The 57671-nt window shown below is 65.2% G+C and carries 32 protein-coding genes, 1 tRNA gene and 3 pseudogenes (2 of these 36 cut by a window edge); 29 read left to right on the top strand and 7 right to left on the bottom strand.

Going from position 1 to position 57671, the window contains the following annotated elements; genetic code table 11:
• The 4 genes from AB0P23_RS11755 to AB0P23_RS11740 all read left to right on the top strand — a co-directional run.
• Positions 1 to 407: the 3' portion of a response regulator transcription factor gene (locus AB0P23_RS11755; RefSeq protein WP_032371078.1), read on the top strand. Its footprint begins 274 nt before the window's first position; 407 of the gene's 681 nt are visible here — the last part of the coding sequence; its start codon lies off the left edge, out of view; its stop codon occupies positions 405 to 407.
• Positions 408 to 526: 119 nt separating this feature from the next.
• Entirely contained in the window at positions 527 to 2707 is a 2181-nt protein-coding gene (locus AB0P23_RS11750; RefSeq protein WP_363797675.1) for a molybdopterin-dependent oxidoreductase, read from the top strand.
• 37 nt (positions 2708 to 2744) lie between these two features.
• The gene (gene fdxA / locus AB0P23_RS11745; protein ID WP_363797673.1) at positions 2745 to 3059 is read left to right on the top strand and encodes a ferredoxin; all 315 of its coding nucleotides are present in this window, start codon (positions 2745 to 2747) and stop codon (positions 3057 to 3059) included.
• The gene (locus AB0P23_RS11740) at positions 3056 to 4045 is read left to right on the top strand and encodes an NAD(P)/FAD-dependent oxidoreductase (RefSeq protein WP_363797671.1); all 990 of its coding nucleotides are present in this window, start codon (positions 3056 to 3058) and stop codon (positions 4043 to 4045) included. The genes fdxA and AB0P23_RS11740 overlap by 4 nt, the downstream gene beginning before the upstream one ends.
• 24 nt (positions 4046 to 4069) lie before the next feature.
• Here AB0P23_RS11740 and AB0P23_RS11735 read toward each other — a convergent pair whose 3' ends face one another.
• Positions 4070 to 5122: a helix-turn-helix domain-containing protein gene (locus AB0P23_RS11735; RefSeq protein WP_363797670.1), complete on the bottom strand. Its 1053-nt coding sequence runs from the start codon at positions 5120 to 5122 to the stop codon at positions 4070 to 4072.
• 217 nt (positions 5123 to 5339) lie between these two features.
• Here AB0P23_RS11735 and AB0P23_RS11730 point away from each other — a divergent pair, with 217 nt between their 5' ends.
• From AB0P23_RS11730 to AB0P23_RS11715, 4 genes are all read left to right on the top strand, one after another.
• On the top strand, positions 5340 to 6137 hold the full coding sequence (locus AB0P23_RS11730) for a radical SAM protein (RefSeq protein WP_363797668.1): 798 nt from the start codon (positions 5340 to 5342) through the stop codon (positions 6135 to 6137).
• Positions 6074 to 6397, top strand: a complete 324-nt coding sequence (locus AB0P23_RS11725; protein WP_363797666.1) for a hypothetical protein — start codon at positions 6074 to 6076, stop codon at positions 6395 to 6397. The genes AB0P23_RS11730 and AB0P23_RS11725 overlap by 64 nt, the downstream gene beginning before the upstream one ends.
• A 132-nt stretch (positions 6398 to 6529) precedes the next feature.
• Entirely contained in the window at positions 6530 to 7642 is a 1113-nt protein-coding gene (gene glp, locus AB0P23_RS11720; protein WP_363797664.1) for a gephyrin-like molybdotransferase Glp, read from the top strand.
• A 288-nt stretch (positions 7643 to 7930) separates the two neighbouring features.
• Complete coding sequence (locus AB0P23_RS11715; RefSeq protein ID WP_052061459.1) at positions 7931 to 10141, top strand: DUF222 domain-containing protein; 2211 nt, start codon at positions 7931 to 7933, stop codon at positions 10139 to 10141.
• A 38-nt stretch (positions 10142 to 10179) separates the two neighbouring features.
• On the opposite strand, the gene mftM is transcribed toward AB0P23_RS11715, so the two are convergent.
• Positions 10180 to 11007 carry a mycofactocin oligosaccharide methyltransferase MftM gene (gene mftM / locus AB0P23_RS11710; protein WP_032400161.1) on the bottom strand — a complete coding sequence of 276 codons (828 nt, stop codon included), beginning with the start codon at positions 11005 to 11007 and terminating at the stop codon, positions 10180 to 10182.
• Between the two features lie 277 nt (positions 11008 to 11284).
• On the opposite strand from mftM, the gene mftA reads away from it, so the two are divergent.
• From mftA to mftD (AB0P23_RS11685), 5 genes and pseudogenes are all read left to right on the top strand, one after another.
• Positions 11285 to 11398 carry a mycofactocin precursor MftA gene (gene mftA / locus AB0P23_RS11705; RefSeq protein ID WP_069973092.1) on the top strand — a complete coding sequence of 38 codons (114 nt, stop codon included), beginning with the start codon at positions 11285 to 11287 and terminating at the stop codon, positions 11396 to 11398.
• Between the two features lie 2 nt (positions 11399 to 11400).
• A complete protein-coding gene (gene mftB, locus AB0P23_RS11700; protein ID WP_032400159.1) occupies positions 11401 to 11685 on the top strand; it encodes a mycofactocin biosynthesis chaperone MftB in 285 nt (94 codons plus the stop codon).
• A 33-nt stretch (positions 11686 to 11718) separates the two neighbouring features.
• Entirely contained in the window at positions 11719 to 12942 is a 1224-nt protein-coding gene (gene mftC, locus AB0P23_RS11695) for a mycofactocin radical SAM maturase (RefSeq protein WP_363797663.1), read from the top strand.
• 12 nt (positions 12943 to 12954) lie between these two features.
• On the top strand, positions 12955 to 14133 hold the full coding sequence (mftD, locus tag AB0P23_RS11690) for a pre-mycofactocin synthase MftD (RefSeq protein WP_032400157.1): 1179 nt from the start codon (positions 12955 to 12957) through the stop codon (positions 14131 to 14133).
• Between the two features lie 9 nt (positions 14134 to 14142).
• Positions 14143 to 15282 (top strand): annotated as a pseudogene (mftD, locus tag AB0P23_RS11685) (pre-mycofactocin synthase MftD); the annotation flags it as partial.
• 116 nt (positions 15283 to 15398) lie between these two features.
• Here mftD (AB0P23_RS11685) and AB0P23_RS11680 read toward each other — a convergent pair.
• The 3 genes from AB0P23_RS11680 to AB0P23_RS11670 all read right to left on the bottom strand — a co-directional run bounded on the left by AB0P23_RS11680 (position 15399) and on the right by AB0P23_RS11670 (position 18514).
• Positions 15399 to 16130, bottom strand: a complete 732-nt coding sequence (locus AB0P23_RS11680) for an aspartate/glutamate racemase family protein (RefSeq protein ID WP_363797661.1) — start codon at positions 16128 to 16130, stop codon at positions 15399 to 15401.
• A gap of 10 nt (positions 16131 to 16140) precedes the next feature.
• The gene (locus AB0P23_RS11675; RefSeq protein WP_363797659.1) at positions 16141 to 17694 is read right to left on the bottom strand and encodes an NCS1 family nucleobase:cation symporter-1; all 1554 of its coding nucleotides are present in this window, start codon (positions 17692 to 17694) and stop codon (positions 16141 to 16143) included.
• A 94-nt stretch (positions 17695 to 17788) separates the two neighbouring features.
• Complete coding sequence (locus tag AB0P23_RS11670) at positions 17789 to 18514, bottom strand: GntR family transcriptional regulator (protein WP_032371147.1); 726 nt, start codon at positions 18512 to 18514, stop codon at positions 17789 to 17791.
• A gap of 70 nt (positions 18515 to 18584) precedes the next feature.
• On the opposite strand from AB0P23_RS11670, the gene mftE reads away from it, so the two are divergent.
• From mftE to AB0P23_RS11610, 12 genes and pseudogenes are all read left to right on the top strand, one after another.
• Positions 18585 to 19271 (top strand): mycofactocin biosynthesis peptidyl-dipeptidase MftE, encoded by a 687-nt coding sequence (gene mftE / locus AB0P23_RS11665; protein ID WP_363797657.1) that lies wholly within the window; start codon positions 18585 to 18587, stop codon positions 19269 to 19271.
• A 126-nt stretch (positions 19272 to 19397) separates the two neighbouring features.
• The gene (gene mftF, locus AB0P23_RS11660) at positions 19398 to 20795 is read left to right on the top strand and encodes a mycofactocin biosynthesis glycosyltransferase MftF (protein WP_027496281.1); all 1398 of its coding nucleotides are present in this window, start codon (positions 19398 to 19400) and stop codon (positions 20793 to 20795) included.
• Between the two features lie 3 nt (positions 20796 to 20798).
• Positions 20799 to 22346 (top strand): mycofactocin system GMC family oxidoreductase MftG, encoded by a 1548-nt coding sequence (mftG, locus tag AB0P23_RS11655; RefSeq protein WP_363797655.1) that lies wholly within the window; start codon positions 20799 to 20801, stop codon positions 22344 to 22346.
• A gap of 304 nt (positions 22347 to 22650) precedes the next feature.
• Positions 22651 to 23946: a transcriptional regulator gene (locus AB0P23_RS11650; RefSeq protein ID WP_287452099.1), complete on the top strand. Its 1296-nt coding sequence runs from the start codon at positions 22651 to 22653 to the stop codon at positions 23944 to 23946.
• Between the two features lie 121 nt (positions 23947 to 24067).
• Complete coding sequence (locus AB0P23_RS11645; protein WP_032400153.1) at positions 24068 to 25591, top strand: aldehyde dehydrogenase family protein; 1524 nt, start codon at positions 24068 to 24070, stop codon at positions 25589 to 25591.
• The gene (locus AB0P23_RS11640) at positions 25591 to 26130 is read left to right on the top strand and encodes a DUF779 domain-containing protein (protein ID WP_052057186.1); all 540 of its coding nucleotides are present in this window, start codon (positions 25591 to 25593) and stop codon (positions 26128 to 26130) included. Before AB0P23_RS11645 ends, AB0P23_RS11640 begins: the two co-directional genes overlap by 1 nt.
• A gap of 113 nt (positions 26131 to 26243) precedes the next feature.
• Positions 26244 to 27227 (top strand): cation transporter, encoded by a 984-nt coding sequence (locus AB0P23_RS11635; protein ID WP_363797653.1) that lies wholly within the window; start codon positions 26244 to 26246, stop codon positions 27225 to 27227.
• A gap of 121 nt (positions 27228 to 27348) precedes the next feature.
• A pseudogene (gene eat / locus AB0P23_RS11630) lies at positions 27349 to 28804 on the top strand (ethanolamine permease).
• Positions 28801 to 30213, top strand: coding sequence for an ethanolamine ammonia-lyase subunit EutB (locus tag AB0P23_RS11625; protein ID WP_032365647.1), 1413 nt, complete (start codon positions 28801 to 28803; stop codon positions 30211 to 30213). Before eat ends, AB0P23_RS11625 begins: the two are co-directional and overlap by 4 nt.
• Complete coding sequence (eutC, locus tag AB0P23_RS11620) at positions 30210 to 30986, top strand: ethanolamine ammonia-lyase subunit EutC (RefSeq protein WP_363797651.1); 777 nt, start codon at positions 30210 to 30212, stop codon at positions 30984 to 30986. The genes AB0P23_RS11625 and eutC overlap by 4 nt, the downstream gene beginning before the upstream one ends.
• A gap of 52 nt (positions 30987 to 31038) precedes the next feature.
• Entirely contained in the window at positions 31039 to 32655 is a 1617-nt protein-coding gene (locus tag AB0P23_RS11615) for an AMP-binding protein (protein ID WP_176458061.1), read from the top strand.
• A gap of 31 nt (positions 32656 to 32686) precedes the next feature.
• Complete coding sequence (locus AB0P23_RS11610; protein WP_363797650.1) at positions 32687 to 34669, top strand: acetoacetate--CoA ligase; 1983 nt, start codon at positions 32687 to 32689, stop codon at positions 34667 to 34669.
• Here AB0P23_RS11610 and AB0P23_RS11605 read toward each other — a convergent pair.
• Positions 34645 to 35100, bottom strand: a complete 456-nt coding sequence (locus AB0P23_RS11605; RefSeq protein WP_363797648.1) for a thioesterase family protein — start codon at positions 35098 to 35100, stop codon at positions 34645 to 34647. The two genes, AB0P23_RS11610 and AB0P23_RS11605, sit on opposite strands and share 25 nt — an antisense overlap.
• A 55-nt stretch (positions 35101 to 35155) precedes the next feature.
• Between AB0P23_RS11605 and AB0P23_RS11600 the strand changes: the two genes are divergently transcribed.
• The 3 genes and pseudogenes from AB0P23_RS11600 to AB0P23_RS11590 all read left to right on the top strand — a co-directional run.
• Positions 35156 to 36613: an amidohydrolase family protein gene (locus tag AB0P23_RS11600; RefSeq protein ID WP_363797647.1), complete on the top strand. Its 1458-nt coding sequence runs from the start codon at positions 35156 to 35158 to the stop codon at positions 36611 to 36613.
• Between the two features lie 80 nt (positions 36614 to 36693).
• Complete coding sequence (locus tag AB0P23_RS11595; RefSeq protein WP_027496298.1) at positions 36694 to 37119, top strand: PPOX class F420-dependent oxidoreductase; 426 nt, start codon at positions 36694 to 36696, stop codon at positions 37117 to 37119.
• A gap of 377 nt (positions 37120 to 37496) precedes the next feature.
• Positions 37497 to 46913: pseudogene (locus AB0P23_RS11590) on the top strand (amino acid adenylation domain-containing protein); the annotation flags it as partial.
• 406 nt (positions 46914 to 47319) lie between these two features.
• On the opposite strand, the gene AB0P23_RS11585 reads toward AB0P23_RS11590, so the two are convergent.
• Positions 47320 to 47426, bottom strand: a tRNA-OTHER gene (locus tag AB0P23_RS11585).
• Between AB0P23_RS11585 and AB0P23_RS11580 the strand changes: the two genes are divergently transcribed.
• Positions 47379 to 57671, top strand: partial view of an amino acid adenylation domain-containing protein gene (locus AB0P23_RS11580; RefSeq protein WP_363797645.1) — the 5' portion only. The gene runs 612 nt beyond the window's last position; only the first 10293 of its 10905 coding nucleotides appear in the window; the start codon lies at positions 47379 to 47381; the stop codon falls past the right edge of the window. The genes AB0P23_RS11585 and AB0P23_RS11580 overlap by 48 nt on opposite strands.

Raw genomic sequence — 57671 nt, 5'->3', positions numbered from 1 at the left:
ACAACGGAATCGGTCTACTCGTCTTGACGACGTTCCTCGACGATCGTCTGGTGGTGGAGGCCGTGCATGCCGGTGCCCGGGGATATGTGGTCAAGGACGTCGACACCACCGAGTTGGTTCGCGCGATCCGCGCGGTGTCGCGCGGTGAGAGTGCGTTCGATTCCCGGAGCGCGTCGGCCGTCGTTCGTTCTCTCAACGGCACACCGAGCAGCATCGAGCGGCTGACCGAGCGGGAGCTCGAAGTGCTCCGGCTACTGGCAACGGGTCTGTCCAACAACATGATCGGAACGCGGTTGTTCATCTCGGCGACGACGGTGAAGTTTCACGTCAGCAACATCATGCGCAAACTTGCGGTGTCCCGCCGTGCCGAGGCCGTCTATGCCGCGAGCAAACAGGGATTGATCTGAGCGATGAGCCTTCGGGCGCAGAGTGCAAAGTAGACGGCGCTCGGCGTCCTGTCGGGAGCGTCCTCGCGGTGCAGGCTACGGATAACACATACCAGTGATATCCACGCCGAGGAGCACCCATGACGACTGTTCAGGAAGATACGCGCTCACACGACGCCCCGGCCGACCGCCCTACGGAACTCACCGTTCTCGGAGCGTGTGCGCAGGACTGTCCGGATTCGTGCTCGATGGTGGTGACCGTCGAGGACGGGGTGGCGACGAGCGTCAGCGGGAGCAAGACCAACCCGTACACCAACGGTGGCCTCTGCGTGAAGGTGGACAACTATCTCGACAAGGTCTACAGCCCGGACCGAGTGCTGTACCCGCTCAAGCGGTCCGGGCCCAAGGGCTCAGGAGAGTTCGAGCGGATCTCGTGGGACGAGGCCGTGGCCACCATTGCCGAGAAATTCACCTCCATCGCCGAGGAATTCGGCCCCGAGGCGATCATGCCGTGCAATTACCTCGGCACCCAGGGCATTACGCAGGGTCTCAATGTCGGGGATGCATTCTTCAACCGACTCGGGGCGACGGTTGCCGAGCGCACCTACTGCGATGCGGGCTCGTGCACGGCCTACGCGATGACGGTGGGCGACACGGCAGGCGTCGACCCCGAGAGTTTCGTCCACTCCAAGTTCATTCTGATCTGGGCGGCGAACACCATGAGCACCAACCTGCACCTGTGGCCGTACGTGGCCGAGGCGAAGAAACGCGGGGCCAAGGTGGTGGTGATCGATCCGGTCAAGACCAGAACCGCCAAGGCCGCGAGCTGGTACATCCCCATTCGTCCGGGCACCGACGGCGCTCTCGCCCTGGCGATGATGCACGTGATCATCGACGAGGGATTGACCGACGCGGATTACATCGAACGCTTCACCATCGGTTTCGACGAATTGGCCGATCGGGTGCAGCAGTACACCCCGCAATGGGCGTCCGAGGAGACGGGTATTCCCGTCGAGGACATCTACACGCTGGCAAGGGAATACGCACAGAGTCAGCCCTCCGTCATTCGGATCGGCGTCGCCATCGAGCGCAGTGCCGGTGGCGGGCAGAGCGTCCGAGCCATCTCCTGTCTACCGTCGTTGGTGGGGGCCTGGCGTAAGCCCGGCGGCGGCATCCTGCAGCTGCCGCTGTGGGCGTTTCCGGTGAACTGGCCCGAGTTTCTGCAGACGGATCTGCAGACTCCGGGTACACGCGTGATCAATCTGTATCAGCTGGGTGAGGCGCTGACCGGCGGGTTGAATCTGGACACGCCCCTCAAAGGTCTGATGGTGTACAACTCGAACCCGGTGGTGGTGTGTCCCGATCAGAAGCGCATGATCGACGGGCTCAGCCGGGAGGATCTGTTCACGGTCGTCAGCGACCATTTCATCACCGACACTGCCGATTACGCCGATATCATTCTGCCCGCCACGACACAGCTGGAACAGGACGACATCAACTTTTCCTGGGGCCACCTGTTCGTCACGTACAACAACCGGTCGATCGAGCCCCTCGGTGAGGCCGTCCCCAATACCGAGATGTTTCGCCGATTGGCCGCCGCGATGGGCTTCACCGAACCGGTGTTCTCCCGAACCGATGAGGAACTCCTCGCCCTCTCCTACGACTGGAATGCCCCGGCAATGGAGGGCATCACGATCGACTCGCTCAAGAAGCTCGGGTGGCAGCGACTCAACCTTCCCGGTCCCGACGAGTACGCACCGCACGCAGAGGGCAATTTCCGGACGCCGTCCGGCAAAACGGAGTTTCTGTCCTCGGCGGCGGCGGGCGGCAACTTCGTGCTGCCGCTGTTCCGGCAGGGATCGAACGATCACCAGCCGGGACAACCGGTGGATCCGCTCCCGCACTACATCCCGCCGCGCGAGTCGTCGAGGACCAATCCCGGACTGGCAGAGAAGTATCCACTCAATCTGCTCACGCCCAAGTCACACGCGTACCTGAATTCGAGCTTCGGGAATCTCGACATGCACCGCAAAGTGCAGAAGGAGCCGACCCTGCTGATCAACCCTGTCGACGGCGAACGGCGGGGAATCGCTTCGGGTGACGTGGTGCGAGTCTTCAACGATCGCGGCGAATTCACCGTCGTTGCCAAACTCGACAAGTCGGTCATGCAGGGTGTCACCGTCTGTGCGATGGGTGCATGGCGCAAGAACATGCTGTCGCTGTCGACCCCGGCGTCGCTCAATCCGACGGTGTTCGCCGACCTCGGGAACGCTCCGACGTTCTCCGACACCCTCGTCGAGGTCGCGGCGCTCGATTCCTGACAACTCTTTCTCCTACTACGAACAAGAGGATCTCGATATGGCCTACGTCGTGACCGAAGCGTGCATCGACCTGCTCGACAAGGCATGCACCGAGGAGTGCCCCGTCGACTGCATCTACGAGGGCGCTCGGATGATGTACATCAATCCCGACGAGTGCGTCGACTGCGGCAAGTGCATGCCGGCCTGTCCCAACGACGCCATCTTCTGGGAGCACAAGATCCCGGAGGAACAGAAGCGGTTCGTCGACATCGCCGTCGAATTCTGTGAGGACGCAGATGCTTCCGGCGGTGCGGAAGATCTCGGCCCGGTTGGGCACGACCATCCCTCGATCGACGAAGTGGCGAAGAAGTGAGTGCCGCAACGGTTTCCGAGAGTGATCTGATCATCGTCGGTGCCGGACCTGCCGGGCTGTACGGTGCGTACTACGCGGGTTTCCGGGGCATGACGGTCACCGTGATCGACGCTCTGCCCCATCCGGGCGGGCAATTGGCGGCCCTGTACCCCGAGAAGAAGATATTCGACGTCGCCGGGTTTCCGGCGATCAAGGCGCAACATCTGGTCGACGCATTGGTCGAACAGGCGGATCAGGCGAAGCCGACGTACCTCATGGGGCACGTGGCGACCGAACTCGAAGAATCCGAGAACTTCGTGCGGGTCACGACGGACAAGGGAGAGACCGTCGTCGGCAAGGCCGTTCTCGTGGCCGCAGGTATCGGTAAGTTCACGCCGAGGCCATTGCCGGCCGGAGCCGAGTTCCACGACCGAGGCCTACGGTATTTCGTGCCGAAACTCGATGATCTCGCCGGCGAACGGGTGATGATCGTCGGCGGCGGAGACTCGGCAGTCGACTGGGCGTTGAGCCTGGAGCCGATCGCGAAATCGGTGGTACTGGTGCACCGGCGCAACGACTTTCGGGCCCACGCTCACAGCCTCGGTTTGCTGGAGCGGTCCGGTGTCGATGTCCTCACGCCGTTCGAGGTGGAGGAAATCATAGGCGTGGACTTCGTCGAATCGGTCACGATCGTCGACGGCACCGGAGTCGACCGTCGACAGCTGGAGGTATCGAGTGTTGTTGCCGCACTAGGGTTCAAGGCTGCACTCGGCCCCATCGCCACGTGGGGGCTGGACAAGTACCAGCGCGATATCGCCGTCGGACGGACGATGCGCACCAGCCGAAGGCGAGTCTTCGCGGCGGGCGACGTCGCCGGACACGAAGACAAGGTCAAGTTGATCGCAGTCGGGTTCGCCGAGGCCGCGACAGCGGTCAACCACATCGCCCCGCTCGTCGACGGCTCGGCAGCGATCGTGCCCGGCCACTCGAGCGACTCGCTCCACTGAGGAGAGACCCGTAGGAGCTCAGTTTCACCGACGAGGACCGTGAGCAGTGCCGACCTCGGGCTGCTCACGGTCGCTCGGCCACTTCGGGCGAGTGACCGCCCGCGGGTCGTCGGACTGCGCGCACGCGGCCGCGCGGTACTGACGCGGGCTCATCCCGTACTGCTCGCGAAAGGCGCGACTGAATACTGCGGAGTCCGCGAAACCCCATCGCCGACTGATCTGGCCGAGCGAGCGGTCCACCGCGACGCTGGCGATGATCTCGCGTCGACAGCGCTCGAGCCGTTTGACCCGAATGCTGCGCGCCACCGTGGTGCCACTGGCCGCGAACAGACGGTGCAGTTGGCGAGTGGAGACGAGCATGGCCGACGCGACGGTGCTGGGCGACAGATCTGGGTCTGCGAGGTGTTCCTCGATATAGCGTTGCGCCGTCCGAACCAGGGCGTTACCGGGGGAATCCAGCGCCGGGCTGGAAGTGGTGTTCCTCGCGATGACGCTGACCAGATCTCCGACCTCGTCTGCGATGGCCTGCGCGCCCGCGGTACCCAGCGTCGACCGGGTCGACCCCAGGTCGTGCAGAAATCGGCTGAGGAGGCCGCTGAAACCGGCCGAGCCGTCGAACGCCATGGCCGTCAGGTCGCTGGATTCACGCTCGTCGAGTCGCAGCATGTGACGGGGCCAGGTGAATACTTCGAGCTCCCATTGATCGTCGTCGGGGTGACCGTCGATGATCCAGTCGAAGGGACGAGACGTGTCGTAGATGGCGAAGTCGCCGCGGGAGAGCACGCATTCGCGTCCGTCCTGCACCACGATCGCGCGGCCTCGACGGATCATCCCGATCTGAACGTATTCGATTCGGTCCTTCTCGATGAGCGAGTCGGTTCGCGCGATGCGTTGTGTCGTCGATCGGACAGTCGACACCTGCAGGTGCGCCAGAGACATCGATCGGACGGCTCCCGTGAATCGACTGTCCGCCACGTCGGCCACGTCCAGGGCGACGAAGTGCTCGTTCAACATGTCGGACCAGTCGCCGCGGCTGGTCGTTCGAGTCGGAATGGAGAATCCGGATCGAGACAGCATGGGGACCCCTTGTCGTAGACGCTCACGGCGATGCAGGAGCTTTCTTCGAGATTAACCCGCAATGTTTCCGGTTGATTCACTGTTCGTAACTTTGTCGGAAAGTCGTGAGGCAGGGTCGTGCGCTGGTCGCTGCACGTCAACTACCGGGCGCGCGCGGTCAAGTGTGAGGCACTGCCGTCCGCGATTCTGGTGTTCGACCGAGTGAAAGGACTACTCCGTGGGTGATCCCGTTCGAGCAGTGCGCAGCCATCCGACCGACCTCGATTCGGGGACGGTGGACGCTCGGGGGCGGGCACTTCGGGATCTCCGTATCTCGGTCACCGACCGGTGCAACTTCCGCTGTGTCTACTGCATGCCTCGAGCCGAGTTCGGTCCCGATCACCGATTCCTCGACACCGGCAGGCTGCTGTCCTTCGACGAGATCGACAGAGTGGCGCGGGCCGCGGCGACGATCGGCATCCGAAAGATCCGTCTGACGGGCGGTGAACCGTTGCTGCGGGCCGGAATCGCCACGCTGATCGAACGATTGAGCGCCATCGACGGCGTCGATCTTGCGATGACCACGAACGGGTCGTTGCTCGCAGCCCAGGCCGCATCGTTGTACGCGGCCGGTCTGAAGCGGGTCACCGTCAGCCTGGATTCGATCGACTCGACGACGTTCGCGCGGATGAGCGACACGCGCGTACCCGTCCGGGCCGTGCTCGACGGTATCGACGCGGCAGTTCGCGCCGGGATGTCACCCGTCAAGGTGAATGTGGTGGTGCGACGGGGCGTGAACGGTGATTCGATTCTGGACCTGGCCGAACGGTTCCGAGGGACCGGCATCGTCGTGCGGTTCATCGAGTACATGGATGTCGGGGCGACGAACCGGTGGGAAATGGCGCAGGTGAGGACGTCGACTCCATTGTCGACATCATCGGGGCAGCCCATCCGCTCGAGCGGATCGAGTCGATGTACGAAGGCGAGGTCGCGACGCGCTATCGGTATCGCGACGGGAGCGGAGAAATCGGGGTGATCGGCTCGGTGTCGAAACCGTTCTGCGGCAGCTGTACTCGGGCCAGGCTGTCGGCGGACGGGCAGGTGTACACGTGCCTCTTCGCTTCAGCGGGAACCGATCTGCGCGCGCTGCTGCGTTCGGGGGCATCGCAGGATGCCCTCGTGGCGCGGTTGTCGGCGCTCTGGAACAGCCGTGACGATCGATACTCCGAACTGCGAGCGGGATCGGGGGACACCCCGGCCGGCGAGCGGATCGAGATGTCCTACATCGGCGGATGAGGCGGACCGTAAACGCGACTACCCGTTCGGTCGACGAACACCGTTGTGCCATAGCAGATCTTGGATTGGCAGCCCGAGTGCGGGCGGTACCCATCGGATCTGCGGTCGGCGCAGTTCTCGCCGAGGATGTCGTTGCCGAGCGTTCTGCCGGCGTTCGACAATTCTGCAGTCGACGGGTTCGCTGTGCGCCGTACCGATGTGATCGGTTCTCGACGACTGCCGGCCACACTGACCGTCTCGGCGCGTAGCGTCGCCGGACGGTCGAGTACCGAGCTGAGCGTGGCACCGGGTGAATGTGTACAAATCATGACCGGTGCAGTACTTCCGCGAGGGGCCGATCTGGTGGTGCCTGTCGAACAGACCAGCGGATTCGTGACGTCGTTCGGTTCCGATACGGTGACCATCTGTTCGAGTGGTTCCAAGAGCAACATCCGCCGTCGTGCTTCGGATTTCGATGCCGGTGACGTGGCCATCAGGGCCGGTACGGTGCTGACTCCCGCTCAGGTCGGACTGCTTGCGGCACTCGGACGAACGCATGTCAGGATTGGCTCGACATTGACCGTGGCTGTGTTGTCCACCGGATCCGAAATCCGCTGTGCTGAAGAAACTCCGACGCTCGGCGAGTGTTTCGACGCCAACTCTCCGATGATCGCAGCCGATCTGCTGCGGTGTGGTGCCGATGTGCACCTCGAATCGGCGGTATCCGACGATGTGGAGGCGTGCAGAGCGGCCCTTGCTCGCTGCGCTGCGGTAGCCGACGTCATCATCACGACCGGTGGAATCAGCGCAGGAACCGAGGAGGTGGTCCGGCTTGCGCTGGCGGATCACGACGTCACCTTCGCCTCGGTTGCGGTCAGGCCGGGAAAACCGCAGGGCTGCGGACGATTCGATGGAATTCCGATCATCTGCCTGCCCGGAAATCCGGTGAGTGCGCTGATCTCCTACGAGTTGTTCGTCCGGCCGGTCCTGGCATCCGCTCTGCGGGATCCGGCGGCGGAGCGAACGGTGAGAACAGTGCGGGTTCGCGGCGACGGGACCTCGCCGTCGACCACACCTCGGGTTCTGTTGGGATTCATCGACGGCGCGGACGCCTCGGTCACGCAGTCGCATTCGATGGGAGCATTGGCAGCCGCGAACGGATTGGTCGTCGTTCCCCCGGGCGACTCACTCCCGCACGCAACGGGGCAGTACCCCGCGTGGACCTTCGATTCACGGGCGGCATCGAGACCGGGCCGGTACGTATGAGTTGAGCGAACAACTGCGCAGACCGCAGGCGGTGAGATCAGATGGTGCGGGGTGGAGGCCAAGCAGGATGGAGAGACGGGGTGACGGCGGGAAGTCGTCGCGACGGCACCAGCGCGCAAGCGAGAGTGCCGAGCAGACACTGAACGAGGTGCGCGCGGCAACGGGTACCGAGTACTAGGTCATCCAGCTCCCACAACTGCGATTCGGAAACCTGTCGGTGGGTCGAGATACTCTTTCTTCAGTTCGAACGCATGTTCTTCGATTGCGGGTCACCGGGGGGTGAGAAGAATGGCTGCACCAGTGGTGTCGTTGGATGCGTTGACTACTGCCGCGCGGGAAGAGAATCGGTGTGCGGCCCGAAAGATCGCTGCCTGCTACGACTTCCACCTCACCTGTATCGCCCAGGATGCGAAGCATCGACACTACAGCCGGTACGGACGGACCGAGATGGCACTCGCGTTGAGCTGCTCTGCCACCGTCGCCGAAGCGTACGTGTCCGTCGGCGTGGCACTGCACACCCGGCTTCCTCTGGTGAAAACCGCATTCGAGGCCGGCGACATCGACCTCCCCCGCGTACGTACGGTGTGCCGGATCCTCGACAACCTCTCCGACGACATCGTGAAGTCGGTCGAGGGCGACATCGTCGAGGCGGCCCGCCGGTCGTCACCGGGTCCGCTGGAGAAAGAGATCTGGGACATCCTGCTGCGGGTCGCGCCCGAGGAAGCAGCTGCACTACGCGAGTTCGCCAAGAGGTTCCGTACCGTTACCTACAGCCCGGCCGGTGAATTGGCCCGGATCCGAGCAGAATTGACCGCCCCCGAAGCCGCCGCCGCATGGCAGCTCCTGGAGGAGATGGCCGACACGGTGTGTGTGAAGGATCCGCGCGGTAAGCAGGAACGACTGTGTGATGCGTTCATGGCGCGGATGCACGGAGAACCCCGGTTGGTATGCCTGTGTGCACGCCCGGACTGCCCGAAGAAGGATGCGAGACTGCCGGATCGTCGGGTGCCGTTGACGATGGTCACCGTCGATATCGCCACCCTCATCGGGTTGTTGGCGAATCCTGCGTATCTGGCTGGGCACGGTTCCATCGATCCTGATCTGGCCCGGGAACTAGCTCGCAACAGTCAGTGGCAGATTCTGCTCACCGAGGCGGTGACGCTGGCGGAGACGCTCGGGCTGGCGGTGCAGAACCCGGAAACCGGGGAATGGGAACGACGCTCCACTGAATCGACAGACACCACAGACACCACAGTCGAGTCGAACACGGCAGACCCCGAGCCTGCACAGCCGAACTCGGCAGAATCGAATACAGCGGAAACGAATACGTCTGAAACGCAAACGGATAGAGGCACAGGAAGTGTAGCGGGCACCGCAACGAACACAGCAGCGCCGACGGATGCGGCATCGAGAACGGACTCGGCAGCACCGAGAACTCATGCCGACAACGCAACCGGCGATACACGCCGCGAAGGCAATGCTGACCCTAATTCCGTCGGCAGCCCGCAGGCCGGTACCGACACCGTCACCCGACCCAATACCTCGGGCACCGAAACCGGCCACGCCGCGAGCGCCGAAACACCACCGCCCGGACCTTCACCATCCGACCCAGGACCGCCACCCGACCCGGGACCGCATCCCGACTCAGGACCGGTCCGGAGTTCGGGTTCGGTTCCACCAGAATCGCATGCGACGACCGACACAACGCCACCCGCGCCGACCGACACAACGCCACCCGCGACGACCGCCGACTCCGACACTCGGCAACGACGCCGAAATGCCCTGGCCTTTGCGGCAGCCCTGTTCTGTACCCACACCCCTGTCGGCCGGGGCGCACGGCACAGCTCTGCCCTCGACCTACCGTCCGCGATGCGACGCCCTAACCCAACGATCCACGCAGCAGGCCGGACCCCCTCAGTCCACACACCGGCACACTGCACGCCCTCCGGCATCTACCTCGGCAATGCATCCCTCGCCGCAGCACTCGAATCCGCCATCGCCGCCGACCCCACTCTCGGCAAGTCCGTCGGACGCGACCCCATGACCGCTCGAGCTTTGATCTACCGACCCGACGCCCTCACCACCGCCGCAGTCCGACTCCGCGACCGCCACTGCCGGTTCCCCGGCTGCCACCGACCCGCGGCACGCTGCCAACTCGACCACGTGATCCCGTTCGATCACGCCAACCCACTCGGCGGCGGCTGGACGACCGTCGACAACCTCCAATGCATCTGCGAATACCACCACAGCGTCAAAACCGCCGGCTACTGGAAAGCAGTCATGCTCCCCGGCGGTGCCATCCTGTGGACCTCCACCTCGAAGACCACCCGAATAACTTTGCCCGCCAACGGAACAGCGGTACCCATCATCGGCAACGACCTCCGCCCAGACATACCCACCAAACCCAGACGATCCGGCATCATCACCTACCCCGACCCACCCGACAACCCGACTCCAGAACCGAGCGACGAGGAAGGTGACACAGCACCACCGTTCTAGAACTCCCGCGGATTCCGAGCCTGAAGTATCGAGACTGTTCAGACGAGTTGTGGTGCCGTCGTTTTGTCGATCACGAGCCAACCGCCGTGGTAGGTCGAGGTCTCGAAGGACTCTCCCGTCGATCGCCCCAACTCGGCCAGCGCCGTCTCGTCGAACGTGCGGATGTGTCCGTGGCAGACGGTGGTCTCTGTCTCGAACGGTACCGCGATGACGACGCGGCAGCGCGCCACACGTAGAGCCTCGGCGACGATGGCAGAGCCGGTCTCGGCATCGACGTGTTCGAGCAGGTGCAGGGCTGTCACGGTATCGACACTGTTGTCGTCGAACGGGATTCGGGCTGCATCGAACACTGCCGTGTCGAGTCTCGCGCCGAGGTGCGGAGCGACAGTCGCGAGCAAGTCCATGGTTCCCGCTGACTGGTCGGTCGCGGTGACCGAACACCCCTGCATTGCCAGCCGCAACGGAAAGAAGCCGAAGCACGAACCCAGATCGAGTACCGAACCGCGGATCGATGCGGCGGCACGCTGATGCACAGGAGCGAACACTGCTCGACCGGAGAGGAGGTCATCCAACGAGTTTCGGTAGTACGTCGTCCACGCCTCGACCGGATCGGCGATAGTGGTGCGTACGATTCCGACCAGCAGGTGCTCGAACTCGCGTTGAGACAGACCGATGTGGCGCGCCTGTTCGGTGATGAGCGGCACGAGGCCCTCGCCGATCTCGCCCGCAGCGAGGCAGTGGTTCACCTGCACGGTCGATCCTGCACGTACGGCGTCGAATCGGAGCCCGGGATTGTGCCGGACGACGACGTTCTCATGTGCCCAGACCCCGTCGGGTCCGGGTGCCAATGCATCGATCTCGGTCATGTAAGTCTTCTTCTGTCGTTTCTGTCGGCACCTTCTGTTCAGGTGAGCGTTCCACAGCGAACCGCGGCACAACTCGGATCGACCGCTGGTCGGTCCGCTCGGACGCTGTTCACCCCGCAGGCCGGACGGGCCGGTACCTACCCGACTGGACGGTTGATCGCGACGGCCGACCAGTTCCTGCGCCATGGCCCGTCGGAAACCTCGACGGCCGTTAGCGTGGTGATCCTGAACACAGTCGATCGGATTGTGGCCGAACAGATTTCGTAGGAGGAATCAGATGTCGAAGAAGAGTGAGAACGCTGTGGTCGGTACGTCGGTCGTCGAGTCCGATCTGGTGGAGGAGTCGTTGGTGGAGGAAGTCTCGATCGACGGCATGTGCGGCGTGTACTGATCATGACTACTGCTGTGCAGGCCACGCTCGATCTGGATGTGCGGTGGATTCTGCATCCGCAGGTGGCGTTGCGTCCCGAGTCGTTCGGGGCGCTGCTCTACCACTTCGGGACCCGCAAGCTGTCGTTTCTGAAGAACCGCACGATCGTGGCGATCATCGAGTCCCTTCCCGACCACCGGGATATGCGGTCGGCGATCGCGGCCGCAGGGATCAGCGATTCGGCATCGGCTCCCTACGTGAGAGCGCTCGAGACGTTGGCGGACTCGAACATGATCACTCGCCCGTAGAACCTGACCCATTCGTAGAAGAGGACGGCCCCTATGACTTCCACCCTCGAAAGACCAGCTCCGGTAGGGAAATTGGTCGATCAGTTCGAGCTCGGTCTCGATGCTCCGATTTGTCTGACGTGGGAGTTGACCTACGCGTGCAATCTGTCGTGTGTGCATTGTCTGTCGTCGTCGGGTCGTCGTGATCCGCGCGAGCTGAGTACTGATCAGTGCAAGTCGATCATCGACGAGCTGCAGAAGATGCAGGTGTTCTACGTCAACATCGGCGGCGGTGAGCCGACGGTCCGCAGCGATTTCTGGGAGCTCGTCGACTATGCGACAGCGCATCAGGTGGGGGTGAAGTTCTCCACCAACGGGGTCAAGATCGACAAGAAGGTCGCCGAGCGCCTGGCGGCGTCGGATTACGTCGATGTGCAGATTTCCATCGACGGCGCGACGGCAGAAGTCAACGACGCGGTCCGCGGTCCGGGTTCGTTCGATATGGCGTGCCGGGCGTTGGAGAATCTGAAGGAGGCCGGGTTTCGGGATGCGAAGATCTCGGTGGTCGTCACCCGGCACAACGTGAGCCAGCTCGACGATTTCAAGGCGTTGGCCGACAAATACGCTGCGACACTGCGTATTACACGACTGCGGCCGTCGGGTCGCGGTGCGGACGTATGGGACGATCTGCATCCGACGGCGGGCCAGCAGCGCGAGTTGTACAACTGGCTCGTCGCGAACGGTGAGGGTGTGTTGACGGGCGATTCGTTCTTCCACCTCTCGGCGTTCGGTGACGCTCTGCCGGGGCTCAACCTGTGTGGTGCGGGGCGGGTGGTGTGTCTGATCGACCCGATCGGCGACGTGTACGCATGCCCGTTCGCCATCCACGAGAACTTCCTCGCGGGCAACATCGTCCGAGACGCGAAAGACGGTATGGGCGGTTTCCAAACCGTCTGGCAGACCTCGGAATTGTTCCAGGAACTCCGCTCACCGCAGACCTCGGGTGCGTGCACCAAGTGTGCTCATTTCGATGCGTGCCGAGGCGGGTGTATGGCGGCGAAGTTCTTCACCGGTCTGCCGATGGACGGTCCGGATCCCGAATGCGTGATCGGCAACGGTGAGATGGCGTTGGCAGCGGCGGGGGAGATCCCCAAGTCCAGCGTCGACCATTCGCGTACCGGTCAGAGAAAGACTCCCCGCAAATCGGTGCCGTTGACGTTGATGGTGCGTCCACCAACGAAGATCTGCGACGAGAACCCGCTCGCAGGAATGGAATAGGAACACAAAGCTATGGCGAAGAGTGCGTGGTTCGAGACCGTTGCCGAAGCGCAGCGGCGGGCGAAGAAGCGTCTACCGAAGTCCGTGTATGCCGCGCTGGTGGCCGGCTCCGAACGCGGTATCACCATCGACGACAACATGTCGGCGTTCGGCGAGCTCGGGTTCGCCCCGCACGTGGCGGGGTTGTCGGACAAGCGGGACTTGTCGACGACGGTGATGGGGCAACCCCTGTCGTTCCCGGTGATGATCTCCCCGACGGGTGTGCAGGCGGTGCACCCGGACGGTGAGGTCGCTGTCGCGAGAGCTGCCGCGGCGCGAGGTATTCCGATCGGATTGTCCTCGTTCGCGAGCAAGTCCGTCGAAGAGGTGGCGGCGGCGAATCCGCAGACGTTCTTCCAGATGTACTGGGTGGGTTCGCGTGAAATATTGCTGCAGCGGATGGAGCGGGCCCGCGCCGCGGGAGCAGTCGGGTTGATCATGACGCTGGACTGGTCGTTCTCCAACGGCCGCGACTGGGGTAGCCCGTCGATCCCGGAGAAGATGGACCTCAAGGCGATGGCTGCGTTCGCTCCCGAGGGCATCATGCGTCCGAAGTGGTTGTGGGAGTTCGCCAAGACCGGCAAGATCCCGGATCTGACGACCCCGAACCTGACCCCGCCCACCGGCGGTCCCGCTCCGACGTTCTTCGGAGCGTACGGGGAATGGATGGGGACTCCGTTGCCGACGTGGGAGGACGTGGCGTGGCTGCGGGAGCAGTGGGGTGGGCCGTTCATGCTCAAGGGCGTGATGCGCGTCGACGACGCCAAGCGGGCCGTTGACGCCGGCTGCACGGCGATCTCGGTGTCCAACCACGGTGGGAACAACCTCGACGGTACCCCGGCACCGATCCGGGCGTTGCCGGCGATCGCCGAGGCCGTCGGCGATCAGGTCGAGATCACCCTCGACGGTGGCATCCGGCGCGGCAGCGACGTGGTGAAGGCGTTGGCATTGGGCGCGCGTGCGGTGCTGATCGGCCGAGCCTACCTGTGGGGTCTGTCGGCGAACGGGCAGGCCGGTGTGGAGAACGTGCTCGACATCCTGCGCGGCGGAGTCGATTCCGCTGTCCTCGGGCTCGGCCACACCTCGGTGCACGACCTCTCACCCTCGGACGTGGTCATGCCGTTCGGGTTCGACCGGCGTCTCGGCGTCTAGACGACATCGGTGCTTACCGGGGCGGGGTGGTTCGAGACTGTCGCCGAGGCGCAACGGCGAGCACAGAAGCGTCTGCCCGAGTCCGTCTACAAGGCATTGTGGGCGGGCTCGGAGCGCGGAATCACGTTGGCCGACAACACGGCCGCGTTCGGTGAACTCGGATTCGCCCCGCACGTGGCGGGGCTGTCGGACACACGTGATCTGTCGACGACGCTGATGGGGCAGTCGCTGGCTTTTCCGGTGATGATCTCTCCGACGGGTGTGCAGGCTGTGCACCCCGACGGTGAGGTCGCTCTAGCGAGGGCGGCAGCACAGCGCGGTGTTTCGATGGGGTTGTCGTTGTTCGCGAGCAAGCCGATCGAGGAGGTCGTGGCGGCGAATCCGCAGACGTTCTTTCAGGTGCATTGGGTGGGTTCGCGGGAGTTGCTGGCGCACTTGCTCGATCGGGCCCGCGCTGCGGGTGCGGTGGGGCTGATTCTGACGATGGATTGGTCGTTCTCGGAGGGCCGCGATTGGGGGAGTCCGGTGATACCGGAACGCCTCGATGCGCGGGCGATGCTGCGGCTGGCACCGGAAGTGTTGGCTCGTCCACGGTGGCTGGCGCGGTGGGCGCGGACGGGTAGGTTCCCGGATCTGACCGCACCCAATCTCGCCGAGCCCGGAAAATCAGCGCCGACGTTCTTCGCCGCGTACCGGGAGTGGAAGTCCACCCCACTGCCGTCCTGGGAGGACATCGTGTGGCTACGCGAGCAGTGGGATGGGCCGTTCATGCTCAAGGGCATCTCGCGAGTCGACGACGCGCTGCGGGCCGTCGATGCCGGTGTCACGGCGATCTCGGTGTCCAATCACGGCGGCAACAATCTCGACGGTTCGCCGGCGTCGATTCGGATGTTGCCGGCGATTGCCGGAGCGGTGGGCGATCAGGTGGAGGTCACCCTCGACGGCGGTATCCGGCGGGGCAGTGACGTGGCGAAGGCACTGGCATTGGGTGCGCGGGCCGTGCTGATCGGGCGGGCGTATCTGTGGGGTCTGGCGGCGAACGGTCAGGCCGGTGTGGAGAACGTCCTCGACATTCTGCGCGGCGGCCTGGACTCTGCGGTACTCGGACTCGGACATGCCTCGGTGCACGAACTGTCACCGTCCGATGTATTCGTAGCACCCGATTTCGCTCCAATCAGCTCCCCGGTCTGCGATACCCGACGCCGATCGGAGTCCGGGATGCAGAACCCAGGAGCTGATGTGTGCCGCTGACTGGCGGCACTGGATCAAGACCTGCTGAATCCGTCGAGCATGCCGGTGTAGAGCTTGGGCGGCGGAGCCGCGAACTCTCCACGCTTGCCGGTCCCGAGTCCCAGGGTGACGAGGGATTGCACGAACAACGTTCCCGCTGCGACCCCGTCGACGACGGGCACTCCGATCTCGGACGAGATGTGTCGGCAGAGATCGGCCATGCCCGCGCAGCCGAGGACCACGGCGTCGCTGCCGTCCGTCTCGACGGCGACGCGACACGCCTCGGTGACGATCTTGCGGGCATCGGGGTCGGTCTCGAGATCGAGGACCGGCATGTCGCACGCATGGATACCGAGGCAGTGGCGGCCGAAGCCGTAATGGTCGGCCAGATCCCGCGCCCGTCCGATCGTGCGCGCGAGCGTGGTGACGACGCTGAAACCGCGGCCGAGGAAACTCGCGGCGTGCATTGCCGCTTCCGCGATACCGACGACCGGTCCGGACGCGAGCTCGCGGGCCGCGTCGATGCCGGGGTCGCCGAAACAGGCGATGACGTAGCCGTCGACCCCGGCGGCCTCGCCGCTGGCGATCTCGGCGAGAATGCCTGGGACGCTGAGGGCTTCGTCGACGTGGCTTTCGATCGACACCGGCCCCATCGATGGGCTGACCGCATCGACGACCGTGCCCGGGCCGACTACGGCCCGGGCACAGTCACCGATCGTTGCGGTCATCGAACTCGTGGTGTTCGGATTGATGACCTTGATGAGCACGTGCGAGATCCTATGCTTTCACTGGAGTGTCGAAGTTGGTGACGGCCAGCTTGGTCCGCGTTGCGAGGTAGAAGTACATCGCGAATCCGATGCCGCACCCGATGAACCAGCTGTACTTGGACGCCGTCGACATTCCGGCGATCTGCATGCCGTCGATGGCTCCGTTGAACAGCACGGTGAACATGGCGACCAGCGCGCCGACGATGGTGGAATACACCGCAGCCGGGTTGTATCCCTTGGAGTACCAGTACAGACCCGTTGTCGACATCGAGAACAGTTCGTCGACAACGACCTTCTGCTTGCGGACGAGGTAGTAGTCGGCGATCAGAATGCCGAACAGTGGTCCGATGAATGCGCCGAGAGTTTCGAGGGTCAGGTGGATGACGTCGGGATTGTTGTACAGGTTCCACGGGGTGATCAGCACCGAACCGATGGCGGCGATCATTCCGCCTGCGCGCCAGCTGATGCGCTGCGGGCTGACGTTGGAGAAGTCGAACGCGGGGGAGATGAAGTTCGCGACGATGTTGATACCGATCGTGGCGATCGTGAACGTCAGTGCACCGAGAACGATGGCGAACGTGCTGTCGATTCGAGCGACGGTCTCGACCGGGTCGGTGATCAGCTCACCGAACACGGGGAGCGTCAACGACGCCGTGACGACCACCAGGATCGAGAAGACCAGGAAGTTGACCGGGAGGCCGAGGAAGTTGCCCTTCTTCACCGCGGAGTAGGACTTGCCGTAGCGGGAGAAGTCGCCGAAGTTGAGCATGGGGCCGGAGAAGTACGAGACCACGAGGGCGATGGCTCCGAGCATCACCGGAATCGAGCTCAGGCCCGTGTGCTCGACCTCGCCGAGGTTGAGATCGATTGCGCCCCAGCCTGCTTTCCAGATCAGGTAGCCACACAGTATGAACATCACGACGTAGACGGCGGGCCCGCAGAAGTCGATGAACTTGCGGATCGATTCCATGCCGCGCCAGAAGACCGCTGCCTGAACGACCCAGAGGAACAGGAAGCTGGCCCAACCGAGCAGGGACAGACCGGCGAAGCCGTAGTCGGCGGTGACGGCGTACGGGGCCAGTGACGGGAACAGCTTGATCAACACGATGTCGAGGGCTGCCGATGCCAGGAACGTCTGGATGCCATACCAGGCCACGGCGATCAGACCGCGAATGATGGCGGGGATGTTGGCACCGAGGACGCCGAACACGCTGCGGCAGATGACCGGGTAGGGCACCCCGGAGACCTGGCTCGGCTTGGCGACGAGGTTGCAGAAGAAGTACACGATGGTGATGCCGACGAGCAGCGAGATCAGCACCTGCCAGCTCGCCAACCCGAGTGCGAAGAGGCTGCCGGCCGTGACGTAGCCACCCACCGAGTGCACGTCGGACATCCAGAAAGCGAACAGGTTGTAGGAGGTCCAGGTCTGCTTCTTCAGCGGAGCGAGGTCTTCGTTGGTCAGCCGTGGGTCGTAACTGTCCTTGATCAGGCCTCCACCGACGGGGTGGCCCGCGGCTTCCACGAGATCTCCCGTTTGGGCGGGACCGTGCGCTGTATCTGTCATCGATGCTCCTGACTGCCGGGCAATGAATGGAACGAGTGAATGGGGAAAAGCTAGCGGCGAAGTATTGCGCCCTCGTGACGTGAGCGATATATCTTCAGCCCGGCGTTTCTGTGGGTGGATCAGCAAACAATCCGTGATCGTTCGACAATGTCGAAATGACCGAATTGAGACGCGTGTGATGGTGCTGGGCAGCGCGCAACAGTGCGTCGGAGTCGCGATCGAGGAAGGCGGCGATCATGTCGGCGTGGTCGTCGTGCAGTGACGCCCGATCGGATCCGGCGACATGCACCATCGGTTGCACGGGTTCGGTGATGTTCCAGGCGGATTCGAGCATGTGCAGGAGTCGGTGCATCCGCGAAGGCCGGGTCAGCGACAGGTGGAATTCGCGAGAGAGGCGGTGGTACTCGCGTGAGTCGTCCTCGGTCAACGAGGCCTCGAGCTGCCGGTTGATCTCGATCAGGTGCGCGCGATCGGCATCGGTGGCCTGTTCTACCGCGATGGGGAGTGCGGCAGTTTCGAGAACCTCACGCACGATGTACATTTCGCGCAGTTCAGCCGCTGTCAGCTGCGCCACTCGGTAGCCGAGATTGGGTCGATGGTCGACCAATCCCTCGCCGATCAGAGTCTTCAGGGATTCGCGTACCGGAATGCGGCTCACGCCGAACAATTCCGCGACCTCGTCTATCGGAATGGGTGTATTCGGCGGAGCGTCACCGGCCAGGATGACGCGTCGGAGCTCGTCCAGAATTGTCGGCTGCGGGCCACCCGGTGCCGATATGGACAATTGCGAGAGCAATATCGACCGACGGCGGGGTGGCACGAATCGAAGATTATCGGCCGTGTGTTTCGTCCGCGTGACGGCTCGGTTCCGTCCGATAGCATCTGCACTCATGGCCACTGACACGCTCGGTACCCAGTACTGGCCGGACATCGTCGGACCGAAGCTTCTCGTGGTTCCGGTCGGCTCGCTCGAGCAACACGGGCCGCACCTACCTCTCGATACCGATACCCGCATCGCCGACGCCGTCGCGCGAACAGTTCCGAACGCTCTCGTGGCACCCGCGGTGGCGTACGGCTCCAGCGGCGAGCACGAGGGCTTCGGCGGCACCGTGTCCATCGGGTCCGCCGCGCTCGAGGCGCTGTTGGTGGAGTACGGGCGCTCCGCGTGCCGGTGGGCAGAGAAGATCGTCTTCGTCAACGGCCACGGCGGTAACGGTCCCACCCTGCGCTCGGCGGTGACGCTGTTGCGCTACGAGGGGCGCGACGTCGTATGGTTCCCGTGCTCGGTGCCGGGAGCGGACGCGCATGCCGGACGCACCGAAACATCGCTGCTGCTGCATCTTTCGGCCGATGTGGTCGACATGACGAAAGCGGCACCGGGAAACACCACCGAGATCGCGGCTCTACTGCCCGAGCTGCGCGCCGGTGGCCTGGCGCCCGTCACGGCCAACGGTGTGCTCGGCGATCCCCTCGGGGCCACCGCCGAGGAGGGACGGCTCATTTTCGAGCAACTGCGGGAACGCGTGCTGGGTGCGGTGCAGAGATGGAGTCCGTCCCCGCACGGCGTCATCGTGTGAGCGATCGCGGCACAGAACCGGCGGAAAGCCTGTTCGAGGCCTCGAACAGAAACGGGGAGCAGGTATGTTCCGACCGATTTACCGGGTGGCCGACACACCGACCGTTTGTCCGCTTACGATGCCCTGATGGGTGAAGGTCGGTTGCCTGACGGCTTCGGGGTGCGAGTGGATCCACGCGTACGCACATTCTCCGAGGGACGCGTTCTGATCGGTGGTTCACCGATGCGGATGCTCACGTTGGCACCGACGGCCGCGGCAATGATCGGTGACGGTTTCATCGAGGTGACCGACTCGCAGTCCGCCCTCGTGGCGCGCAAACTGCTCGACTCGGGGGTGGGCAACCCGCGGCCCATGTCCATCCCGTCGCCCAGTGATGTCACCGTCGTGGTGCCGCTCAAGAACAACGAGGCCGGGCTCGCGCGGCTGATCACGGCGATGCACGGCATGCACGTGATCATCGTCGACGACGGATCCGACGTCCCGGTGGCGGTTCCTGCCGTGTCGTGGAGCGTGGGTAGCGTGACGGTGCTGCGGCACGAGACCTCACGCGGGCCGGCGGCCGCACGTAATACTGGACTACGTTGCGCTACAACGGATTTCGTTGCTTTTCTGGACTCGGACGTGGTGCCGCGCAAGGGCTGGCTCGAGGTGATGCTCGGGCACTTCTCGGATCCGGCGGTGGGCCTGGTGGCACCCCGAATCGTCGCGCTGGAGCCCGAGGGCAGCGCACTGGCCCGCTACGAGCACGCCCGCTCCTCGCTCGACCTCGGACGCAAGGAAGCGGCGGTGCGCGCAGGGAGCGCGGTGTCGTACGTACCCAGTGCCGCCATGTTGCTTCGCCGGTCTGCTGCGGTGGAATGCCACGGGTTCGACGAGTCGATGCACGTGGCCGAGGACGTCGATCTGTGCTGGCGTCTGCAGGAGGCGGGCTGGCGACTGCGCTACGAGCCCGTGGCCCACGTGGCGCACGAGCACCGCGTCGCCTTCGTCGAATGGTTCGCCCGCAAACTGTTCTACGGCACCGGTGCCACGCCGTTGTCCGCGCGTCATCCGGGCATGGTGCCACCGATCGCGATGTCGCCGTGGACGTTGGTGACGTGTCTGCTCGCGGCCAGCCTGACGCGTATCGGATTGCTCGGCGCTCTCGCCAGTTTCGGGGTCACGGTCGTTCGGCTGCGCAAGATGTTCGTCGGTCTCGATCAGCCCACCCGCATCGCGGCCGTTCTCGCTGCCGAGGGCTTCGTGGCCGGGTTGTGGCAACTTGCCTCGGCGCTGTGTCGACATTATTGGCCGATCACGTTGCTCGCGGTGTTGTTGTCGAGCCGTATCCGGAAGATCGCGCTCGGTATGGCTGTGGCAGAAGCGTGTTCGGATTGGTACAAGCATCGTGAACTGGGCGGGCTCGATCCGGTTCGATACATTTTCTTCAAACGCGCCGACGACATCGCGTACGGAACCGGGCTGTGGAGCGGCGCGCTGTCGGCTCGTTCCATCGAGGCGTTGAAGCCCCGCCTGGACGGCTGACCCGTGCGCCTGGAAGGCCGGGCCGACGACGAGGGAAGTCCACTCGACGCCGACGTCATCGTCGTCGGAGGCGGGTCGTGCGGCTGTGTCGTCGCGGCGCGACTGAGCGAGAATCCCGACCGCTCAGTTTTGCTGCTCGAAGCCGGGCCGGCATCTGCGGGGGTCGACGACATTCCGCGCAGCCTGGGCGACTCGACGACGCTCCCCATCGGTCCGGACAGCCGGTGGGTGAGCCGCTACACCGCCGAACTCACCCGCGACGTCACGCGCACGGTGACCCGAGGTCGAGTGCTCGGCGGATCGGGCGCCGTCAACGGTGGCTACTTCGTCCGGGCGATCCCCGCCGACTTCGATGCGTGGCCACAATCGAACTGGTCGTTCGATCAGGTGCTGCCGTTCTTTTGCCGTTCCGAGAGCGATCACGACCTCGATGCCGCCGGCGGACCTAGCATCGCGCGTCGCTGGCACGGAACGGACGGGCCGATGCCGATCACCCGACCGCCCGCGCGGGCCTGGCATCGGCTGACCGCCGCGTTCGTGGACTCGGCGACGAGCGCCGGGATCGGCTACCGCGAGGACCTGAATGCTCCCGATGCGGGGGCGGGCGGTGTCGGTGCTGTTCCCTCGAACGTTCTGGGCGGGACACGGGTGAGCGCGGCCAAGGCATACCTCCTGCCGAATGCCGACCGGACCAACCTTCGTATCCAGGGTGATACGACAGTGGTGTCGTTGAAGTTCAACGGCAGCAAAGTGATCGGAGTGGAGATCACCGTCGGCGGAGTTCGCAGAATCGTCCGAGCCGATACCGTGATCGTGTCGGCGGGGTCCGTGCACACGCCCGCGCTGCTGATGCGATCGGGCATCGGTGATCCCGAAAATCTTGTCCCGCTGGGTATCTCGATGGTGGTCGACAGTCCGGGCGTGGGTCGCGGATTCTCCGACCACCCCGAGGTCGCCGTTCCCCTCGTTCCGAAACATTCCGCCGAACATTCCCCGGACGATCGGTTGTCGTCTCCGCTCGAGGCGGTGCTGCACGCGGGCGACGTGGAAATCCGGCCGTACACGAGGCGGTTCGACGAATTGATACCCGGTCTGGACGTGGGGCCGCACTCGTTCGGCGTGGGTCTGATGCGGTCGACCGCGCGAGGACGCATCGCGTTGCGCACGGCGGACGCGTTCACTCCTCCCACGGTGAACTACCACTACCTCGAATCGGAACGGGACCGTCGGGCGATGCGAGACGGAGTCGAACTCACCGTCGATCTGCTCCGATCCCCGGCCATGGCGTCGGTCGTGGACGTTCCCGCCATCGCAGACCCGCTCGCGCCACTCGGTACGTCGCTGCACCTGTCCGGAAGCGCTCGAATGGGGCCAGAATCTGATCCGGGGTCGGTTCTGGACGACCATTGCCGGGTGCGTGGGATCGACGGCGTGTACGTCGTCGACACCTCGGCGTTCCCGGTAGTGCCCAGCAGAGGGCCCCACGCAACGGCCGTCATGTTCGCCGAACGGGCCGCGGCGCTGATCGATCGGCACGATCGCGGCGCATGAGGCGTAGCGTTCGTGGTCTGGGGACCGTTCAGGTTCCCCAACAGATGGGTTTCTGCCATGTCGGACAAATCGCCCCGGAACACGATGACCAAGAAATCCGGCAAATCGCTCAAGGACAAGCGCGCCGACAAGCGAGCGAAGTCGAGTGGCGACACCAGCAACGACATCATCACCTCCGCCGTCAAGAAGAAGTAGCCGGTCGTCGTCGACGGGACCGGCCCCGGTCGCACCCGTCGACAGCGGCTGTATCCTTGCCTGTGAGCTGGGTTACAACGATGTGGACAGGTCACGGAGGAAGCGTCGAATGGCAAGCCGATCGGACAGTGGCGGCAACCCCTGGGTCGCAGTGCGTCCCGGTGAGGATGTCACTGTGCTGGCGCGCCAAATGTCCAGTGCCCATCAATCTTTCGTCGACGACATCCGTACTCACGGCTCGGCGGTGCGGTCCGTCGTACTCGACTCGTGGATGCGAAGTCGAACCAAGGGCGTCGACCCGGACGGCGGTAGTCAGGCACCGGCCCTGAGCGGACCGGACCTCGACCGCTATCGCAACGGGCATCCGATGGCACTCATCCGCCCGGTGATCCGCAAACTGCTCGTCGAAGACGCCTCCGACACCGGTCTGCTCGTCGCGATCTCCGACGCGGAGGGCCGCCTGCTGTGGGTCGAGGGCGATTCCTCGGCCAAGGACCGCGCGCTGACGATGGATTTCGCCGAGGGCGTCGATTGGAGCGAGGAGAGCAAGGGGACCAACGCTCCGGGAACGGCACTCGCCGTCGATCACAGCGTGCAGATCTTCGCGTCCGAGCACTTCTCGCGATCGGTCCACGAATGGAGTTGCTCGGCAGCACCGGTCCATCACCCCACCGGCGGCCACATCCTGGGAGCCATCGACATCACCGGCGGGCCGCGGGTGGCCGTACCCGAGGTGCTCTCGCTGGTGCGGGCCACCGTCGCAGCCGCCGAGTCCGAGTTACGCCTGCACCTGTTGAACTCGCCGAAATCGTTGGGCGACACGGCTCCTCGTCTCGAAGTTCTCGGATCCGGCCGGCCCGGAGTGGTGCGCGGCTCGGGCCGAACACCTCTCTCACAGCGGCATGCCGAGATCCTCCTGTTGCTCGGCGATCATCCGGAGGGGCTCAGTTCGGACCATCTCGCCGTCCTGCTCGACGAGCAGGAACTCGACTCGGTGACCATCCGCGCAGAGATGTCGCGGCTGCGTAAGTCTTTCGGTACCGCAGGCCTCGCATCCCGGCCGTACCGATTGGTCGGCGAATTGTCCTCCGATGTCGGCGACATCCGACGAGCCCTGGACCGCGGCGACGTCGAGGCGGCTCTACGGATCTACACCGGACCGGTGTTGCCCGGCTCGTCCGCCCCCGGCATCGAGGAGATTCGCGAAGAACTGCGGTCTCGTATGCAGGCGGCGCTGTTGCGGCTGGGGGATCCGGTGTTGCTCGCCCAGTGGACCTCCTCCATCCACGGTCGATCCGACGTGATCGCGTGGGAGGCCTATCGCGCCACGCTGAGTCGCGATTCCGCGCTCTACGGCCAGGTCAGCGCACGTATCGATCTCCTCGACCGAGATCTGGGGATCTGACGCACCCGTTGCTGCGGCGCCGTCCGCACGACGGCAACGTAGTTGCAACGTTGCACCCCCTAGTGTCCTGAATCACACACCGCATCAGCAGTGCAGCACGTGTCGATCAGGAGGATTTTCAATGTCCGTCTATGCCCGTCCAGGTACCGCCGATTCCGTCATGTCGTTCCAGTCGCGCTACGACAACTGGATCGGCGGCGAATGGGTGCCACCGGTCAAGGGCCAGTACTTCGAGAACCCGACTCCGGTCACCGGTGAGAACTTCTGCGAGGTTGCCCGTTCCACGTCCGAGGACATCGAACTCGCCCTCGATGCTGCGCACGCCGCCGCTCCCGCCTGGGGCAAGACGTCTGCGGCCGAACGCGCCGTGATCCTGAACAAGATCGCCGACCGGATCGCCGAGAACCTCGAGTCGATCGCTCTGGCCGAGTCCTGGGACAACGGCAAGCCGATTCGCGAGACCCTCAACGCCGATATCCCGCTCGCCATCGATCACTTCCGATACTTCGCCGGCTGCATCCGCGCGCAGGAAGGATCGCTCTCCGAAATCGACAGCGACACCGTCGCTTACCACTTCCACGAGCCGCTCGGCGTCGTCGGGCAGATCATCCCGTGGAACTTCCCGATCCTCATGGCCGTGTGGAAGCTCGCGCCCGCGCTCGCTGCGGGTAACGCAGTGGTGCTCAAGCCCGCCGAGCAGACCCCCGCGTCGATCCTGCACCTGATCTCGATCATCGGCGATCTGCTGCCCGCAGGCGTGCTCAACATCGTCAACGGATTCGGCGTCGAGGCAGGCAAGCCGCTGGCATCGAGCCCGCGTATCTCCAAGATCGCGTTCACCGGCGAGACCACGACCGGACGCCTGATCATGCAGTACGCGTCGCAGAATCTGATCCCGGTGACACTGGAGCTCGGTGGCAAGAGCCCCAACGTCTTCTTCTCCGACGTGCTGCAGGCCAACGACGACTACCAGGACAAGGCACTCGAGGGCTTCACGATGTTCGCCCTCAATCAGGGTGAAGTGTGCACCTGCCCGTCGCGCTCGCTGATTCAGGCGGACATCTTCGACGAGTTCCTGGCCCTCGCCGCGATCCGCACCAAGGCTGTGCGACAGGGAGATCCGCTCGACACCGAGACGATGATCGGTGCGCAGGCCTCGAACGATCAGCTCCAGAAGATCCTCTCGTACATCGAGATCGGCAAGGGTGAGGGCGCACAGATCGTCACCGGCGGCGAGCGCGCACAGCTCGGCGGCGACCTCAACGGCGGCTACTACATGCAGCCCACCATCTTCACCGGCAAGAACGACATGCGCATCTTCCAGGAAGAGATCTTCGGGCCGGTCGTCTCGGTCACGTCGTTCACCGACTACGACAACGCCATCGAGATCGCCAACGACACCTTGTACGGGCTCGGCGCAGGCGTCTGGTCGCGGGACGGCGGTATCGCCTACCGCGCCGGCCGCGATATTCAGGCCGGTCGCGTGTGGACCAACACGTACCACCAGTACCCCGCGCACGCCGCGTTCGGTGGCTACAAGCAGTCGGGTATCGGCCGCGAGAACCACAAGATGATGCTCGATCACTACCAGCAGACCAAGAACCTGCTCGTGAGCTACGCCCAGAAGGCGCAGGGCTTCTTCTGATGGAGAACGCTCGGCCGCCCGCGCGGCTGAAGACAACCGCCGAGGCGATGGATCTTCTCCGTCGCCTCGGCGGTATCCACGGCGAACTGATGATGCATCAGTCCGGCGGATGCTGTGACGGCTCGTCGCCGATGTGTTATCCCGCAGGCGAATTCATCGTCGGCGATCGCGACGTTCTGCTCGGGTACATCGACCTCAGACTCGGAGTGGGCGAGATCGCCCAGGACCTCCCCGAGGGTGTCGACGGCGTACCGGTATGGATCTCGGGTTCGCAGTTCCAGGCGTGGAAACACACCCAACTCGTACTCGACGTGGTGCCGGGCCGCGGCGGCGGATTCTCGCTCGAATCGCCCGAAGGCGTGCGGTTCCTGAGCCGTGGGCGCGCCTACACCGCGGAAGAGAACGAACTTCTCGCCGCGCATCCACCCCTCGTCGGCGTCGACTGGGAAGAGGGCCGACGACCGCCGGTACCCGACGACCCACTCGTGGTCGCCGAGGCCGTCGACGCTTGTCCCGTGCCGGGGATGCTCCAGGGCTGAGTGCCTATGGCAGTGGCGCGGCTCCGCTTCCGGGTCGTTCCGCGGGCTCCACTCCCGTGTGCCCCAGGCGGCACATAACCGCACCACTGCGCGCAGCGCATACAGTGCGAACGATGAAGAGCTCATCGAAAACCGGCGCGGCCGACGGCGGCGACAGCCTGCGCACCGTGATGATCGCGTTCGTTGCCAACCTCGGTGTAGCCATTGCCAAGACGTTCGCGGCAGTGTTCACCGGGTCTGCGTCGATGGTCGCCGAGGCCGCTCACTCCTGGGCCGACACCGGTAACGAGATCTTCCTGCTCGTCGCCAATCGCCGCGGGGCGCGCGGACCCGACGATCGGCGGCCGCTCGGGTACGGCCGGGAGACGTACTTCTGGTCGACGCTCGCGGCCATCGGTTTGTTCGTCGCCGGTGCGGCGGTATCGGTATGGCACGGCATCACCTCGTTGCTTGCGGGCGAGTCGAGCAGTGAGAACTACCTCGTCGCCTACGTCGTGCTCGCCATCGCCTTTCTGCTCGAGGGCGTGTCGTTCCTCCAGTCGGTACGGCAAATACGCGGCGAGGCAGCGCAATACGACAAGGACTTTCTCGATTACGCGTTGGAGACCTCGGATCCGACGCTGCGGGCAGTGTTCGCGGAGGACAGCGCGGCTCTGATCGGCATCGTGATCGCCGGTGTGGGAATCGGTTTGCACCAGCTCACCGGTTCGGCGGCGTTCGACGCCATCGGCTCGATTCTGGTGGGCGTTCTACTCGGGATCGTGGCGTTCGTGCTGATCGATCGAAACCGCCGATTCCTTACCGGGGAGCCAGGATCGAGAGCATTATGGAACGCGGTAGTGCAGCGAATCGAGCTACTCCCCGAGGTGGCGTCGGTCCGGTTCGTTCGCATCGAGTTCGTCGGTCCCAAACAGATCTACGTGGTGGCGAGTGTCGATCTCGTCGGTGACTTCGCAGAGTCACGCATCGCGCACACGCTCCGGCGGCTGGAGCGTGAGCTGGAAACCAACAGAGCTGTGGTGGACGCAGTACTGACAGTCGCAGAACCGGACGAGGGAGATATCGGTGACGTGAATGCGGTTGCACAGCAGCCGTAATTCGCCCGTCATTCACCGATGACACCCCGCTTACATCACGGACCTATCGTGAACCGGTTCGCGCGCCCCACACACCCGAATGGGCGTCCCCTCGCGAGGGACCTGGTACGAGAGGCTTGCAATGTCCGTGAAAGATCCACAGTCGCCTCACCCGAAATCCGGCTCCTACGAGGGCACACAGTCGCACGTCGAGGGCGGTGACTACCTGGCCAAGAGAACCTTGAAGAAGGGGACCGCCGGGTGGGTACTTCTCGCGGGCCTCGGTGTCAGCTACGTCATCTCCGGTGACTACTCGGGCTGGAACCTCGGTCTCGCCGAGGGCGGCTTCGGTGGTCTGCTCATCGCGGCGATCATCATCGCGGGCATGTATCTGGCCATGGTCCTCGGAATGGCCGAGATGTCCTCGGCACTGCCCGCTGCGGGCGGCGGCTACACCTTCGCCCGCCGTGCTCTCGGACCGTGGGGCGGGTTCGCCACCGGCACAGCCATTCTCATCGAGTACGCCATCGCTCCCGCCGCTATCGCCACGTTCATCGGCGCGTACGTCGAATCGCTCGGACTGTTCGGGATCACCGACGGGTGGTGGGTGTACCTGGTGGTCTATGCCGTGTTCATCGGAATCCACCTCTCCGGCGCAGGCGAAGCCCTCAAGATCATGTTCGTCATCACCGCTGTCGCCTTGGTCGGACTCATCGTGTTCGCGATCGCTGCCCTCGGACAATTCGATGCGAGCAACCTGACCGACATCGCGCCGACCGACGCAGCCGGAGCCTCGGGATTCCTGCCGTTCGGCTACCTCGGCATCTGGGCGGCTGTGCCGTTCGCCATCTGGTTCTTCCTCGCCATCGAGGGCGTGCCGCTGGCCGCCGAGGAGGCCAAGGATCCGACCAAGAACGTCCCGCGCGGCATCATCGCCGCCATGGGCGTACTGCTCGTCACCGGTGCCGTCGTCCTGTTCCTGGTGACCGGAGCGGGCGGGGCCGACGCCGTCAAGGAATCGGGAAACCCGTTGGTGGAGGCGCTCGGTGACGGAACTGCGAGCAAGATCGTCAACTACATCGGCCTGGCCGGACTGGTCGCGTCCTTCTTCTCGATCATGTACGCGTACTCGCGTCAGCTCTTCGCGCTGTCCCGTGCCGGCTACCTGCCGAAGACGCTGTCCATCACCAACTCTCGTAAGGCCCCTACGCTCGCGCTGATCGTGCCCGGCGTCATCGGATTCCTGCTCTCGTTGACCGGTCAGGGCGGAATGTTGCTGAACATGGCCGTGTTCGGTGCGGCACTGAGCTACGTTCTGATGATGGTCAGCCACATCGTGCTTCGCCGCAACGAGCCGAACATGGAACGGCCGTACCGAACCCCCCGGGGGCGTTGTGACCACCGGGGTCGCGTTGTTCATCGCGGCACTCGCCGTCGTCGCCACCTTCGTCGTCGATTCCACTGCGGCACTGTGGTGTCTGGCAGTGTTCGTCGCGTTCATGGCCTACTTCGGCATCTACAGCAGACATCATCTGGTCGCCAACTCGCCCGACGAGGAGTTCGCCGCACTGGCCGAGGCCGAGGCCGAACTGGAATGACGATCTACACCCAGCAGGTATCCGGGACCACCTACACGTTCGACGGTCTGGTCGACCTGATGGCAAAAGCGACACCGCTGCGATCGGGTGACGAATTGGCCGGCTGCGCGGCCGAATCCGATGCCGAACGGGCTGCCGCGCAGTGGGCGTTGTCCGAGGTCTCCCTCGATGTCTTCCTGCACGATCTGCTCGTCCCGTACGAAACCGACGAGGTCACCAGGCTCATCATCGATTCTCACGACCGCATCGCGTTCGGGGCCGTCTCACACCTGACCGTGGGAGGTCTTCGGGATTGGCTGCTGCAAGTGACCGCGGGGCCCGATGCGGCCGCGACACTACGATCGGTCGCGGCCGGATTGACACCCGAGATGGTCGCGGCGGTCAGCAAGATCATGCGAAACCAGGATCTGATCGCGGTGTCTCGGGCCGCGCAGGTGACGTCGGCGTTCCGGACGACGATCGGCCTACCCGGGACTCTCACCACGCGTCTGCAACCCAACCACCCGACCGACGACCCGCGTGGCATCGCCGCGGCCACACTCGACGGGCTGCTCCTCGGGTCGGGTGACGCGGTCATCGGGATCAATCCCGCGACCGACTCACCTCAGGCCACTGCCGACCTGTTGCATCTGCTCGACGAGATTCGGCAGCGCTTCGAGATCCCGACACAGTCCTGTGTGCTCTCGCACGTGACGACGACGATGGAATTGATCGACAAAGGAGTTCCGGTCGATCTGGTGTTCCAGTCCATCGCAGGCACCGAGGGTGCCAATTCGAGCTTCGGAGTGAACATTCCGTTGCTGCGCGAGGCCAACGAGGCCGGCAGATCGTTGCACCGCGGAACCGTCGGGAACAACGTCATGTATCTCGAAACGGGGCAGGGTTCGGCGCTGTCGGCGGGAGCGCATATCGGCACCGGCGACCGTCCCGTCGATCAGCAGACCCTCGAGACGCGTGCGTACGCCGTGGCCCGCGATCTCGAGCCGCTGCTGATCAACACCGTCGTCGGATTCATCGGGCCGGAGTACCTGTACGACGGCAAGCAGATCATCAGGGCAGGCCTCGAAGATCACTTCTGCGGCAAGCTCCTCGGACTGCCGATGGGAGTGGACGTCTGCTACACCAATCACGCCGAGGCCGATCAGGACGACATGGATACGCTGCTGACGCTGCTGGGTGCGGCCGGCGTCGCATTCGTCATCGCTGTGCCGGGAGCCGATGACGTCATGCTCGGCTACCAGTCCTTGAGCTTCCACGATGTGCTCTACGTGCGACAGGTCCTCGGTCTGCGGCCCGCACCGGAATTCGAGTCCTGGCTCTCGCGGCTGGGGATGGCGGACGCCGACGGCCGAGTCCTCGACGTCGATGCCGCGGGATCGCCGCTGCGGGCCTTGATGAGTGCGCGATGAGCACGCCTGCGGAACGACCCGAGGCAGAGTTCTGGGGTGAGTTGCGGGCGAGTACCCAAGCTCGGATCGGTCTGGGGCGCATCGGCGATTCGTTGCCGACGACGCGGGTGCTCGAGTTTCGCTCGGCGCACGCCGCGGCCCGGGATGCGGTGCACATGCCACTCGAGGTCGACGAGTTCGTGCGTCGGGTGGAGCAGGTGGGGCTCGGTACACCCTCGGTGGTGACGTCGTTGGCGACGAGCCGGGCCGAGTACCTGCGTCGTCCGGACCTGGGTCGTCAGCCGAAGGATCTGTCGGCGATTGCACATTCGGAGGACGAGATAGGCATCGTGCTGAGCGACGGATTGTCTCCCCGGGCCCTGGCGGATCACGGTGTCGCCATGGTGGAAGCACTGAAAACCGAACTCGCCGAGCGGTATTCGATTGCTGCACCGATCATTGCGACCGAGGCCCGAGTCGCGCTCGGTGATCACATCGCGGCGGCGATGGGCGTGCGGACGGTACTGGTTCTCATCGGGGAGCGGCCCGGCCTGTCCGTCGCGGACAGTCTCGGCATCTACTTGACGCACCTTCCCAAGCCCGGCCGTACCGACGCCGATCGCAACTGCATCTCCAACATCCACCCGCCCGAGGGGCAGGGGTACGCGCAGTCGGCCCGCATCGTGGCAGGTCTGCTGGCCGGAGCCAGGAAGCTCGGACGGTCCGGCGTCGCGCTCAAGGACACGTCGCGCGCCGAGGTGCTCGAGGCTGCGGACGTCATCACACTGGAGTAGGACCCCCATTCGGGGGTGGCCGGCCGTGACCGGCGTCACTACCGTGAGGCTCATGGACAGTTACGCCCGCGGAGATTCGGACACAGCGATACTCGACGACACGATCGGCCGAAACCTGCATCGCACCGTCGAGCGGCACGCCGAACGCGATGCCCTCGTCGATGTCGCATCGGGCAGGCGGTGGACCTACTCGGAGTTCGCGGCGGACGTCGAGTTGTTGGCGGCGGGGCTCCTCGTGGCCGGAGTGCAAGTAGGCGATCGAGTAGGGATCTGGGCACCGAACTGCCCCGAATGGACGCTGGCGCAATATGCGACGGCGGAGATCGGGGCAATTCTGGTCAACATCAATCCGGCGTACCGCTCGCACGAGCTGCAGTTCGTGCTGAGACAGGCGGGTGTCTCGGTGCTGTTGTCGGCCACCGAGTTCAAAGGGTCCGACTACACGGCCATGATCGACGACGTGCGACCGGAGGTGACAACTCTGCGCGAGGTCCTCTTCATCGGAAGCATTCAGTGGGAAGCAATGACCGATCGAGGGCACCGAGCGTTGGCGAAGACTCCGCGGATGGTCGCCGACGTGTCGAGCACACTTCGCCCGGACGACGCGATCAACATCCAATACACCTCGGGTACAACGGGTTTCCCGAAGGGTGCGACGCTCAGTCATCGAAACATACTGAACAACGGCTTCTTCGTCGGCGAGCTCTGCCATTACACCGAGAACGACAGGGTCTGCATTCCGGTGCCGTTCTACCATTGCTTCGGCATGGTGATGGGCAATCTCGCGTGCACGTCGCACGGAGCAACGATGGTCATCCCCGGTCCCGCGTTCGACCCGGTGGCGACGTTGACGGCCGTGGCCGATGAGAAGTGCACCTCGCTCTACGGCGTACCGACCATGTTCATCGCCGAGTTGGCACTGGAGAACATCGGCGCATTCGATCTGAGCAGCCTGCGTACCGGAATCATGGCCGGATCACCCTGTCCCACAGAGGTGATGAAGCAGGTCATCGAACGCATGGGAATGGCAGAGGTGTCCATCTGCTACGGCATGACCGAGACGTCGCCGGTATCGCTGCAGACTCGCAGCGACGACTCGATAGAGCAGCGAGTGTCCACTGTCGGTCGTGTGGGTCCGCATCTGGAAGTGAAGATCGTCGACCCCGTTCTCGGTGAGACACTGCCGCGAGGCGAAGCGGGTGAACTGTGCACCCGTGGCTACTCGGTGATGATCGGTTACTGGGAGCAGCCCGACAAGACCGCAGAGGCGATCGACAGCGACGGGTGGATGCACACCGGCGACATCGGAGTCATGGACGGTGACGGCTACGTCGCGATCACCGGGCGCATCAAGGACATGGTGATTCGCGGCGGCGAGAACATCTATCCCCGCGAGGTCGAGGAATTTCTCTACACCCACCCCGACATCCTCGACGCTCAGGTCATCGGTGTTCCCGACGAGAAGTACGGCGAGGAATTGATGGCGTGGATACAGCTCAGAGACGGTGCCGCACCGCTGGATTCGGACGCGGTGCGGCAGTTCTGCGACGGTCGCCTCGCGCATTACAAGATTCCGCGCTACGTGCACATCGTCGACGAGTTCCCGATGACCGTCACCGGCAAGGTGCGCAAGGTCGAGATGCGTGAACGCTCGCTCGGATTGATCTGAACCCAGCCGTTGGGCTGACATACTGACGTCCATGACCAGTGCGCTGTGGACGCCCACCGATACCGATGTCGAGCACGCTCGGGTCACCGAGTTCACCCGGTTCGTCGAGGAGCGCCACGAGGTGATGCTGCCCGACTACGCAGCGTTGTGGCGGTGGTCGATCGACGACATCGAATCGTTCTGGACAGCGGTGTGGGACTATTTCGACATTCGCTCCACCACCGAACCGGAGTCGGTGCTCGAGGGCCACGGTATGCCGGGGGCGCAGTGGTTCCCGGGTGCCGAGCTGAATTACGTCGATCAGGTCGTTCGGCACGCTCGAGGAGATCGAGCCGCCATTGTTCATGCCTCCGAGGACGGTTCGACGCGGACCGTCACGTGGTCCGAGATGATTGCTCAGGCCGGTGCGTTGGCGGGCACCCTGTCCGACGCAGGCGTCCGGCGCGGCGACCGCGTCGTCGGGTACCTGCCGAACGTGCCCGAGGCGATCATCGCCTTCCTGGCGACAGCAAGTCTCGGCGCGGTATGGGCTGCGTGTGGGCAGGACTACTCGGCGGCGGCAGCGCTCGACAGATTGGGGCAGCTCGACCCCGCGGCGTTGATCACCGCGTCCGGGTACGTCTACGGAGGGGCCTTCCGCGACAAAGGTGCGGACGTGAACACTCTCGCAGAGGGATTGCCGACGGTACGCACGGTGGTCACGATCGGCGACGCTGCCGGGACTGTGGGAAGCGCGGGGACTGTGGGAACCGCGGGGATTAGGCTGAATTGGGCGGACGCGACCGCGACACCGCGCGAGCTCGCTCCGGTCGCAGTGCCGTTCGATCACCCGTTGTGGGTCGTGTTCTCGTCGGGGACCACGGGACGGCCCAAGGGGATCGTGCACGGCCATGGTGGCGTGCTGCTCGAGCATCTCAAATCCGTTGCACTGCACTCGGATCTAGGACCCGACGATGTGTTCTTCTGGTACACGAGCCCGAGCTGGATGATGTGGAATTTCCAGGTGGCCGGCCTGCTCGTCGGGGCCACGATCGTGTGCACCGACGGAAATCCCGCGTTCCCGAGAACGGACGCGCTGTGGAGCATTGCGGCCGCGCAGGGCGTGACGTACCTCGGCACCAGCCCCGGGTACGTCCTCGCGTGCATCAAGGCGGACGCACACCCCGGTGCCGATCACGATCTCTCGAGCCTGCGCGCCATCGGGATCACCGGGTCTGCGATGCCCGCGACGTCGTCGATCTGGTTGTCGGAGAAGGTCGGAGCCCACGTACCGGTGTTCTCGATCTCCGGTGGTACCGATGTGGTGTCGGCGTTCGCCGGGGGAGTGCGGACCGTGCCGGTCTGGGCGGGCGAGTTGTCGGTCCCGTTCCTGGGCGTTGCGCTCGATGCCTACGACGAGGCAGGCAACTCGGTGCACGGCGCAGTGGGCGAACTGGTCGTCACCGAACCGATGCCGTCCATGCCGGTGCGGTTCTGGAACGATCCCGACGGAACCCGTTATCGGGACGCGTATTTCGATACCTATCCGGGCATCTGGCGGCACGGCGACTGGATCACCGTGACCGAACGCGGCAGCGTCGTCGTGCACGGTCGTTCCGATGCGACGCTGAACCGCAACGGGATTCGAATGGGAAGCGCAGACATCTATCAGGCCGTCGAATCTCTCGACGAGGTCACCGAGGCCCTGGTGCTCGGCATGGAACAGCCCGACGGGGGATACTGGATGCCGCTGTTCGTGGTGGTCCCGGACGGGCTCACCGCGGAGCTACGCGAGCGCATCGTTGCCGTCATCAGGACACAGGCGTCCCCGCGGCACGTTCCCGACGACATCGTCGCAGCGCCCGCGATCCCGCACACGCGGACCGGTAAGAAGCTCGAAGTGCCGCTCAAGAAAATGTTCCAAGGTGCTGCCGCGACAACTGCTCTCGACACCAGTGCCGTCGACGATCCGGAGGCGGTGCGGTGGTTCGCAGATCGCGCGGCGGAGTATCAGCGAGTCCAGCGCGCGAGGTAGGCCTTCTCCTCGGGCGCTATCCGGCGCAGAGTCTCCGCCCCGACGTCGACCATCGCCATGCGAGTGGTCGCCACCACCGCAGGCGGCGAATCCGGGGCCGCGCCCGCTGCCCGTACCTCGTAGCCGATGGTGAAATCGACCGCACGTACCTTCTCGAACCAGAGTGTGACGTCGAGCGGACCGTCCGAGTGCCGAAGCGGCTTCTTGTACGCGATGGTGACGTTCGCGATCAACGCACTCTTGATCAGGCTTTCGTTGGCCTCGCCCTCGCTGAGCAGCCATTCGATGCGCGCCTCTTCGAGCAGAGTGACCATCCGGGCGTGATTGATGTGCGCGAATGCGTCCATGTCCGACCACCGCACCGTGACGGTCGCGTGATATCCGACGGGGTCGATCCGATCTGTCCGCATCGCCACAGGCTCTGTCTTCATTGCTAGAGGATGGCATGCGCGCCTGCGTCGGGAGCGACGCTCTAGAGTCCCAGGAGTGATTATCGCCAATGTCGCACTGGATGATTCCGGCGTGCTCTTCGACATCGAACTCATCGGCTCGACCATCGGGTCCATCACCCCGGCCGGTCGCGATCGCACCCGCGGCGTCGAGGTCGTCGACGGGGCGGGGGGAGTGGCCCTGCCGGGTTTCGTGGACAGTCATGTTCATCTGACGCAATGGGCAGCGGCGCGGCGGCGTATCGACGTCGGGCCGGCCTCGTCGGCGGCCGATGCCGCGGCACTGGTGTTCCCCTATGCGCGCACAGCAGGCGATTCCGTAGTGCGCGCCAACGGCTTTCGGGACGCGCAGTGGCCCGACGAACCACACAAGGATCTACTCGAGAATGCATTGCCCGGCGTCCGTGTGGCGTTGACGAGCATGGACCTGCACACGCTGTGGCTGAGTCCGGCGCTGCTGCGCGATCTCGGTATCGATCATCCCACCGGAGTGCTTCGTGACGTCGACGGTCTCGAGGCCGTCATGGCGCTGGAGGCATTGGAGGACCCGGCCGAGTTGGACCGAGCGGTGCTCGACGCCACCGCGGCACTGGCGGTCCGCGGAGTGACCGGCGTCGTCGATTTCGAGTTCGCCGACAACCGGACGGTCTGGGATCGACGCCTGTCGGCCGGATCTCCCGCAGTGCGCGTCGACACCACGGTGTGGCCGCAGTGGCTCGACGAAGCGCTCGATCGTGGGGAGCGCACCGGCGACGTCTCGGCCGTCTCGGACATGATTCGGCGCGGACCGCTGAAGGTCATGCTCGACGGCTCGCTGAACACCAGAACGGCCTGCTGTCACGATCGCTACCCGGGCGTCGACGGTGACAACGCCTACGGACTGTTGCTCGAGACCCACGACGGACTGTACGAGCTCGTCTCTCGCGCAGCTCGCGGCGGAATCACCTCTGCTGTCCATGCGATCGGTGACCGGGCGAACGGTGTTGCGCTCGATGCGTTCGAGCGGGCCGGTTGCGGAGGTCGTATCGAACACGCGCAGCAGCTCGTCCCCGAAGACATCGCACGCTTCGCGGCGCTGGGCGTTGCGGCGTCGGTGCAGCCGCAGCACGCCATGGCCGACCGCGACATCGCCGAGGATCTGTGGGCAGGTCGACGCTCGGTCGCCTACGGCTACGGGTCGCTCCATCGAAGCGGTGCCACGCTTCTCTTCGGCTCCGACGCTCCGGTGAGTCCACCGGAGCCATTGGCAGGCGTCGCGGCGGCGGTATTCCGAACCGACGACGACCGGCCGCCGTGGCATGCCGAGGAATCGGTTCCTCTCGGCGCGGCACTGCAGGCGGCGAGCGGCGACCGCGCTGCGCTCCGCGCAGGGGACGTCGCGGACATCGTCGTTCTCGAGGAGCACCCGGTGCATCGCTCGGCGCACGATCTGGCCGACACGGAGGTGCGGGCCACGATCTGTGCCGGTCTGCTCACCCACGTCGGCCCGGCATAGCATCGTCGATCGGGCGGCACGTCCTGGCCGAGTTCGTCGGTGACGTGAACCTGTCGGTCCGGCCGAGTAGCGTGACGTCGATGACGTCTTTCACCGATCCACGCGTGCGAGAGTTTCTGTCGGCAGGTACCCGCACCGGAAAGGTCGGCTACCTCGCTTCCGACGGACGGCCCCTGGTCGCCCCGATCTGGTTCGTCGTCGAGGACGATTCCATCGTGTTCAACACCGGAGCCGATACCGCCAAGGGGCGAGCGATCCGCAGGGACCCTCGGATCGTGTTGACCGTCGATCTCGAAGAGCCGCCGTACGGGTTCGTGCAGGTGCAGGGCGTTGCCTCGATCGACGAGGATCCCCGAGAACTGGTGCGCACGGCCACCGAGATCGGAGCGCGGTACATGGGCCGCGACAGAGGGGAGGAGTTCGGCAGACGCAATGGAGTTCCGGGCGAATTGATCGTTCGTTTGGTACCTACCAAGGTGATTGCCGCTTTCGACATGACGGCGTGACAACCGACGAACTCGGCGCGTGCGGGCCTGTAGATTGGCCGGGTGCCGAATCCAGCCACCGGTTCTGCACGTACGGGGGCGGGTGCTCTCGACGCGTGCTGGGCATGTAACGGTCCGGCCCATCTCGACGGATAAGTACTGAAAGGTAACTTCCGAGTTGTTCATGGTGAGAAAATAGAGATCGACGTAGTCAGCTTGCTCGATGTGTTCGGTGCCCATCGTTGTCCGCCGCTTCGGCGGCCGGTGGGGGCGCGTGTGATTGTGGGAAAGAGAGGAATCGATTGGACCCGCTAGGTGTGGAAGGTGCTGGAGACGACGACACGGGAGTCGACAGTCGGCAGCATCCCTCGTTCCCACTGTCACCGGCCCAATTGGGGATGTGGTTCGCGCAGCACGTGGACCCCTCGGTACCCGCCAACATCGCGCAGTACGTCGAACTGCGCGGTGATCTCGACGTCGAACTGTTGCGGCGCGCATCGTCACGCGCAGCCCTCGAACTGCAGTCCGGTTTCGTCCGTATCACCGAGATCGACGCGGAGCCACGACAGATCGTCGACCCCACCCTGGACGACTCGCTCGGACTGGTGGATCTGCGCGGCGAGAACGACCCCCGCGCGGCCGCCCTCGAGTGGATGCACGCCGATTACAGCGCTCCGATCGACATTCTTCGCGATCGACTGATCGCCGCCACCGTCCTGCGTATCGAGGACGATGTCTGGTTCTGGTACGAGCGCGTGCACCACGTCGTTCTCGACGGCTTCGGTGCCGTGACCTTCATGAACCGCGCTGCGGAGTTGTACACGTCCGAGGTCGAGGGCACCGAACCGACGAAGAACCTGGCCTCGGATCTGACCAAGGTCTACGACATCGAGATGTCCTACCGCGATTCGAGCCGCTTCCAGGCCGATCGCGAGTACTGGGCGTCGCGGATCGACGGAATCGACGGAGTCACCACCCTCGCCGGGCACACCGCTCCGCCGGCCCCGAAGAGTCAGATCGACAGCACCGCTCTGTCTGCCGACACGATGAGCAGTCTCGATGCCCTGCGCGCCGAAACCGACACGACGATGGCGACCATCGTCATCGCCGCGTTCGCGGCGTATCTGGCCCAGATGACCGGCCGCGAGGACGTCGTGCTGTCACTGCCGGTGACTGCGCGAACCACCGCGGTTCTGCGCCGCTCCGGCGGCATGGTGTCCAACGTGGTGCCGCTGCGGTTCGACGTCTCGGGCGACACCACCGTCGAAACGATGCTGGCGCGCGTCAACGCCGAGGTCTCCGGTGCACTGCGCCACCAGCGGTACCGGCACGAGGACATTCGCCGCGACGCCGGCGGCGCAAGCGGTCAAGCTGCGTTCTTCGGTCCCTGGGTCAACATCATGCTGTTCTTCGGCGAGGTGCGCCTGGGATCGATGGTCGGCGGAATCAACATCCTCTCCACCGGCCTCATCGAGGACTTCGGACTGAACCTCTACACGAGCGTCGCCGGGGCCACGACCCACATCGACTTCGAGTCCAACCCCAACCTGTACGGCCCCGATCAGTCCGGCCGCAATCACGAGCGGTTCGTCGACTTCCTCGGCCGTTTCGTGGCAGCAGCCCCGACGGACCTCGTCTGGGACCTGGCTCTGACCGACGGATCCGAGCGCGCACTGGTCGTCTCCGAGTGGAACCACACCGAACACGAGACCACGCCCAGCACTCTGCTCACCGCCTTCGAGGCTGCTGCGGCAGCTCGTCCCGACGCCACGGCTCTGGTGTACGAGGGCGACGTCCTGACTTACGGAGAACTGTCGGCGCGGGTGAACGGCCTCGCTCGCCATCTGATCGACATGGGCGTCGGCCCGGAGACTCTCGTCGGCTTGTCCATTCGACGCTCGTTCGATCTCGTGGTCGGCATGTACGCCATCGTGGCGGCAGGCGGAGCATGGGTACCGATCGACCCGGATCATCCTGCCGAACGCACGGCCTACATCCTCGATTCCGCGCAGCCTCGGTGCGTACTGATCTCGTCGCGTGACGACGTGTCGCTGCCCGAGGGCACCGAGACGGTCGCCGTCGATCTGGTCGACCTGTCCGCCCGGTCGTCCGCTCCGGTCGGAGACGCGGAACGGATTGCGCCGCTTCGTTTTTCGAACACCGCGTACGTCATATACACCTCCGGCTCCACCGGCCGCCCGAAGGGCGTCGCCGTGGAGCACGCCGCCATCCACAATCAGATGGAGTGGATGCTGGCGGAGTATCCGATGGATACCACCGACGTCTATCTGCAGAAGACGGCGACGACGTTCGACGTCTCGCTGTGGGGTTTCTTCCTGCCGCTGCGAGTGGGCGCGACGATGGTGCTCGCCACCCCCGACGGGCATCGCGACTCGGTCTATGTGGCGAACAGGATCGCCGAGCATCGCGTCACGGTCACCGACTTCGTGCCCTCGATGCTGACCGTGTTCGTCGCCAACGCGCCGGCCAACACCTGTGCTTCGCTGCGTCACGTCTTCGTGATCGGCGAGGCGCTTCCGGTCGAGACGGCAGCAGCATTCCGATCCGTCTGCGCCGCAGGACTGCACAACCTCTACGGTCCCACCGAGGCGGCGGTCTCGGTGACGTACCACGAGAGCAGCCCACAGGACACGCGAACCGTCCCGATCGGTGTGCCCGAGTGGAACACCCGCGCCTTCGTACTGGACAGCCGGCTGCGACCCACTCCGGTGGGAGAAGCGGGCGAGCTCTACCTCGCGGGCGTCCAGCTGGCGCGGGGCTACGTGGGTCGCCCCGACCTGAGCTCGGATCGGTTCGTGGCCAACCCCTTCGACGACGCCGGAGAGCGGATGTATCGCACCGGCGACCTCGTTCGGTGGCGCAGCGACGGAGTGCTGGACTACATCGGACGCACCGACTTCCAGGTGAAGTTCCGTGGCCAGCGCATCGAGCTGGGCGAGATCGAAACCGTGCTGCTCGCACACGAATCCATCTCGCAGGCAGTGACATTGGTCGTGCAGACGGTCACCGGCGACCAACTCGTCGCCTACGTCGTCGCCGGGCCGGGGAAGTCCATCGACTCCGCCGAGGCCATCGAATTCGCCGGGCATGCGCTGCCGTCCTACATGGTTCCCGCAGCAGTGGTCGTGCTCGATGCACTGCCGCTCAACACCAGCGGAAAGCTCGATCGAAAAGCGTTGCCGGAGCCGGTGTTCACCAGCGCCAAGAAGTACCGAGCACCGCAGAGCCGCGCGGAATACGTCGTCGCCGGAATCTACGAGGACCTGCTCGGCGCGTCCAAGGTCGGTCTGGACGAGGACTTCTTCGAGCTCGGCGGCAACTCGCTGATCGCCACACAGTTGGTGACACGAGTCGGCGGCGCACTCGGAGTACGCCTGGGAGTGCGCGAGCTGTTCGAGGCCCCCACCGTCGGCGCACTGGCTGCCCGGGCCGAGTCGGCTGCCGGCCGCGGATCCGACACCCCGATCCTCGAATCCCGGGAACGCCCCGAGCGCATCCCACTCTCGCCTGCACAGCAACGCATGTGGTTCCTCAACCGGTTCGATCCGGCCACTGCGGTGTACAACCTGCCGTTCTCGGTCCATCTGAGCGGTCCACTCGACGTGAGTGCCCTGTCGGCCGCATTCGCGGACGTCGTGGAACGACACGAGACGCTGCGCACCGTGTACCCGGAAGTGGACGGATCGCCCGAGCAGGTCGTGCTCAACGCGGCCAGGACACCGGCCACGATCACCCCGATCCGCATCGAACGGCACGAGCTCGGTGGCCGACTGCACGAGTTGGTGGCCAAGGGCTTCGACGTCACGATCGACACGCCGTTCCGAATCGCGCTGTTCGAGATGTCGCCCACCGAGTACGAACTGGCGATGGTCCTGCACCACATCGCTGCCGACGGAGCCTCCTTCGGACCGTTGGCGCGCGACGTCCTGCTGGCCTACTCGAGCCGGATACAGGGCCGCGCCCCCGAGTGGACGCCGCTCGAGGTCCAGTACGCCGACTACGCGCTCTGGCAGCGTGCGGTACTCGGTCCCGAAACCGATCCGCATTCGCTCGCTGCACGCGAAATCGCCTATTGGAGTGCCACACTCGAGGATCTACCCGATCAGCTGGCGCTGCCGTCGAGTAGGCCTCGCCCCGCCGTGTCGTCCAACGCAGGCAGCAAGCTGCGCATCGAGATTCCGGCCCGGTTGCACAGTGCTCTGGCCGATCTCGCCCGCGCGAACAACTCGTCGCTGTTCATGGTGATGCAGTCGGCGTACGCGCTGTTGCTGGCTCGACTGAGCGGCACCACCGACATCGCCATCGGCGCGCCGGTGGCCGGTCGCGGTGAGCCTGCACTCGACGACCTCGTCGGAATGTTCGTCAACACGTTGGTGCTTCGTACCGATGTCGATCCGGCACTGTCGTTCGAGCAGCTGCTCGCTCGCGTCCGCGACACGGACCTGTCGGCGTTCGCGCACGCCGACGTTCCGTTCGAGCGCCTGGTCGAGGTTCTCAATCCGGTCCGCTCGACATCACGGCACCCGTTGTTCCAGGTGGCGCTCTCCCTGGAATCGGCCATGTCTCGTGAACTCACCGTCGGCGGGCTTCGCGCCGTGGCCGCCGAATTCGATGTCCCGATAGCGAAATTCGACCTCCAGCTGTGGCTCACCGAGCATCAGGTCGACGGAACTGCCGCGGGTATCGATGCGGTGTTCGAGTACGCGACCGATCTGTTCGACGCAGATCTGGTCGACAGCTTCGCGCAACGCTTCCTCGGAATTCTGGACGCAGTCACCACCGACGCGTCGGTTCCGGTCGGCGACGTCGACATCGTGGACGCCGCCGAATACGAGTCCGTCGTGTCCACTTGGAACGTGTCCGGGCCGGACGTCTCTCGCGACGTGACGTTGATCGACCTGCTCGACGCCGCGGCCTCGGCACAGCCGGACGGAGTGGCCGTGCGCTTCGGCGACACGTCGCTGACGTACGCCGAGTTCGATGCTCGGACCAATCGCCTTGCCCGCGTACTGATCTCGCGCGGCGTGGGCCCCGAGAGCCTCGTCGCGGTCGCCCTACCGAGGTCGGCGGAACTCGTCGTCGCGCTGGTCGCGGTGGTGAAGGCCGGTGGCGGTTACCTCCCCGTCGATCCGAGCTACCCGCTGGACCGCGTCGAGTACATGCTCGACGATGCGCGTCCGACATCGATTCTCTTCTCGGGAACGGACCCGATCGAGCTGCCCGCGGACGTCGAATCTCGCATCGGCGCAACGTTCGTCGACATCGACACGGTCGATCTGTCGTCGATCTCGGACGCACCGGTGACCGACACCGATCGCATTCGCCCGCTTCGCCCCACCAACGTCGCGTACGTCATCTACACCTCGGGGTCGACCGGTCGCCCCAAGGGTGTTCTGGTGCCGCACCGCAACGTGGTTCGGCTGCTCGCGAACACCGATGCGGTCTACGGCTTCGGAGCCGACGACGTGTGGACGATGTTCCATTCCTACGCGTTCGACTTCTCGGTGTGGGAACTGTGGGGCCCGTTGCTGTACGGCGGCACTCTGGTGGTCGTCGACTACTTCACCTCGCGCTCACCCGAAGCGTTCCATCAGCTGCTCGTGGACGAACGAGTGACGGTGCTCAACCAGACTCCGTCGGCGTTCTACCAACTGTCCGAGGCCGATCGCACGGCGGCCTCGACCGGCGGCGAGCTGTCTCTGCGCTACGTGATCTTCGGCGGCGAGGCCCTCGAACAGCGTCGATTGAGCGGCTGGTTCGAGCGGCACGGCGATCGTGCACCGCAGCTGATCAACATGTACGGCATCACCGAGACCACGGTGCACGTGTCGTATCAGGCGCTGGGCTCCGCGTCCGTCGCAACGACCGCATCGGTGGTCGGCAAGCCGATCGCAGGGCTGCGCGTCTACGTTCTCGATACCCGGCTCCATCCGGTCCCGGTCGGGGTGCCCGGCGAGATGTACGTTGCCGGTGGACAATTGGCGCGCGGATACCTGGGACGCGCACCGCTCACCGCGGTGCGGTTCGTGGCCGATCCGTTCGCCTCCGGCTCCGATGCCGGGTCGTTGCTGTACCGCACCGGCGATCTGGCGCAGTGGAACGCGTCGGGCGAGCTCGAATATCTGGGCCGCTCCGACGATCAGGTCAAGGTGCGCGGCTTCCGAATCGAGTTGGGTGAGGTCGAGGCCGCGGTCACCGCGCACCCCGCCGTCACCCAGGCCGCCGTCGTCGTCCGTGAGGATTCGCCCGGGGCGGCCCGGTTGGTCGCCTACGTGGTCTCGGCGGTGGCGAACGGTCGGCCGACCCTCGACCTCGAGGATCTGCGAACCGGTATCGCCGAACTGTTGCCGGAGTACATGGTTCCGTCGGCGTTCGTTGCGCTGGAGACGATTCCGCTGACGGTCAACGGAAAGCTGGACCGGCGCGCACTGCCTGCGCCGGTGTTCGAGGTGCGAGATTTCCGCGCACCGACGACACCGATCGAAGAGATCGTCGCCGACGTCTTCGCCGAGGTTCTCGGCGTCGAGCGGGTAGGACTGGACGACGACTTCTTCGAGCTCGGCGGTAACTCGCTGATCGCCACCCAGGTGGTCTCGCGGCTCGGAGTGGCACTCGACGCCACCGTGCCGGTGCGCATGCTGTTCGAGGCGTCGACGGTTGCACTGCTCGCGGTGCGCGTCGAACAGGCGGCGGGGGAGGGCGGCCGGACTGCACTGGTCGCGACCGTCCGTCCGGAGCGCATCCCGTTGTCGCTTGCGCAGCAACGCATGTGGTTCCTCAACCGGTTCGACGTCGACTCCGCCGCATACAACATTCCGTTCGCGCTGAAGCTGACCGGCGATCTGGATGTCGCGGCACTGCAGGTCGCCATCATGGATGTGATCGACCGGCACGAGTCGCTGCGCACCGTCTATCCCGACACCGCGCACGGACCGCAGCAGTCCATTCTCGACGCCGCTCAGACGGTGCCGAACCTGATGCCGATTCCGACCTCGGCCGCCGACATTCAGCGACAGGTCTTCGCGCTCGCGTCGACGACGTTCGACGTGACCGTCAACGTTCCGATCCAGGCCCGACTGTTCGAGATCGGCCCACGCGAACACGTGATCGCCATGGTGGTGCACCACATCTCGGCCGACGGCTGGTCGATGGGACCGCTGGCCCGAGACATCATGATCGCCTACGCCTCGCGCACCGCGTGGGAGAACCCGGCCTGGATGCCGTTGGAAGTGCAGTACGCCGACTACAGCCTGTGGCAGCGTTCGGTTCTGGGCTCCGAGGACGATCCGCAGTCGCTGATCTCCGGTCAGGTGAACTACTGGGCCGACATCCTCGCCGGCCTACCCGACCAGCTCGATCTGCCGACCGACCGGCCGCGCCCCAGTCGCCAGTCCTACCAGGGCTCCTCCATCGGATTCGACGTGCCTGCCGATGTGCACCAGGGCCTGTCCGCTCTGGCGCACACCCACAACGCATCGCTGTTCATGGTCGTCCACGCCGCACTGGCCGTGCTTCTGGCCCGACTGTCGGGCACCGAGGACATCGCCATCGGTACTCCGGTCGCCGGCCGCGGTGACGCAGCGCTCGACGACGTCGTCGGCATGTTCGTCAACACGCTCGTTCTGCGCACCGACATCGACTCCGGACGCACGTTCTCCGAACAGATCGGCCGCGCGCGCGAAGTCGCGCTCGGAGCCTTCGGCCACGCCGATCTACCGTTCGAGCGTCTGGTCGAGGTCCTCAACCCGTCGCGGTCGCAAGCTCGACACCCGCTGTTCCAGGTCATGCTCTCGTTCGAGAACCTCACCCGAACGCACGTCGACCTGCCGGGACTGTCGGTGGACAGCGTCGCCCTCGATGCCGAGATCGCCAAGTTCGACCTGCAGCTCACCGTGACGGAGTCGATCGGGCTGGACGGCCGCGGACAGGGCATGGCCGCCGAACTGACCTACGCGACAGACCTTTTCGATGCCGAGACCGTTCGTGGGTTCGCCGACAGGTTCGTACGGATGCTCACGGCCGTGGTGGCCGATTCGTCGGTGGCCGTCGGAGACATCGATCTGCTCGACGACGGCGAGCACGACCGCGTGGTGGCCGAATGGAACGACACCGAACACGAGGTCCCCGCCGACATCACGCTGGTGGACCTGTTCGACCGACAGGTCGCCCTGACCCCGGACGCAACTGCGCTGGTCTTCGAAGATGAGCGGCTGACGTACGCCGAGTTCGATGCACGCGTCAACCGTCTTGCGCGCCATCTGGTCTCGCTGGGCGTCGGGCCCGACACGTTGGTCGGCCTCGCGATCGCCCGCAGCCTCGACCTGTTCGTCGGCATGTACGCGATCGTCAAGGCCGGGGCCGGATACGTGCCGATCGACCCGACCCAACCGGCGGATCGCAACGACTACATCGTGGCCACCGCGGCACCGATCCGGGTGTTGTCCACCGTGCGCGACCACGTCGAATTCCCAGACGTCGACACGATCGACATCGACACGCTCGACACTTCGAGCCTGTCGTCGGAACCGTTGCGCGACAACGACCGATGCGCCCCACTGCGTTCGCGGAACCTCGCGTACGTCATCTTCACGTCGGGTTCGACGGGCCGTCCCAAGGGTGTCGGGGTGTCGCACGACGCGATCGTCAACCGACTGCTGTGGATGCAGGGCGAATACGCCCTGACTCCACGCGACGTGGTGCTGCAGAAGACGCCGTCCACTTTCGACGTGTCGGTATGGGAGTTCTTCTGGGCGCTTCAGGTCGGTGCCTCGGTGGTGATCGCCGTTCCCGACGGTCACCGAGATCCCATCTACTTGCTCGATGTCATTGCGCGCGAACGCGTTTCGGTGGTGCACTTCGTGCCGTCGATGATGTCGGTGTTCGTACCCGAAGTCGAGCGGCGTCGCAGCGCGGGAGCCTCGCTCCGGCTGATGTTCGCCTCCGGTGAGGCGCTACCACCCACCACCGCTCGCGCACTGCGGCGTGCGGTCGCCTCGGTGGAACTGCACAACCTGTACGGACCGACCGAGGCTGCCGTGGACGTGACGTACCACGCGGTCACGGATTCGGACTCCGACGTCATGCCGATCGGTGCTCCGGTGTGGAACACCGCTGTCTACGTACTGGATTCGCGACTGCATCCCACCCCGGTCGGTGTTGCAGGTGAGCTCTATCTCGCCGGCACCCAGCTCGCGCGCGGCTATGTGGGACGCCCCGACCTGACCGCGGACAGGTTCGTCGCTCACCCGTTCGCCGATGGCGGCGCGCGGCTGTACCGCACCGGCGACGTCGTGCGCTGGAATCGCGACGGCGAGCTCGAATACGTCGGACGTTCCGACTTCCAGGTCAAGTTGCGCGGCCTGCGCATCGAACTGGGTGAGATCGAAACGGCGCTGCTCGCCCAGCGGTCGGTCTCTCAAGCCGTAGTCGTGGTCCGCCGCGACCAACTCGTCGGATACGTGGTCCCTACGGGAGTGTCCGTCGACACCGGAGCCGTTCTGTCGGCGCTACGCGGTCGTCTGGCGGAGTACATGGTGCCGTCGACACTGATAGTGCTGCCCGAGTTCCCGCTCGGCGCCAGCGGAAAGCTCGACCGAAAGGCGTTGCCCGACCCCGCATTCGAGGTCACCGAGTACCGCGAACCGACCAACGACATCGAACGCACCGTCGCCGAGGTGTACGCCCAGGTGCTGGGCGTCGAGCGCGTGGGTCTCGACGACGACTTCTTCGAGCTGGGCGGAAACTCGCTCATCGCAACGCAACTCGTGTCCCGACTCGGCGTCGCGCTGGACACCCGGATCGCCGTTCGCGAACTGTTCGATGCGTCCTCGGTGGCCGACCTCGCAGCCAGACTGGGCACCCTGGTCGCCACCGGCAGCAGGCCGCCGCTGGTACCGCAGCAGCGTCCGCAGCACATTCCGCTGTCGCTGGCGCAACAGCGGATGTGGTTCCTCAACAAGTTCGACGTCGAATCGGCGGCCAACAATATCCCGATCGCCGTCCGGTTGTCCGGTCTGCTCGACCGCCGGGCCATGCAGATCGCGGTCGCGGACGTCGTCGCCAGGCACGAGTCTCTACGGACGGTGTTCCCGGAGACCGACGGCACGGCTCATCAGGTGATCGTCGACGCGCAGTCGGCCACACCGGAATTGACGCCGATCGAAATTTCCGCGCATCAGGTGGCCGATGCCATGCGCGAGCTGGCGACGACAGGATTCGACCTGTCGAAGGACCTCCCGTTCCGTACCCGGTTGTTCGAGGTGAGCCCCACCGAGCACCTGCTGGTGTTCGTGGTGCACCACATCGCCGCCGATGGTTTCTCGCTCGGCCCACTCACTCGCGACGTCATGAACGCCTATGCGGCGCGGTCGATGAACCAGGAGCCGTACTGGACTCCGCTTCCGGTCGACTACGCCGACTACAGCCTGTGGCAGCGCGAGGTGCTGGGCTCCGAGGACGACCCCACATCCGTGGTCTCGCAGCAGATCGACTACTGGACGACGACGTTGGCCGGTCTGCCCGATCAGCTCGATGTGCCCTCCGACCGTCCCCGGCCGGCAGTGGCATCGAACAGCGGTGCGCTGGTGCGTTTCTCGATCGACGGAGAACTGCATCGCGCTCTGATCGAGGCGTCCCGACGTGAGAACGCGTCGCTGTTCATGCTGGTGCACACCAGCCTCGCGGTACTGCTGTCGCGGCTGTCCGGCGAGACCGACATCGCGATCGGCACACCGGTCGCGGGCCGCGGTGAGGCGGCGCTCGACGACCTGATCGGCATGTTCGTCAACACCCTCGTGCTCCGAACGGAGATCGACACCGCGCGCAGGTTCGACCAGGTGCTCGCCGATGCTCGCGAGACCGACCTGTCGGCGCTGGCACACGTGGACGTTCCTTTCGAGCGTCTGGTGGAGATCCTCAACCCGGTACGTTCCACGGCACGTCATCCCCTCGTGCAGGTGGTGCTCGCGTTCCAGAACCTGGGGCAGAAGGATCTCGAACTACCGGGACTGTCGGTCTCGGGCGTCGACTTCGAGACCCTGGTTGCACTGTTCGACCTGCAGTTCACGTTCGTCGAATCGTTCGGACCCAGTGGCGCGGCGCAGGGTATGACGTTCGATGTCACCTACGCCACCGACCTGTTCGACGAGTCCACGGTGGTCACCCTGGGTGAGCGCCTGATCAAGGTCCTCGAATCCGTCGCCCACAACCTCTCGACCGTCGTGGGCGACATCGAACTGCTCGACGACGTCGAGTACAAGCGCGTGCTCGACGACTGGAACGACACCGACCACGACGTCGACCGGTCGCAGACACTGGCCTCCCTCGGGCGGTCGGTCGAATCCGACGGAACCGCACTGGTATTCGGTGACGAGTCGGTGTCCTACGGCGAGTTCGACGTACGGGTGGCTCGTCTTGCGCGGTACCTCGTCGACCGTGGTGTCGGCCCCGAGACCACCGTGGCGATCGCTGCCCGTCGTTCGGTGGAGCTCCTCGTCGGAATTCACGCGATCGTCGCGGCGGGCGGTGCCTACGTACCGATCGACCCGGATCAGCCTGCCGAGCGAATTGCGCACATCCTGCGCACCGCGGCACCGGTGTGTGTACTGAGCACGTCACGAGACTCGGTGGATGCCGACGGGCTCGACGTGATCGACATCGACGTTCTCGATCTGTCCGGTTTCTCCGATGCACCGATCACCGACGCGGACCGAATCGGTGCACTGGCACCGACGAACACCGCATACGTCATCTTCACGTCCGGGTCGACCGGGCAGCCGAAGGGCGTGGCCGTCACACACGAGGCAATCGTCAACCGTCTGCTGTGGATGCAGTCGGAATACGAGCTCGTCGCCGACGATGTCGTGTTGCACAAGACCCCCGTCACGTTCGACGTGTCGGTGTGGGAACTGTTCTGGCCGTTGCAGATCGGGGCGACGCTGGTCATCGCGAAGCCGGACGGGCACCGAGACCCGCAGTACCTGCTCAAGACCATCGAGGCGCAGTCGGTCACGACCGCACACTTCGTGCCGTCGTTGCTCGAGGTCTTCGTCTCCGTCGTCGCAGCCGAGTCGTCGTCCGCAGCCGCGTCGCTGCGGACTCTGTTCGCCTCCGGTGAGGCGCTGCCCGCCGAGGTCGGCGAACGCGTCCGTCGCGTCCTGCCGGGCGTGGCGCTGCACAACCTCTACGGACCCACCGAAGCGGCTGTCGACGTCACCTATCACGAGGTGTCGGACGCGGACGTCGACCTGGTTCCGATCGGTGTTCCGGTGTGGAACACCAGAACGTACGTCCTCGACTCCCGACTGTCCCCGGTTGCTCCCGGGGTCGCAGGTGAGCTCTATCTCGCCGGAGTCCAACTGGCCCGCGGCTACCTGGGTCGAGTGGATCTGACGGCAGATCGATTCCTGCCGGATCCGTTCGGCGAACCGGGTTCTCGTATGTACCGCACCGGCGATCTGGTGCGCTGGCGGGAGTCCTCGTCTCACATCGGGCGTCTGGAGTACTTGGGCCGCACCGACTTCCAGGTCAAGTTGCGTGGTTTGCGTATCGAACTCGGGGAGATCGAGACCGTGCTGCGCCGGCACCCGTCGGTGGAGTCGGCCGTGGTGCTGGTTCGGCAGACGGCCGTCGCCGGAGATCAACTGGTCGCTTATGTCGTCCCCGCCTCCGGTGCGACCGTCGACGTGGCCGACCTGACGGCGTTCGCCGCGCGCTCGCTCGCCGGGTACATGGTTCCGGCTGCGACCGTCGTGCTCGACGCACTTCCGTTGACCGCCAACGGCAAGCTCGACCGACGCGCGCTCCCGGCACCGGATATCGAGCAGCGTGCCTTCCGCGCTCCGACGACCACGTCGGAAATCGTGGTGTCACAGGTGTTCCGTGACGTGCTCGGCGTCGATGTCGTCGGGGCCGACGACGAGTTCTTCGCTCTCGGCGGTAACTCGCTCGTGGCGACCAGGGTGGCATCGCGCATCGGTGCCGCGACGGACACCACGGTCAGTGTTCGGACCATCTTCGAGGCGTCGACGGTGGCGGCTCTGGCGGCGAAGCTGGACGAACTCTCGGGATCGGGACGAAAGATTCCTCTCGTGCGCACCGAGTTGCCGGACTTCGTTCCGCTGTCGCTCGCCCAGCGCCGGATGTGGTTCCTCAACCGTTTCGACGTCGATTCGGCAACGGAAAATCTGCCCGTCGCCATCGAACTGATCGGTGACCTCGACGTCGTCGCGCTGCGCTCTGCCGTGGCCGACGTCATCGAACGGCACGAATCGCTGCGCACCGTCTACCCCGAGGTGGACGGGGTGGCGTCTCAGGTGATCGTCCCCGCAGCGCAGGTAGCTCCGGAGCTGGCACCGACGAAGGTCACCGCCGACGACGTCACCGCCGCCCTGGCCGAGTTCCTCGTGCAGGGTTTCGACGTCACGGCCGCACCCCCACTGCGCGCCATCCTGTTCGAGCTCGACTCGAACCGGCATGTGCTGGCCTTGGCCACACATCACATTGCCGCAGACGGTTTCTCGATCGGACCGATGACTCGCGACCTCATGGTTGCGTACGCGGCCCGGAGTGCAGGAAGCGAACCGGGTTGGGCACCGCTCGCGGTTCGCTACGCCGACTACACCCTGTGGCAGCAGACCGTGCTCGGTTCCGAGAGCGATCCCGATTCACCGGTGTCCGGCCAGATCCGACACTGGACGCGAACGCTGTCGGGACTGCCGGACGAGAGCACGTTCCCCGGCGACCGAGTGCGTCCCGATCGGTCGTCCTACCGCGGCGGCAACATTCGGCTGACGCTCGATGCGCAGACGCATGCGCGTCTCGGCGCGGTAGCCCGCGCCAATCAGAGCTCACTGTTCATGGTGTTGCACTCTTCTCTCGCGGTGTTGCTCTCCCGGTTGTCGGGCGAAACCGACATCGCCATCGGTACTCCGGTCGCCGGTCGCGGTGAGGCGGCACTCGACGACGTCATCGGTATGTTCGTCAACACCCTCGTGCTGCGCACCGAGATCGATCCCGGTGCTGCCTTCACCGAACTGCTCGCCCGTACGCGCAACACCGATCTGTCGGCGTTCGCGCACGCGGAGGTGCCGTTCGAGCGACTCGTCGAGGTACTCGACCCACCGAGGTCGGCCGCGCGGCATCCGCTGATCCAGGTGATGCTCACCGTGCAGAACATGGAGCAGACCGAACTCGAGCTCCCGGGCCTGACCGTGCGCGGAGTCGATCTCGACGTCGAGACGGCGAAGTTCGACATCCAGTTCACGTTCACCGAGAACCAGGCGGACGGCAGCTCGGCCATCGACGTGACGTTCGCCCGTGATCTCTACGACGAGGACACAGCCCGCGCCTTCGGTGAGCGCCTGATCCGCGTGCTGGAGTCGGTCGGCACCGATGCCGAGCAGCCCGTCGGGGACATCCCGGTGATGGCTACGGCCGAGCGCGATCACGTTCTCGCCCTTGCCCAGGACGCACCGGCGGTCGCGGATTCTGCCGACTCCATCGTCTCCCTGTTCGCGGCCAGGGTCGCGCAGAACCCGGACGCTGCCGCCGTCGTCTTCGACGGTCGGTCGCGCACGTACGGAGACATCGACACCGAGTCGACGGCACTGGCGAGAGTTCTTGTCGCACAGGGTGTCGGCCGCGAATCCGCGGTCGCAGTCGTACTGCCTCGCACGGCCGATCTCGTGGTGGCGCTGCTCGCGGTGCTCAAGGCCGGAGGTGTATACGTACCGATCGATCCGTCGTACCCGGCCGATCGCATCGAGTTCGTGCTCGCCGACTCGCGTCCCGCCGCGGTACTGACCTGGACCGGTGTCGAGGTCGCGCTACCGCCGGAACTGCCCAGGGTCGACATGGACACCCCAGCGGACCAGCCCCAGTTCGCAACGGACGTCCTTCCCGCGGTGACGGCCGCAGAAGCTGCGTACGTCATCTACACCTCGGGTTCGACCGGCACCCCCAAGGGCGTCGTCGTCCCGCACCGCAACGTCGTCCGCCTGCTGGCGAACACCCAGCGGCACTTCGATTTCGGTCCCGCCGACGTCTGGACTCTGTTCCACTCGTACGCGTTCGACTTCTCCGTGTGGGAACTGTGGGGCCCGCTCACCACGGGTGGCACCGTCGTCGTGGTCGACTACTTCACATCGAGGTCGCCGGAAGCGCTGCGCGAGTTGTTGATTCGCGAACGCGTGACCGTGCTCAACCAGACCCCGTCTGCTTTCTACCAGTTCGACCAGGCCGACCGCACGGCATCGGGTGCTGCCGAGTACGCACTGCGCTACGTCGTCTTCGGCGGAGAAGCGTTGGAGCTGCGTCGATTGAGCGGTTGGTTCGATCGGCACGGCGATCGTTCCCCGCAGTTGGTCAACATGTACGGCATCACCGAAACCACCGTCCACGTCTCGCATCGCGCGCTCGATGCGCAGGCGGCCGCGGAGGCATCGGGGTCACTGGTGGGTCGGGCGATCTCCGGGTTGTCCGTGTACGTGTTGGACGCGCGACTCGGCCTCGTGCCGGCGGGCGTCCCGGGAGAGATGTACGTCTCGGGCGGTCAGGTGGCGCGGGGATACCTCGGTCGGCCGGACCTGACGGCGACACGATTCGTGGCAGATCCCTTCGCAGGCGACGGATCCGTGCTTTATCGCACCGGCGACGTCGCCCGGTGGTCGCCCACCGGTGAGCTCGAATTCGTCGGTCGCGCAGACGATCAGGTCAAGATCCGTGGCTTCCGCATCGAACTGGGCGAAGTCGAATCGTCGGTTCTGTCGGCTCCGGCCGTCGGACAGGCCGCGGTGATCGTGCGCGAGGACGCTCCCGGTGCCGCACGCCTGGTTGCTTACCTGGTGCCCGCAACCGGTTCCACGATCGACGTCGACGCCGTCCGTGCGTCGGTGGCCGAGCAGCTCCCCGAGTACATGGTCCCGTCGGCGTTCGTGGTGCTCGACGCAATTCCGTTGACCACCAACGGAAAGCTGGACCGGCGAGCGTTGCCCGAACCGGCCGCACGAACCCGTGAGTTCAGGCAACCGACGACTCCGATCGAGTCCATGGTCGCCGAGGTGTTCGCCGACGTCCTCGGTCTCGACCGGGTCGGTCTCGACGACGACTTCTTCGAACTCGGCGGCAACTCGCTGGTGGCCACCCAGGTGGTGTCCCGACTCGGTGCCTCCGCCGACACGACGGTCCCGGTTCGGGCATTGTTCGAGGCCCCGACGGTCGCGGCACTCGCCGCGAGGGTCGAGCAGGGCTCGGGCGCGCGGCCGGCGCTGGTGCCAGGGCCTCGTCCCGATCGAGTTCCACTCTCGCTCGCGCAGCAGCGGATGTGGTTCCTCAACCGGTTCGACTCGGACTCGACGGCGTACAACATCCCGTTCGCCCTGCGGCTGAGCGGCGATCTCAACGTCGGCGCGTTGCAGAGTGCGGTCTCGGACGTCATCGAGCGGCACGAGACACTGCGATCGGTGTACCCGGATTCGCCCGAGGGACCGCATCAGGTGGTCGTGCCGATGTCCCAGGTGCCGACGACTCTCGACGTGATCGACACCGACGCGGAATCGGTGACCGCTCGGGTGCTGGAGCTGCTGGCGTCGACGTTCGACGTGACCGCAGAGGTTCCGTTGAAGACCTCGCTGTTCCGAGTCTCCGACACCGAGTTCGTGCTGGCGATGGTGGTCCATCACATCAGCGCCGACGGTCTGTCGATGATGCCGTTGTCGACCGACGTCATGACGGCCTATGCCGCCCGTACCCGGAAGTCCGATCCCGCATGGGCTCCGCTGCCGGTGCAGTACGCCGACTACGCGCTCTGGCAACGCGACGTTCTCGGCTCCGAGGACGACGCCGAATCGATTGCAGCGCAACAGATTCGATACTGGTCTGCCGCGCTGTCGGAGTTGCCCGAGCAGATCGAGCTACCTCTCGATCGCCCGCGTCCGGCGAGCCAGACGTTCCGCGGCAATCGCATCGATTTCCGAATCGACGTCGACGCGCACGCGCGTCTCGCGGAACTGGCCCGCGCGCACAACGCGACCGTCTTCATGGCCGTGCATGCAGCATTCGCAGTGCTGCTCTCGCGGATCTCGGGGTCCTCGGACATCGTCGTGGGTACACCCATCGCAGGTCGCGGCGAGGCCGAGATCGAGAACCTCGTCGGCATGTTCGTCAACACCCTGGTGTTGCGACTCGATGTTCCGGGCGAGGCGACCTTCGATGATCTCCTCGACGCCGCACGAGAAACCGATCTGCAGGCGTTCGCCAACTCGGACATCCCGTTCGAGCGGCTCGTCGACGTGGTCAACCCCACGCGCTCGACGGCTCGGCACCCGCTGTTCCAGGTCGGCTTCTCGTTCCAGAACTTCGCTCGCCGCGAGTTCGAGCTCGACGGGTTGGAAATCTCGGCGCTCGACACCGAGACCGGCAACTCCCAGTTCGATCTGCATCTGATCGTGTCCGATGCCCAGCAGGGCGACGGCGCGGCAGGTGGCTTCGATGCCCTGCTGACCTACGCGACGGATCTGTTCGACGAGAGCACCGCCCGTTCACTCGTGGCCCGCTTCGAGGCCGTGCTGGCCGCCGTCGTGGCGTCGCCGTCGACACCCATCGGCGATCTCGACGTGCTGCTGGACGGCGAGCGATCTGCGATCGTCGAGGACTGGAACGACACGGTTCACGATTTCGGTGCCGTGGAACACACGACCCTGCCCGATCTGTTCGGTGCAGCCGCCGAACGCGACCGCGCTGCAGTCGCACTCGTCCACGACGACGGCGTGGTGACGTACGGAGAGTTCGCCGAGCGGGTCTCGCAGCTCGCGCGGCACCTGATCGGCATGGGTGTCGGGCCGGAAGTGCCTGTCGGCCTTGCCATTCGACGCTCGGTCGATCTCCTCGTCGGCATGTACGCCATCTCGACGGCAGGCGGGGCGTACGTTCCGATCGATCCGGACCAGCCGTCCGAGCGCAACGCGTTGGTCCTCGAGACAGCCGCTCCTGCGTGCATTCTGATCTCCGGCGATGTGGGTGCCGAGATCACCGACGCTGCCCCGATCGTGGATCTGGCCCGGTTCGACGCCGATGCCTACTCGGGTGCTCCGGTGGACGCGCCCGAACGCACCGGTGCGCTCACCGCAGCCAACACCGCGTACGTCATCTTCACGTCCGGATCGACCGGTCGTCCGAAGGGCGTTGCGGTCTCGCACGGGGCCGTCGTCAACCAGCTGAACTGGCTGCGTGCGGAGTACGCACTCGACGAGACCGACGCAGCGCTGCTCAAGACCGCAGCCACGTTCGACCTGTCGGTGTGGGAGTTCTGGTCGCAGCTGACCTCCGGCGGACGGCTCGTCGTGGCCGAGGCCGACGGTCATCGTGACCCCGACTACCTGCTGGAACTGATTCGCACGCAGTCGGTGACGACACTGCACCTGGTGCCGTCGATGCTGTCGATGCTCGGCACCGTCGCCGCGGGCGAGGTATCGCCGAGCCTGCGGCGGGTGCTGGCGATCGGTGAGGCACTGCCCGCTGCCGTTGCACAGGAGTTCCGCAAGCGGAACGGATCGACCGACCTGCACAACCTGTACGGGCCGACTGAGGCAGCGGTGTCGGTGACCGCGCACGCGGTGACGGACGCCGATACGACCGCGGTGCCGATCGGTGTTCCCGAGGCGAACACGACGGTGTTCGTGTTGGACTCGCGGTTGCATCCGGTGCCTGCGGGTGTCAGCGGCGAGCTCTACCTGGCCGGCGCGCAGCTGGCGCGCGGCTACTTCGGGCGCGCGGACCTGACGTCGGAGCGATTCGTCGCCAATCCGTTCGACGCGAACGGTTCTCGGATGTACCGCACCGGCGACCTGGTGCGCTGGCGGGTGCCCGTCGTCGACGGAACGCCGGCCCCGGCGCACCTCGAGTACATCGATCGGGCCGACTTCCAGGTGAAGATTCGCGGATTCCGCATCGAGCTCGGTGAGATCGAAGCGGCCCTGCGGTCGCAGCCGGCAGTGGCAGATTCGGCCGTCGTGGTGCACAGCGGCGAGTCCATGGGTGACCAGTTGGTGGCCTACGTGGTCGGCCGGGCCGGGGAGGTCGTCGATGTCGCGCACGTCGAATCCGAACTCTCGCACCTCGTTCCGTCGTACATGGTGCCTGCGGCATTCGTGGTGCTCGAAGCGCTACCGCTCAATGCCAACGGAAAGCTGGACCGAAAGGCGCTGCCCGCGCCGCACTTCGAGGCCACCGAGTTCCGCGCACCGGTCACCCCGATCGAGGAGATCGTCGCGACGACCGTTGCCGAACTGCTCGGGCTGGACCGCGCGGGGCTGGACGACGACTTCTTCGCCCTCGGCGGAAACTCGTTGATCGCAACCCAACTGGTCTCGCGCCTCGGCCAGGCTCTCGACGCGCAGATTCCCGTGCGATCGGTGTTCGCGGCGTCCACGGTGGCGGGCCTCGCTGCACACATCGCGCCGCTCGTCGGCGGCGGTGCCCGTCGGGAACTGACGGTGCGCGAGCGTCCCGATCGACTACCCCTGTCGATCGCCCAGGAACGGATGTGGACGATCAACCGCATCGACCCGGGCTCGTCCGCGTACAACATCCCCGTCGCGGTGCGGTTGACCGGTGCCCTCGACATCGCCTCGCTCCGCGGCGCGTTCGACGATGTGCTCGGTCGCCACGAGATTCTGCGGACGGCCTACCCCGATTCGGTCGACGGCCCGGTGCAGCAGATCGGTGGCGTAGCCGACGTCGGGGTGGAGCTCGAACCCGAACAGGTGGCACCGGACGCCGTGGTGTCCCGCCTGACGGACGTCCTCGGTGCGGGATTCGACGTGACGAAGACCGTCCCGGTCCGGGCTGCGCTGCTGCAGGTCGGCGACGACGAACACGTCCTCGCCGTGGTGGCTCACCACATCGCCGCCGACGGGTTCTCGATGGGGCCGTTGATCCGCGATGTCATGGTCGCCTACACCGCTCGGGTGGCGGGGGAGATGCCGTCGTGGGCACCGCTGCCGGTGCAGTACGCCGACTTCGCGCTGTGGCAGCGTGACGTACTCGGCCGCGAGGACGACCCGGACAGTCCGCTGGCGAAGCAGCTGGCCTACTGGACCGCCGAGCTGGCGGGAGCGCCGGAACAACTGGCACTGCCGCTCGATCGCCCACGGCCACCTCGACCGACCATGGAAGGCGCGTCGTACGGCTTCACGTTCGGTTCCGACGTGGCGTCGGCCATAGAGAAGATCGCCCGCGAGCATGCGGCGACGACGTTCATGGTGGTGCACAGCGCGTTCGCGGTTCTGCTGGGCCGGTTGAGCAACTCGTCGGACATCAGCATCGGCACTCCGACCGCAGGACGCGGCGAGGAGCAACTGGACGACCTGGTGGGCATGTTCGTCAACACGTTGGTGCTGCGCACGCAGATCGATCCGAACGGCACGTTCCTGGACCTGGTACGTCAGGCGAAGGACAAGGACCTCGCGGCGTTCGGCCACGCGGACGTTCCGTTCGAGCGGCTGGTCGATGCGCTCGGCCGCGCTCGGTCGAGTGCCTACACACCGCTGTTCCAG

The organism is Rhodococcus sp. NPDC077669 (assembly GCF_040686915.1).
In the GTDB taxonomy this organism is placed as follows: Bacteria; Actinomycetota; Actinomycetes; order Mycobacteriales; family Mycobacteriaceae; genus Rhodococcoides; species Rhodococcoides fascians.
Note: the sequence above shows the minus strand (reverse complement) of the source record. Positions and strands in the feature narration are given on the sequence as shown.

Bases quoted from the DNA above. Each gene is read 5' to 3' on its own strand.
- AB0P23_RS11615 (WP_176458061.1), top strand. From the start codon at position 31,039: ATGGACAGTTACGCCCGCGGAGATTCGGACACAGCGATACTCGACGAC.
- AB0P23_RS11625 (WP_032365647.1), top strand. From the start codon at position 28,801: ATGACGATCTACACCCAGCAGGTATCCGGGACCACCTACACGTTCGAC.
- mftC (WP_363797663.1), top strand. From the start codon at position 11,719: ATGACTTCCACCCTCGAAAGACCAGCTCCGGTAGGGAAATTGGTCGAT.
- fdxA (WP_363797673.1), top strand. From the start codon at position 2,745: ATGGCCTACGTCGTGACCGAAGCGTGCATCGACCTGCTCGACAAGGCA.
- AB0P23_RS11715 (WP_052061459.1), top strand. From the start codon at position 7,931: ATGGCTGCACCAGTGGTGTCGTTGGATGCGTTGACTACTGCCGCGCGG.
- mftD (WP_032400157.1), top strand. From the start codon at position 12,955: ATGGCGAAGAGTGCGTGGTTCGAGACCGTTGCCGAAGCGCAGCGGCGG.
- AB0P23_RS11645 (WP_032400153.1), top strand. From the start codon at position 24,068: ATGTCCGTCTATGCCCGTCCAGGTACCGCCGATTCCGTCATGTCGTTC.
- eutC (WP_363797651.1), top strand. From the start codon at position 30,210: ATGAGCACGCCTGCGGAACGACCCGAGGCAGAGTTCTGGGGTGAGTTG.
- AB0P23_RS11595 (WP_027496298.1), top strand. From the start codon at position 36,694: ATGACGTCTTTCACCGATCCACGCGTGCGAGAGTTTCTGTCGGCAGGT.
- mftM (WP_032400161.1), bottom strand. From the start codon at position 11,007: ATGACCGAGATCGATGCATTGGCACCCGGACCCGACGGGGTCTGGGCA.
- AB0P23_RS11605 (WP_363797648.1), bottom strand. From the start codon at position 35,100: ATGAAGACAGAGCCTGTGGCGATGCGGACAGATCGGATCGACCCCGTC.
- mftE (WP_363797657.1), top strand. From the start codon at position 18,585: ATGGCCACTGACACGCTCGGTACCCAGTACTGGCCGGACATCGTCGGA.
- mftF (WP_027496281.1), top strand. From the start codon at position 19,398: ATGGGTGAAGGTCGGTTGCCTGACGGCTTCGGGGTGCGAGTGGATCCA.
- AB0P23_RS11675 (WP_363797659.1), bottom strand. From the start codon at position 17,694: ATGACAGATACAGCGCACGGTCCCGCCCAAACGGGAGATCTCGTGGAA.
- AB0P23_RS11650 (WP_287452099.1), top strand. From the start codon at position 22,651: ATGGCAAGCCGATCGGACAGTGGCGGCAACCCCTGGGTCGCAGTGCGT.
- mftA (WP_069973092.1), top strand. From the start codon at position 11,285: ATGTCGAAGAAGAGTGAGAACGCTGTGGTCGGTACGTCGGTCGTCGAG.
- mftB (WP_032400159.1), top strand. From the start codon at position 11,401: ATGACTACTGCTGTGCAGGCCACGCTCGATCTGGATGTGCGGTGGATT.
- AB0P23_RS11610 (WP_363797650.1), top strand. From the start codon at position 32,687: ATGACCAGTGCGCTGTGGACGCCCACCGATACCGATGTCGAGCACGCT.
- AB0P23_RS11725 (WP_363797666.1), top strand. From the start codon at position 6,074: ATGTACGAAGGCGAGGTCGCGACGCGCTATCGGTATCGCGACGGGAGC.
- AB0P23_RS11750 (WP_363797675.1), top strand. From the start codon at position 527: ATGACGACTGTTCAGGAAGATACGCGCTCACACGACGCCCCGGCCGAC.
- AB0P23_RS11635 (WP_363797653.1), top strand. From the start codon at position 26,244: ATGAAGAGCTCATCGAAAACCGGCGCGGCCGACGGCGGCGACAGCCTG.
- AB0P23_RS11735 (WP_363797670.1), bottom strand. From the start codon at position 5,122: ATGCTGTCTCGATCCGGATTCTCCATTCCGACTCGAACGACCAGCCGC.
- AB0P23_RS11640 (WP_052057186.1), top strand. From the start codon at position 25,591: ATGGAGAACGCTCGGCCGCCCGCGCGGCTGAAGACAACCGCCGAGGCG.